Genomic DNA, 52,641 nt, shown 5'->3' with positions numbered 1-52,641 from the left:
CTTTCGACTGTCCGCCCCGGCATCCATCGGCAGTCAGAGTGCCAGGACAGACGTGACACTTTCCTTTTCGATGTTGCACACTATCGCAGAATTGGTACACTTAACACGTATGAGCGAAAACAGAAAATTTCCCTATGAGGTTCCGGAAGGAGCTGTCATGGACTATGCGGATGGCCGTTTCATTGTGGCAATCAAGGATGACTGCTGGAATGAAGAGGAGCTGGCTCTGCTGAAACAGGAGCCTTTTGCGGTGACACTGTGCTGGTATCACGGGATCATGCCGTTCATTCTGGAGGGCGGACCGGTGGATTCCAGTGATGTGTACTTCAATGTGCAGGAGTCTGATTTCCGGGATGAGATCCTGGGACTGACGCAGGCGCCGGAGATGGAAATCGTGCTGCTGAATGCAGACAACACGATTGCCTGGCAGAAGCGGAAGCAGCTGCCGGATCCCTTCTGGCACCAGCTGAAGACGCTGCTGGAACAGCAGGCTGCCCTGCAGTTCATGCCGGGTGAATACGATGTGAACGTGGAAGGACTGATGTCTGCCTGCGAACCTTTTGAGCTGCACAGATATGAAAAAGCAGCGGTAAAATTTTAGGAGGACTCATGAAAGCTGTCATTACTGTCGTCGGTGCGGACCGCACCGGTATCCTTGCCCTGGTGGCCAGCGAATGCGCCGCACGCAACTGCAACATTCTGGATGTATCCCAGACCATCGTGGACGGTGTGTTCACCATGACCATGATTGCCGACATGGACGGACTGACGGAGTCCTTTGAAGCCTTTGCGGAGCACATGGAGGCTGTGGGGGACAGCAACGATCTGGCTGTCCGGGTCATGAACCGGGCCATTTTCAAGGCCATGCACTCGATTTAAGGAGCCGCCATGCAGATATCTGAAATTCAGGAAACAATCAAGATGATCGACGAGGAGTGCCTCGATATCCGGACCATCACCATGGGGATTTCCCTGCTGGACTGCATTGATCCGGATATTGACACGTCCTGCCGCAAATGCGAGGAAAAAATCTGCCGTCTGGCAAAAGATCTGGTGCGTACCGGCGATGAAATCGCCAGAACCTACGGCATTCCGGTGGTAAACAAGCGGATTTCCGTGACACCCATCGCCTTTCTGGTGGCTGCCAGCGGGGGGGATCCGGTGAAATATGCCCATATGCTGGAACGCTGTGCCAGACGCCTGGGCGTGGATTTCATCGGCGGGTATTCCGCTTTGGTGCAGAAGGGGTACGCCCACGGAGACCGGGAGCTGATCGACAGCATTCCCCGGGCGCTGAAGGAAACCCAGCATGTGTGTGCGTCGGTGAACATCGGCAGCACGAAGGCGGGCATCAACATGGATGCGGTGAAGCGCATGGGAGAAGTGATCCGGGAAGCGGCGGAGCTGACGGTAGACGACAACTGCATCGGTGCGGCGAAACTGGTGGTCTTCTGCAACGCGCCGGAGGACAATCCCTTCATGGCCGGTGCCTTCCACGGTGTGGGAGAAGGAGACTGCGTGATCAACGTGGGTGTTTCCGGACCCGGTGTGGTCAGAGCCGCACTGGCCAAGGCTCCCAAGGATGCGCCCATTGACAGGATTGCCGACCTGATCAAGCGCACGGCGTTCAAGATCACGCGGATGGGTCAGCTGGTAGGAACGGTGGCCAGTGAAAAGCTGGGAGTTCCTTTCGGCATTGTGGACTTGTCTCTGGCGCCGACGCCGGCGGTGGGAGACTCCGTGGCGCACATTCTGGAGGAAATGGGGCTCGAGACCTGCGGTGCCTATGGCACCACGGCAGCCCTGGCCATGCTCAATGATGCAGTAAAAAAAGGCGGTGTCATGGCTACCAGCCACGTGGGCGGTCTGTCCGGTGCCTTCATTCCGGTGTCCGAGGACGCCGGCATGATCGATGCAGCCCGCCAGGGTGTGCTGAAGCTGGAGAAGCTGGAGGCCATGACGGCTGTCTGCTCGGTGGGTCTGGACATGATCGTGATTCCCGGCGAGACCCGGGCGGATATCATTTCCGGCATCATCGCGGATGAGGCGGCCATTGGCATGGTCAACACCAAGACCACAGCCGTGCGCCTGATTCCCGCCATTGGCAAATCCATCGGCGAGACGCTGGATTTCGGCGGTCTGCTGGGAGAAGGGCCGGTAATGCCGGTGAATCAGACTTCGGATGCGGTGTTCATCAACCGGGGCGGGCGGATTCCGGCACCGCTGCAGGCTCTGAAAAACTGATCGTGCATCTGCAAAGCCCGGTGAAATCTCCGGGCTTTTTTCACGGATGCCTGCCAGGGATGGGACATCTGCTTTCGGAAAGGCTCTGTCCTGCCGGTATGAGATCGGGAGGTGATCATGGTGGTCAGACATGGCACTGGCTCCTGATTGTGGATATGAGTCTTGCCATGCTTTGCTGCTTCAACTGGATCATTTGTTTTGAGAAGCACAGTCTTTGTCCGGTTTGTCTGATGGAAACCCTGTGGTTGTGACAGACAGTGCAGGCATCACTTTCAGAAAACCGGTTGCAATGAAAAACCGGATATGTATAATTGTAGTCAATACTACGAAGGGAAGAAGTACAGCATGACGGGACCTTTCAGAGAGACAGCGGGTGGTGCAAGCTGTCAGGACCAGTGCCGGAACGTGTCCCGGAGTCGCCCTGTCGAATATGCAGGAGGCAGCGGCCGTTGTTCGCGTTAAGAACGAGGTGTCATCCGCACGGCGGATGGAAGACCGGTGGTACCGCGCTTTCAGCGTCCGTTCATGAATTTTCTGAACGGACGCTTTTTTTGTTCCACAGAAAGAAAGAGGAGAAAGACATATGAACAAGTTTCTGAAACTGACCCTGACTGCAGGCATGGCCGCATCTGTGCTGGCCGGCTGCTCTTCTGCCGGCAGCACAGATGCAGACAAGGCAGATGCCGAATCGAAAGAGACAAAGGAAATCATCGTGGGGATTTCCCCGGATTATCCTCCCTATGAATCCATCGAAGGCGATGCGATCGTGGGCTTCGATGCGGATATGACTGACTGGCTGTTTGACTACATGAAGGAAGAAGAAGGCCTGGACTACACCTACACCTTCAAGCAGATGAGCTTTGACACCATCGTTTCCGCGATCCAGACCGGACAGATCGACCTGGGCATTTCCGGTTTCACCTATGACGAAGACCGGGAACAGGCGGTGGCCTTCTCCGATCCCTACAACACCTCCGCACAGGTGGTGGTTGTAGCCGGTGACAGCGACATCGCGTCCGCTGCGGATCTCAACGGCAAGAAAGTCGGTGCACAGCTGGGTGCCACAGGCCAGAGCGCCGCAGAGGGAATCGAAGGCGCCGAAGTCACACCGGTGCAGGATGTGAAAGTGCTCATGGAGACACTGAAGTCCCATGGTCTGGATGCCGTGGTGCTGGATACTGCAGTGGCCAACAACTATGCCGCCGGCGGTGAATACAAAGTCGTGGGCGATCACCTGATGGAAGAAGAAAACTTCATCATTGCCGCCAAGGACAACGAAGAACTGCTCAAGCAGGTCAACAAGGCCATCAACGCCTTCAAGGAAAGCGACGAGTACACGAAGCTGAAAGAAAAGTGGGGCGTGTGATCCATGTGGGAGACATTTCTGTCGCCCGATAATCTCACCTATATGCTCAAAGGTGCCGGCGCTTCCCTTGCGCTGGCACTTGGTGCGTTGTTCTTCGGTGTGATCATCGGCATCATCATGGCGGCCATGAAGCTGTCAAAGTCAAAAATCCTGAACGTGATCGGCACGGTGTATGTGGAGATCCTGCGGGGAACCCCCATGCTGCTTCAGGTGCTGTTCTTCTACCTGGGTGTTCCGGTGCTCTATCAGATGATCACCGGCACCCGGCTGCGGGTGGATCCCTATGTGGTGGGACTCATTGCCATGTCCCTGAACTCCGGTGCCTATCAGACCGAGCTGATCCGTTCCGGCATCCAGGGCGTGGACAAAGGGCAGTGGGAAGCCTGCGAGACCCTGGGCATCTCCTATGTCACGATGATGAAGGAAGTCATTCTGCCCCAGGCTTTCAAGCGGATCATCCCGCCCATGGTCAGCGAGTTCATCACCCTGATCAAGGACAGTTCCCTGATTTCCTGCATCGGTGTGGCGGAACTGCTGTATACCGCCCAGGTGCTGGGAGCCAAATACTACAACTATCTCGATCCGCTGATCATTGCCGGCTGCATGTATCTGGTGATGACGGTGACGATTTCCTTCATTGCGCGGAAAATAGAAAAGAGGATGGCAGTCAGTGATTAAAGTCGATCATCTATCCAAGCACTTCGGCGGCGTGCATGCGGTCAATGACGTCAGCCTGGAAGTGAACAAGGGAGACATCGTATGCCTGATTGGTCCTTCGGGATCTGGCAAGTCCACGCTGCTGCGCTGCATCCACGGGCTGGAAACCGTGGATGAGGGCGCCGTATTCATGGATGGGGAGAAAATGGATCCGGCTGACAAGGCGAAATATCGTCAGCAGCGCAACCGCATGGGGTTTGTGTTCCAGCACTTCAATCTGTTTCCGAACAAGACTGTGCTGGACAACTGCACCCTGGCGCAGATCACGGTGCTGAAACGCTCCCGGGAGGAAGCGGAGAAAACCGCTCTGGAGTACCTGGAAAAAGTGGGACTGCTGGACAAGAAGGACAGCTATCCCAACCAGCTTTCCGGCGGGCAGAAACAGCGGGTGGCCATTGCCCGGGCTCTGTGCATGAATCCGGACATGATGCTCTTTGACGAACCCACCAGTGCTCTGGATCCGGAGATGATCAAGGAAGTGCTGGAGGTCATGAAGGAACTGGGCCGGCAGGGGATGACCATGATCGTGGTGACCCACGAAATGGGATTTGCCCGTCATGTGGCCAACCGGGTTCTGTTCCTGGACCAGGGACATCTGGTGGAGGAAGGGGACAGCGAGTCGTTCTTCACGAATCCGAAGTCGGAACGGGCGCAGGACTTCCTGTCCAAGGTGTTCTACGATGCTGAGTGAATTCGCTGCAGAACAGTGGATGACCCGGTATGAGAATCTGGCCAGTGTCAACATGACCGAAACCAGCTGTGACGCGCTGCGTCTGGAAGAAATCGAGGCCCTGGAACCGGGCCTTTTTTCCGAACTGGTTCTGGACTATGGTCCGATCACCGGTAGTCCGCAGCTGAAGGAAGAGATCCTGGCCATGTATGAAACCGGCACTCCGGCAAACATCACCACCACCGCCGGCTGCGTGAACGCCAGCCAGCACGTCATGGACGAGCTGCTGGCACCGGGGCGGCAGGTGATCGTGTTCACCCCGGGATATCAGCAGTTTGCCGGCTACGCCAGAAGCCTGAATGCCCGGGTCACGGAGCTTGCCCTGGATCCGCTTACCTGGAAGCCGGATCTGGATCAGCTGGAAGACTGCGCCGCCCGCCAGGGACTGGATTTGCTGATTCTGAATCTGCCAAACAACCCCACCGGCACGATTCTGGATGAGGAAGCCCTGCAGCGGGTGACAGACATCGCCCGGCGTCACGACGCCTGGATCCTCTGCGATGAGGTCTACAGAGGCATCGGCAGGGTGATGCCTTCCGTGAGCGATCTCTATGAAAAGGGTGTGTCCTGCGGATCGCTGTCCAAATCCCTGGCCTGTCCGGGGATCCGCATCGGCTGGGTGAAAGGCCCGGAAGCGCTGATTGATGCCCTGAACATCCGGCGGGATTACACCTTCATCGGCGCCGGTCCGCTCAACGACCGGCTGGCCTGGGCTGTTCTGAAACACCGTGCGCAGATCCTCCGGCGCAACAACGCCATTGTCAGCCGCAACCTGGCTGTGCTGAAGGACTGGCTGGACGGGAACCCGTTTTTCTCCTGCGTGCTGCCGGAAGCCGGCTCCGTGGCGCTGCTGCGGCTGCCTGACGGGGTGGATGATGAAGCCTTCGCCCTGCGGATGATGGAAGAAAAGGGACTGTTCTTTGTCCCCGGGCGGTTTTTTGGAGCTCCGGGAACGCTGCGGCTGGGACTGGGCCGCCCGCCGGAACAGTTTTTGAAAGGGCTTACTCTTCTCGCCGGATTTGCCTCCGGTTCATAGAATTGTGCTATTTTTCATGGTAGAATAACCCGGCAAGGGGTGTTGGAAATGAAGAAAGCATGGCTGGCGCTGCTGTGTCTGGCACTGACAGGCTGTGTCCGGGTGGGCGGATCGAATCCGGAAACCCGGCAGGAAGAACCGGATGAAACCGAGACGGTGAAACAGACCATGACCTGTTCGTCAGATGCCGGCAGCTATGAATTTGAAGCCCTGGGGGACCAGGTGAAAAAATCCGTTCAGACAGAAAACGTGTCCTTTGAGGAACTGGGCCTGGATGCCGGTGCCGATCAGGCAAAAATCGGGGAAGCCATCAGCCGGGTGCTGAATGATTCCTATGGATCCCTGAAGGGCGTGAGCACACAGGGGGAAGTCCGGGACAATCACGTGGAGCTGACCATCTCCATCGACTACGCCCAGGCAGACAGTCAGGCGCTGATTGATGCAGGGCTGCTGGAACCCGGGGAACTGGATTCCCAGTATGTCAGCCTGGAGCGCACTGAAACGGAACTGACATCACAGGGCTTTGCCTGCAGGGCCGGGTGAATGCGGTATTACATTGCCGACTGCCACTTCTGGCACGCTGCCCTGAACAGTCAGATGGACTGCCGCGGGTTTGCCAGTGTGGAAGAGCTCAACGAACACATGATCCGGTGCTGGAATGCCCGGGTCAGACCCTGTGACGAAGTGGTGATCCTGGGAGATCTGAGCTGGGGGGATGCGAAAAAAACCGCCAGAATCCTGGACCGGCTCCAGGGCCGTCTGTTTCTGATCCGGGGCAATCATGATCGGTATCTGAAGGATCCGGCCTTTGACGCCTCCCGCTTTGAATGGATCCGCGATTATGCGGAGCTGAGCGACAACCGCCGCAAAGTCGTCCTCTCTCACTATCCCATGGCCTGCTACAACGGCCAGTACCGGGTGGACGACCAGGGACAGCCCCGTTCCTACATGCTTCACGGTCACATTCACGACACAGCCGATCAGGCACTGCTGGACCGCTATCAGGAGATGGTCTCCGGCACCCTGGTCACAGATCCCGGCGGCCGCCAGCGGCACGTCCCCTGTCACCTGATCAACTGCTTCTGCCAGTTTTCAGGTTACACGCCGCTGACCCTGGATGAATGGATCGAAACAGACAGAAAGAGAAGAGAAACGCAGAAAGAGAGAGAATTTGATGGAGAAACTGGAGTCGCAAAAGGGGGCCAAGGCACTGTATGTCCAGATCCGGGACATATACCGCCGCAGGATCCTGGACGGGGATCTGCAGCCCGGCGACAAGATTGAAAGTGAAACACAGATTCAGAAAATGTACGGGGTATCCAGAATAACCGCCCGCCAGGCGATTCTGGATCTGGAAAAAGACGGCATGGTCAACCGTGGACGGGGCCGGGGAACCTTCGTCATCTGGAAACCGGCGGTGACCGAGGAACTGACCGGTATCCGGGGATTCTCCGAAGAGATGCAGCTGCATGGACGGCAGCCAGGCACATCCAGCTGGCACGCTTCAATGCGGCATTGCCCAAAGCGGCTGGTTTCCGCCTTCGGGCTGGACCCGGAACAGGAAGCCTATATCGTGGAACGGGTCTGCACCTCGGATGACATCCGGCTGGCTTACATCGTGTCCTGCTTTCCCCGGCAGAGCTTCAGCTATCTGGGCGGCTCTGTCTATGAAGAAACCGGTACGCCTGTCCGCATTGAGGAAGAGCTTCTGGCCCAGCTGCCGGATGACGAAGTGGTGACAAATCTGAACATCCCCCGCACCCTGCCGGTGCTGGTTCGCCGGCGAGTGGGATTTGACAGACAGGGAAAGATCATGGAATACTCCCTGGCTTACTACCGCAGCGACCTGTATTCCTGGAGCCGGTCACAGTGACATTCTCCGCTGCAGACCGCATTCTCCGGTCCTGTCCCCCGATACACCAGGGACGGGACCTTTTTTCACCGCTCACCGGTCCGCTCCGCCTGACGGACCGGTACATCCCGCAGATGCCGTGACATCTGCCTGAAAGGAACGGATTACCGAACATGGAAAGGGAAAAACTCGGATCCAGACTTGGATTCATCCTGATCTCCGCCGGCTGCGCCATCGGGATCGGCAACGTCTGGAAGTTCCCCTATGTCGCCGGACAGTACGGCGGCGGGGTCTTCCTCTTCTTCTATCTGATTTTCCTGGTGCTCCTGGGCATTCCGGTCATGACCATGGAATTTGCCTCCGGACGCGCCGCCGGCACCAGCCCCGCCAGACTGCTGAAACGTCTGGAACCGGCGCACACCCGCTGGCACTGGTACACCCCCTGCATTCTCGCCGGCAACTGGCTGCTGATGATGTTCTACACCGTCGTCACCGGCTGGATGCTGCGGTATTTCTGCGACATGGTCACCGGACAGTTCGTCAACGCCACCCAGGCGCAGATCAGTGAACACTACACCGGCATGCTCTCAGACGCCGGAAGCCTGATTCTGTTTACCGTCCTGGTGGTCATCACCGGCTTCGGCATCTGCGCCAGAGGCCTCCAGGCGGGTCTGGAAAAAGTCACAAAGTGGATGATGGGTGCTCTGCTGGTCATCATGGTGATTCTCGCCGCCAACTCCCTGCTCTCCGCCGGCGCCGCAGAAGGCGTACGCTATCTCTTCGTCCCGGACATCGCCCGCGCCCGTGAAATCGGACTTGGCAGCGTGATAGCCGCCGCCATGAACCAGGCATTTTTCACCCTGTCCCTGGGCATCGGCGCCATGGCCATCTTCGGTTCCTACATCGGCAAGGACCGCCGGCTTTTCGGTGAATCCCTGAACGTAGCGGTGCTGGATACCTTCGTGGCGCTGACCGCCGCGCTGATCGTGATCCCTTCCTGCTTTGCCTACGGCGTGGAAACCGCCGCCGGACCGGGACTGATCTTCGTGACCCTGCCCAATATCTTTGCTGCCATGCCCCTGGGACGTCTCTGGGGGGCGCTGTTCTTCCTGTTTCTGAGCTTCGCGGCGTTTTCCACGATTCTGGCTGTCTTCGAGAACATCATCTCCAGCACCATGGACCTCACCGGCTGGACCCGGAAAAAGACCTGTCTGATCTGCGCTGCAGCGATGATTGTGCTCTCGCTGCCCTGTGCCCTGGGCTTCAACCTGCTGGCCGGGGTGCAGCCTCTGGGAGAAGGGTCCACGATCATGGACCTGGAGGATTTCCTTGTGTCCAATATCCTGCTGCCCCTGGGATCCCTGGTGTTTGTGCTCTTCTGCACCTGGAAACAGGGCTGGGGATGGGACAGCTTCCGGAAGGAAGCCAACACCGGTCAGGGACTGCGGTTTCCCGCCTGGAGCCATGTCTACTGCAAATATCTGCTCCCGGTGATCATTGCCGTGATTCTGATCACCGGCATTCTCCCCGGCTGAGTCTGCCGATGGGGCTGCGCCCTGTGGCAGGGCATCATGAATAAAAACACCCGGATTCTGTGCCTGTCCCTTTGGACAAAGGCCGGAACCGGGTGTTTCTGTTATCTGGAAGCTGCTTCAGGCATATGAGTCTCAAACCACTGCCGCAGCGTGGCAGCGGTTTCCTGCAGACAGCCGTCGTCAAAGGGGACCTGCAGTCCGGCTTCCTTCAGAAGCTGCCGGTAGCACAGGCTGCCGCCCAGCCGGCAGATCCTCAGGTAATCCGCAAAGGCGGATTCATCTCCATCGAGCATCCGGGCCAGGAACTGCAGGGCAGCCACCTGCGCCAGGGTATAGTCGATGTAGTAGAAAGGATCCATGAAAATGTGCAGCTGGCGCATCCACCAGCCACCCCGTTCCAGCACATCGATTCCGCTGTAGTCCTTGTGAGGCAGGTACTGGTTTTCCAGCCGGCGCCAGCAGGCATTGCGCTGATCAGCATCCCAGTCCGGGTGGGCATAGACCTCATGCTGGAAATGATCCACCAGAACGCCGTAGGGCAGAAACTTCACCGCACCGGAAAGATGGACAAACCGGTACCGGTCCGCCTGGTCTTTGAAAAAGAGCTCCATCCAGGGCCAGGTGAAGAATTCCATGGACATGGAATGGATTTCGGCGGATTCATTGGTCGGCCAGGCCAGACTGGCGGGAAAACACGGGGTGGAACTCCAGACCTGGAAGGCGTGGCCGGCTTCGTGGGTCAGAGTCTCCACATCGCTCTGGGTGCCGTTGGAGTTGGCAAAGATGAACGGTGCCTGAAAATCCGGCAGCCAGGTGCAGTAGCCGCCGGCAGCCTTGCCTTTGCGGGCATCCAGATCCATGAGCCGTCGCTGACACATCTCCCGGAAGAATTTGCCGGTTTCCTCCGACAGGGCATCGTACATCTCCTGCGCCCGGGCGGTCATCTGTTCTGTGGTGCCGCAGGGCGCCGGATTGCCGTCGGCAAACTCCGCTTTTTCCTGCCAGACCGGCAGTGTATCCACGCCCAGCCGATTTTTCTGGGCTTCATAGAGATCCTGACACAGCGGGACGATTTCTTCCAGCACCTGCTGACGCCAGACGGCCACATCCTGGCGGTCGTAGTCGAAACGGTGCATTCTCAGATACCCCAGATCAATGTAGTTTTCAAAACCCAGCGCCCGGGCCATCTCCGTGCGCACCTGCACCAGCTGCTGGAGCAGATCCTGCAGCTGCGGTTCATTCTCCTGAAACCAGCCCCAGTAAGCCAGAGCGGCTTCCTTCCGGACTGCCGGATCCTGGTGGTTCATGGGCTGTTCCAGCTCTGCCAGGGTCCAGACCCGGTCCTGAAAGGGAATCTGGGCAGAGGCAATCAGGTTCTGATAGGCGGTGGACAGCGCTGCTTCCTTCTGCAGATGACCGATGATGGCCGGGCTGAAGCTCCGTCTGTCCATCTCCGCTGCCAGAAACCAGGTTTCAGGCAGCTGTTCCTTCAGCTGCGGGGCAAAGGGACTCTTCAGGATCGTATCGGTGATGGACTGGAATGTTTCTTCCAGCAGCGGCATCGTTTCGTCAAACCAGGCGTTCTCCTGCCGGTAAAACGCATCTTCCGTGTTCAGGGTATGCCGGATGGCGGCCAGTTCTGTCATGGTCAGCACGTGGGATTTCAGGTCGTCATACTGATGCATGGTCTGCAGGAAGGCATCATACGCCGGCGCTGTCTCCAGAGAAGACCGGAGACTGGCAAGCTCCGTCTGCAGGGGCTCCAGATCAGGGCGTGAATAGGGAAAACTGTTGAATGTCATAGTGTCTCCTTCCTTGAATGGTCCTTTTCTGAGACAGGCGTTTCAGAAAAGGTGGATTTGCAACGGGGGATTCTGGTAAAGTGTCTCTTGCCGGCAGGGTTCTTTCATTTCATCTTTTGTCTGCCGGCAAGCGGCCTCATTTGCGATCTGAGGTCTTTTTTTGTTTTGTCTTGCCAGAATGTGGCAAGACATGGCTTCGGACTGGCACAAAGACAAACCGGAATTTGCAAAGTACAGTGATATCCACCATTCAGGCGCCAGTTCTCCAGGCGTTGCGGTCCGTTCGTTTTCACAGTCCATCATGATTTCAGTTGCATGGCAGTCTTCCGGCATTGACGGGGCTATGAATTCCCGGCACGCGCCGCAGGGAGGAACCGCTTTTCCGTCTCTGTCAATGGCAATAACCCGCTTAACAGCATCTTCGCCGTTCGTGATCATGCTGAAAACAGCATTACGCTCTGCACATACACCCAATGAACAGGCTGTATCCACACAGACGCCCGCATATATTCTGCCGGATGCGGATTCCACTGCTGCAACACCGCCTGCCTCCATGATTCTGGAAATATCACGAGGTTTCAATACCTGCCTTGCAGCGTTATATAACTCTTTCCATTCGGCGTTCATTGATTTGATCGCCTTTGCAAACTCCGGTTTTTACAGCATGGCTCATCATGCTCTGGCGGGATACAGCCTTTCCTGATACACCGCTGATACTGCCTTTTCATCATACCGGACCAGACTGCTGTCTGCGGGTCAGCAGGCCGCAGAATATGAAAAAAACACCGCCGATGCGGTGTGTTCTGTCGATGGTGACGCGTACGGGATTCGAACCCGTGAATGCATGCGTGAAAGGCATGTGAGTTAACCGTTTCTCCAACGCGCCATGTCGTCTGCTCAGTGATAATACCATGAAGCAAAAGATGCAGTCAAGCAGAAACTCACGTAATATTGTCTGGCAAGTTGAAGGCAGGCTGAGAACCTGCATTCCCATCCGGAGACAGCCCGGAATCCGCCAGGCAGAGGCAGAAAAGCAGAGGCGGCCTCTCCCGAATCAGGATAATGCCCTGCCGGGTACCGTGATCGGCAGACGACAAAAAACCCGTACAGTCATAACCTGCCGGGTACTCTTGTCGATGGTGACGCGTACGGGATTCGAACCCGTGAATGCATGCGTGAAAGGCATGTGAGTTAACCGTTTCTCCAACGCGCCAATCTATATTTGAACTCTGGCCTGAGTGCCTGTCTAATATATCACATCAATTCCGGATGTCCATCAGTTTGTTCAGGATTTTTGCAAAATGCTTCTGTTTGTCTCTTCGGATGTCCGCAAAGACCGGATCCTGGCGCTGTTCGTGCAGCATCTGCGCCCAGTTGGCCCAGATCATGTCTGCCACCAGCTCGAATATCATGACCTGCCAGGAAGGAACTCCCGGATCGCAGGCTTCCAGAAACTGCTGGCGGCTGTCAGGGTCCAGTATGGCGTTCTCCGAGAGAAAGCTTGCCATATCAAACCGCGGATCGCCGGTGGCGGCGTATTCATAGTCAATGAGCCAGCTGCGTTTGTCTCCCAGGAGAATGTTGCCGGGGACCAGATCGTTGTGGCAGAGACAGGCGGGTGTCCAGAGTCTGCGGGTGCAGGCAAGTATTTCTTCTTCGTGGTCAAACCGGAGCGGGCTACGGGTCCTGGCACGGTAGGTTTCGAGTTTCTGAAAGGGATCGAAGACGGCGTCGATGGGTTCAAGGGCGTGAAGCTGTTTCAGCAGCAGCCCGGCCTGGCGGAATCTGTCGGGGCGGCTGGACTCGCCGAAGGTTTCGGCCTGCACCCGCCGGGTGATTTTCTCGCCGGTTTCCGGATCATAATACAGAGTCGGCACGTCCAGAGATGCAGCAAGTTCCATGGCCTGCTGCTCGGCTCTGTGGCTGGTGTCCAGGCTGTCCGAGCCGGGCAGGGGACGCCGCCAGATGTAGTCGGTTCCGTCTGCGGTGATCAGCAGGTTTTCGTTGGACAGACCCAGATCTGTGGGGACAATGAGAAGATCCCGGGTGTTCAGCAGCCGGGCGATGTCAGTGCGGTTCATGGTTTTTATGATACCACGGATGGCAGGACATGCTCCGGGAGCGGAGGAAGGACTCAGGTTTCACTGCAGGGCCGCCGGCGGGTATAATAGCTGTATTCATACCGTGTCCGGTTTTGCATGTCAAAGCCGGCGCAAGGAGACAGATGATGGAAAACAGTGAATGGAATGAACGCAGGGACCCGAAGGGTTCTGCAGAGAACGAGGAACAGATGCAGACCGGTCAGGATCTGTCCGGGGATGCGGCAGAGGCTCCTGGACAGGAACGTACCGAGGTGACAGAAGATACGGAGATGGTGGTGGAAGAAACCGCAGAGAATCTGTCTGCCGGCCAGGAGCTTCAGCCGGAGACAGAATCCGGTGCGGGGTCCCAACCGGCTCAGGATCAGGCTGGCGTCATGCCGGAGATTCCCCGGCAGGCGCAGGAAGGCAGATCCGGCCGGCAGCCGGGTGCGGATACCAGAGAGCAGGGGCAGTCCGGACCGGGTCCTGTTCCCCCGCATCCGCATGCAGCCGGCGAAAAGAAAGGTCCGGGCCACCGCGAAACCCCGGCGCAGGAAATCCGGCGGGCATCTGCCAATCCTGCCGCGTCGCTGATTCTGGCGGCGCTGGCGCTGATCTTCACGGTGCTGGGGACGATGGGATCCTGGTGGCTGGTGGCGGCAATCATCGGTCTGCTGCTGGCAGCCGCGGCACTGTTCTTTGCCTGGCATGCCTTCCGGCCTGCCAGAACAGAGATGCTGGCGATGAGCCTGGCGGCAGCGGTGTGTGCGCTGGCTGTATTCGGTGTCGGTCAGTCGGTCCTGGAGACGGTCACGGGTGCTGCTTCCCATGCTGTGACAGAGCGCTATTATGATGATTACAGCGATGTGTTCCGGGATCCCTATGATGAGGCAGAGGATTTCTACCGGGACTTCTTTGACGATCATGATGCAGACTGGTATGAGGGAGATGAGTTCAACGGCTACTGGGACTGATGCCGGCAGCAGCGTGACAGAGATCCGATTTTATCTCAATCAGAGGAAAGCCGCTTGAAACAGCGGCTTTTTTTGAGTAGAGTAAATAAGCATGCGTGGGAGGACTCTGTCCATAAACCACTGCATAAGACAAAACAGGAGGTGTCTTATGGCCAAGAAAAAAGTAACCAAAGTCTGCAAGCTCCAGTTCATGGCGGGCGGCGCAAAACCCGGACCGGCACTGGCTTCCGCAGGCATCAACATGCCCCAGTTCTGCAACGCGTTCAATGACGCGACCAAGGACCGCAAAGGCGACGTGGTTCCTGTCATCATCACAGCGTATGAAGACAAGAGCTTCGACTTCCAGCTGAAAACCACTCCGGCTGCCAATCTGCTGAAGAAAGCTGCCGGCATCAGCAAGGCCAGCGGCGACCAGAAGGAAACCGCCGGTACCATCACGAAGGACCAGCTGAAGGAAATCGCAGAGTACAAGATGCCGGACCTCAACGCCAACGACGTTGAAGCCGCCATGAAAATCATCGCAGGCACTGCGAAGAACATGGGCATCAAAGTGGAAGGTCTGGAATAGGAGAACGACATGGCAAAGACTAGCAAGAGATACAGAGCAGCCGCCGAAAAGGTGGATTTCGAAAAAGCTTATCCCGTTGCAGAGGCTGTCGCCCTGGCCAAGGAACTGGCAAGCGCGAAGTTCGATGAAACTGTGGAACTGTGCTTCAACCTGAATGTTGACCCCCGTCACGCGGACCAGCAGATCCGTGGTGCCATGGTGCTGCCCAACGGTACAGGCAAGACGCAGAAAGTGGCTGTTGTTGCCGAAGGCGACAAGGCCCGTGAAGCAGAGGAAGCCGGAGCTGACTTCGTCGGTTCCGATGAAATGATTCAGAAGATTCAGGGCGGCTGGATGGACTTTGATGTCCTGATCGCCACTCCCAACATGATGGGCAAGCTGGGCCGTCTGGGACGGATCCTGGGACCCAAGGGCCTGATGCCCAACCCCAAGACAGGCACTGTGACCATGGATGTGGCCAATGCTGTCAACGAAGTCAAGAAGGGTAAAGTGACTTACCGTGTGGACAAGGATGGCAACATCAACGTTCTGATCGGCAAGGTTTCCTTCGACGACGACAAGCTGGTGGAGAACTTCAATGCGATTTTCAACACCATCCTGAAAGCCCGTCCTTCCAAGGTCAAGGGTACCTACATGAAGAACCTGGTGCTGTCCACAACCATGGGCCCCGGCATCAAGGTTGAAATTGTAAAATAACGATTGACATCCTTGCAGGATGCAGTAAGATTAATCCGTTATCGATATTCCAAAGACAGTAACGGCGAAAGCTTAATCATGTTACCGAGGGACGCAGATACTTGTTTTTAAGTATGCAAGCCCGCGGTCCGCGGGCTTTTGTATTTTGGATATCATGACGATAGAAGCAGAGGTGGAAGAATGAACAAAGACATCCTCGCGCAGAAGGAAGCTGCCGTCAGCGCACTGACTGACCGCATGAAGGAAGCCTCCAGCATTGTGCTGGTGGAATACCGCGGTCTGTCTGTTGCGGAAGTGACGGAACTGCGTAAGCTCCTGCGTGCTGAAGACGTCGACCTCCAGGTCTACAAGAACACCATCGCACAGCGTGCTGCCCGTTCCCTGGGCTACGATGCTTTTGCAGACGTCCTGAAAGGACCCAACGCGCTGGCATTCGGAGCCGATCAGGTTGCTCCGGCACGTGTTCTGGCGAAGTTCGCCAAGGATCACGACAAGCTGATCCTGAAGAACGGTGTTGTGGACGGCGCGGTCGTCAACGAAGAAACCATCAAGACACTGGCTGCTCTTCCCAACAAGGAAGGCATGCTGGCGCGCTTTGCATCGACTCTGAATGCCCCGGTCATCAAGTTCGCGATGACTGTCAAGGCACTGGCCGAAGCAAAGGAAAACGGCGGAGCAGCCCCGGCCGAAGAAGCGGCTGCCGAATAACAGGAGGAACTCAAAATGGCTAAACTGACACAGGAAGACATTCTGGCATATCTCGAGGAGGCTACAATCCTTGAGCTGAACGACCTGGTAAAGGCGATCGAAGACAAGTTCGGTGTTGTTGCTGCTGCTGCAGTAGCTGCTGCTCCGGCTGAAGAAGCGAAGGATGAAGGACCGTCCGAAGTAACGGTTACTCTGACATCCGTAGGCGGCACAAAGGTTGCTGTCATCAAGGCTGTCCGCGAAATCACCGGCCTGGGCCTGGTAGATGCGAAGAAGCTGGTAGATGGCGCTCCCGCAGCAATCAAGGAAAACATTTCTCCGGAAGAAGCCGATCAGATCAAGGAAAAGCTGATGGCTGCCGGTGCAACTGTAGAAATCAAGTAAGATCATTCCTGCATGATTTCAGGTCCGGATTCTGTCCGGACCTTTTTTGTGCTGCGGGAACGGTCCCGGTATAATGAAGGACATGAGTCAGAAAAAGCAGAAAGAACAAAGCAGGATGGCGCAGGATAACAGCCGGGAGGCGGCAGACAGCTGTGATCTGACTGTCTCGCATGTGAGCAGGCGGTATGGGGCGGTACAGGCTCTGGATAACATCAGCTGTGTCATTGGGCAGGGACAGATCACCATGATCTGCGGATCCACAGGTTCGGGAAAAACGACACTGCTGCGCATCCTGGCAGGGCTGGAAACGCAGGACACCGGCGAAGTCAGCCATCTTCCTGCCAGAAGATCGGTGACGTTTCAGGATGGACGTCTGCTGGAGAAACAGACTGTGCTGCAGAATGTGATGTATGGTCTGGATGCCCGTCTGTATCCTGCCCCGCTCAGAAGGAAAATGGCGCTGGAAGCCATGGATCTATGCGGCTGCCCGCCCGCCGGACAGCTGGCAGGCACCCTTTCCGGGGGACAGCAGCAGCGCACAGCTCTGGCCAGAGCGGTGGTCAGCGCCCCGCAGCTGCTTCTGCTGGATGAATCGTTTTCATCTCTGGACAGCCGGTCCCGGAGTCAGCTGCAGGATATTCTGCTGTCGCTGCAGTCCCGCCTGCATATGACGGTGGTGTTTGTCACCCATGACCTGCAGGAAGCCAGAAAACTGGGAGACCGGATGATCCTGCTGCACAACGGGCGCTGTCTGTGCCAGGGAGACATGGATGACCTGCTGAACCGGGAAGATGTGAAGCGGCACTTTGACGGTGGATGAGCGATGAGTGCAAAAAGAGACTGTATGCCCGGAGCCGGGATGACAAAAAGCGGAGGAATCCGGGGGACTGCCCGCAGGATTTCTCCGCTTTGTTTCTGCTTTGGATCAGGAGAAAGAGTCTATTCTCCGTTTTCCATGGCCAGGATCTTCTTGACGGCGTTGTAGATGCCATCGTGATATACATCGCTGGTTTCCATGTCCGCAAAACTCTTTACATAGTCACTGGCTGTGCCCATGGCCACACCGATTCCGGCTTTTTCCAGCATCCGCGTGTCGTTGGTGGAATCACCGAAGGCAATGGCATCCTCCCAGCCAAGACCTTCGTAGTCCAGCACCGCCTGAATGCCTTCCGCCTTGTCTGTGGCGCTGTTGAAAATGTCATAGGCGAATCCCTGTGTCTTGATGTTGATCAGATCCGAACGAAGATTCGGGTGATCTTCCATGAAGGCATCCAGGGCACTGGAATCCTTGGTGAGCAGCACCGCGTTGAATACCCGGTGCCGTTTGTGGAATGAATGTGTCGGGTCATAGAAGAGACTGTCCAGCACGTTGGCATACTTCGAGAAGTAGTACATGGGATAGAAGTCATTGTAGATGTAGGTGGCATCTCCGAAATGGAACATCAGGCCGTATTCGTTGTCTCTGGCCAGCTGCACCAGATCATTCACGGTGCCCTGCACAATGGGGAAGGCGTTGATTTCATTGAGGTCCTTGTCCAGAATGTATCCGCCGTTGATCAGAATGTAGTAGTCGAACTGAACCCGGTCCATGATCAGTTTCATCTGGTTCAGGGGCCTGCCTGTGGCGGCTGCAATTTTGTATCCGGCCTGCCGCAGCTGTTCAATGGCGGCCAGGGTGGAGTCCTGAATGACATCGTTTTCTGTCTGATACAGCGTGCCATCCATGTCTATGAATGCGATTTTATGTTTCATGCCCGTTTCTCCTTTGCTGATGATGAAATCAAGCGGCGAAGTGCCACTGTCACAGTCTGATTATACCCCAGTGGGCGGATGACTGCAGTTGGGTTGATACCGCGGCTGTGCATCGGGATGGCGTCTGTCTGTCAGAAAGGCAGCATGCTGCAGGTGGCCAGGAACTGCGTATTCCGGTACTGGCAGAAAACACGGGAGGCTGAAGGAAAAAACGGCAGTCCCGGCTAGAATGTGAAGATTTCTCCTTGCACTGGACCGGACATCCTGCTATACTCTCATCTGTACGCAAAGGCTCATACGCTGAGCCTTTTCTATCGGGCCAGCAATGAACCGCCCGGGTTCGTGTACCTCATATGATCAGAAAGGAGATCACCTGATGCCTACAATCAACCAGTTGATCCGCAAAGGCCGCAAGGCAGGGGAAAATGTTTCCAAGTCCCCGGCTCTGAACCGCGGATACAACTCTCTGAAATCCCGTCCGACCAACCTGTCTTCTCCTCAGAAGCGCGGCGTCTGCACCCGTGTCGGAACGATGACCCCGAAGAAACCTAACTCCGCTCTCCGCAAATACGCCCGTGTGCGTCTGTCCAACGGAATGGAAGTTACCGCATATATCCCCGGAATCGGCCACAACCTGCAGGAGCACTCCGTTGTGCTGATCCGCGGCGGCCGTGTCAAGGACCTGCCTGGTGTCCGCTACCACATTGTCCGCGGCACTCTGGACTGCGCCGGCGTCAACGACCGCAAACAGTCCCGCTCCCTGTACGGCACCAAGAAGCCGAAGAAGTAGGAAGGAGAACTGACATGCCGAGAAAAGGACACATCGCAAAACGTGACGTTCTGGTGGATCCCATTTACAACTCCAAGCTCGTTACCCGTCTGATCAACAAGATCATGCTGGATGGCAAGCGCGGAACCGCACAGAACATTCTGTACAATGCATTTGACATCGTGGAAGTGAAGACCGGCAAGCAGCCGATGGAAGTCTTCGAACAGGCTCTGGAAAACGTAATGCCTCAGCTGGAGCTGAAGCTGCGCCGCGTGGGCGGTGCCAACTACCAGGTACCTGTTGAAGTATCCGATGAGCGCCGCCTGACTCTGGGTCTGCGCTGGCTGGTAAACTATGCCCGTCTGCGCAACGAAAAGACCATGGAACAGCGTCTGGCTGCCGAAATCATCGATGCTGCCAACAACACCGGTGCAAGCGTCAAGAAACGTGAATCCGTTCACAAGATGGCAGAAGCCAACAAGGCATTCGCTCACTACCGCTGGTAATCACTAGGAAGGAACAGACATATGCCTAGAGAAGTCTCTCTGAAGGATACCCGCAACATCGGAATCATGGCGCACATCGACGCCGGAAAAACGACGACCACCGAGCGTATCCTGTACTACACTGGCGTCAACCACAAAATGGGTGAGACCCATGATGGCGCCTCGACGATGGACTGGATGGCCCAGGAACAGGAACGGGGCATCACCATCACATCCGCGGCCACCACAGCATTCTGGAAAGGCCACCGGATCAACATCATCGATACTCCGGGTCACGTTGACTTCACCGTTGAAGTAGAGCGCTCCCTGCGCGTGCTGGATGGTGCGGTCACGGTTCTGGATGCCAAAGCCGGCGTTGAGCCTCAGACCGAGACTGTATGGCGTCAGGCTACTGAATACAACGTTCCCCGTATCGTATTCGTCAACAAGATGGACGCCATCGGTGCGGACTTCCTCATGTCCTGCAACACGATCATTGACCGTCTGGGCGCAAAATCCTGCCCCATTCAGCTGCCGATCGGTGCAGAAAGCACATTCAAGGGCATTGTGGACATCATCGAACGCAAGGCTGAAATCTACACCAACGATCTGGGCACCAACATCGAAGTCACGGACGTTCCCGAAGATCTGCAGGATCTGACGGAAGAATACCGCATGAAGCTGCTGGAGTACCTGGCAGACTACGATGAGGACCTGATGATGCAGGTTCTGGAAGGGGAAGAGCCTTCCATTGAAGAAATCAAGCGTGTACTGCGCATTGCGGTCTGCAACGGCGATTTCTTCCCGGTTCTGTGCGGATCCGCCTACAAGAACAAAGGCGTGCAGATGGTTCTGGATGCGGTAGTGGACTACCTGCCCAGCCCCCTGGACATTCCTTCCATCAACGGTACCACACTGGATGGCGAAGCCGAACAGCGTCATGCCTCTGACGACGAACCTTTCTCCGCTCTGGCGTTCAAAATCGCCGCCGACCCCTTCGTGGGCAAACTGTCCTTCTTCCGTGTATATTCCGGAAAGGCGACAGCCGGCAGCTATGTTCTGAACTCCTCCAAGGGCAAGAAGGAACGTTTCGGCCGTATCGTGCAGATGCATGCCAACGCCCGTAAGGAAATCTCCGAGGTTTATGCCGGTGACATCGCTGCGGCTGTTGGTCTGAAGAACACCACAACCGGCGATACGCTGTGCGACGAAAAGAACCCGATCATCCTGGAATCCATGGAATTCCCGGAACCGGTTATTGAACTGTCCCTGGAACCCAAGACAAAGGCCGACCAGGACAAAATGGGTCTGGCGCTTGCCAAGCTGGCAGAGGAAGACCCCACGTTCAAGACATACACCAATGAAGAAACCGGACAGACCATCATCGCCGGTGTCGGTGAACTTCACCTGGACATCATCGTTGACCGTCTGCGCCGTGAGTTCAAAGTGGAAGCCAATGTGGGCAAGCCGCAGGTAGCCTACCGTGAAACAATCCGCGAATCCGCCGAGTGCGAAGGCAAGTACATCCGTCAGTCCGGTGGCAAGGGTCAGTACGGTCACGTATGGATCCGGTTCGAGCCCAACGAAGGCAAGGGATTCGAATTCGTGGATGCTGTAGTGGGCGGCACCGTTCCCCGGGAATTCATCAAGCCGACAAACGAAGGGCTGGTGGATGCCCTGGACAACGGCATGATTGCCGGCTATCCCGTCATTGATGTGAAAGCCACTCTGTTTGACGGTTCCTACCACGATGTTGACTCCAGTGAAATGGCGTTCAAGATCGCTGCATCCATGGCGCTGAAAGAAGCCGCCAAGAAGTGCAAGCCTGTTCTGCTGGAACCCATCATGTTCGTGGAAGTGACTGCTCCCGCTGAATATCTGGGTTCTGTCATGGGTGACGTTTCCAGCCGCCGCGGTCAGATCACCGAGCAGGAGGAACGCGGCAATGCAGTCATCGTCCGCGCCATGATCCCGCTGTCGGAAATGTTCGGCTACGTAACGGATCTGCGTTCCTTCACACAGGGCCGTGGAAACTATTCCATGAAGTTCGACCACTATTCCGAGGTTCCCAAGAGCATTTCCGAGAAGATCATCAAGGAAAGCGCGTCCAACTAGCACCGGTTTCAGTTGCCTTTATCCAAAGGCTGCAATAAAATGAGAAAGACCGGATATTTTCAAAACAGGAGGAAATCAAATGGCTAAGGAAAAATTTGACAGAAGTAAAACTCACGTAAATATCGGCACCATCGGCCACGTTGACCACGGCAAGACAACGCTGACCGCTGCCATCACCAAAGTGCTGGGTGAAAAGGGCATGGCCAAGGCTACTGCCTACGATGAAATCGACGGCGCTCCCGAAGAAAAGGAACGCGGTATCACCATCAACACTGCACACGTTGAATACCAGACAGAAAACCGTCACTATGCACACGTTGACTGCCCGGGCCACGCTGACTATGTAAAGAACATGATCACCGGTGCTGCTCAGATGGACGGCGCCATCCTGGTTGTAGCCGCTTCCGACGGCCCGATGCCTCAGACTCGCGAGCACATCCTGCTGGCCCGTCAGGTAGGCGTTCCCTACATCGTTGTTTACCTGAACAAGTGCGACATGGTTGATGACGAAGAGCTGATCGACCTGGTTGAAATGGAAGTTCGTGAACTGCTGAACGAATATGGCTTCGATGGCGACGAAACTCCGATCATCCGCGGTTCCGCTCTGAAGGCTCTGGAAGGCGATCCGAAGTACACAGGCTCCATTGACGAACTGATGGAAGCTGTTGACTCCTGGATTCCCGATCCCGTACGTGAAACAGACAAGCCGTTCCTGATGGCTGTCGAAGACGTAATGACCATTTCCGGCCGTGGTACAGTTGCTACCGGACGTGTTGAACGTGGTACAGCTCACCTGGGTGACGAAGTTGAAATCGTTGGTATCAAGCCGACCCGCAAATCCGTACTGACAGGTCTGGAAATGTTCCACAAGCAGCTGGACGAAGCACAGGCTGGTGACAACATCGGTGCTCTGCTGCGTGGTGTTGCACGTGACGAAATCCAGCGTGGCCAGTGTCTGGCAAAGCCGGCTTCTGTACACCCCCACACAACCTTCAAGGCACAGGTATATGTACTGAGCAAGGATGAAGGCGGACGTCACACACCGTTCGTTTCCAACTACCGTCCTCAGTTCTACTTCCGTACAACTGACGTAACCGGTGTCATCACACTGCCGGAAGGCACAGACATGGTTATGCCTGGCGACAACGTTGAAATGAACGTTGAGCTGATCGCTCCGATCGCTCTGGAAAACGGTACAAAGTTCTCCATCCGTGAAGGCGGCCACACTGTTGGTGCCGGTAACGTAACCGAGATCGTAGCTTAAATAAACAGACAAAGCCCTTCGGGGCTTTTTTCTTCACTTATGATGAAAACGATTTACAATTCTTTGAAAAATGTACGAAACCGCCACGATGCACCCACAATTCTTTGACAATACGTTTCAATCGTGTTTCCATTAAATGGAACAATGAGAAAGGAGTTCAGTATGTCCAACAATACGGGAGCCAAAAGCGCCAGTACCAGGAAAATGACCTGGTCCACTCTGGCGTTTATGGCGTTCTCAACGGTATGGGGATTCGGAAATGTCGTCAACGGATTCGGCTATTTCAACGGAACACAGGTTATCTTTTCCTGGATCCTGATGTTTGTTCTGTACTTCGTACCGTACGCTCTGATGGTCGGCGAACTGGGTTCGGCCTTCAAAAATCTTGGTGGAGGCGTTACCTCCTGGGTTCTGGAAACCACCAATCCGAAGCTTGCCTATTATGCAGGTTACACTTACTGGGTAGTTCACATTCCTTACATTGCATCCAAAGGTTCCGGCGGTCTGAAAGCCCTGGCCTGGATGTTCCTGAAAAACTCCTGGTATGATGCGCTGCCCACATGGCAGGTTCAGCTCGCCACTGCAGTGGTCTTCCTGCTGTTCTGCTGGATCGCCACGCGCGGTCTGAGCGTTCTGAAGCCTCTGGCTTCTCTGGCCGGCACCACCATGTTTGCCATGTCGCTGCTGTACATTCTGATGATGTTTGCAGCACCGGCAATCAACCCGGCTGCCAGCTTCTCCAACATTGACTGGAGCTGGGAAAACATCATTCCGCAGTTCAACGTGCAGTACTTCACATCGCTGTCGATTCTGGTCTTTGCTGTCGGTGGATGCGAAAAGATCTCTCCTTACGTAAACAAAGTCGACAACCCTGCGAAGAACTTCCCGAAGGGTATGATTGCACTGGCGATCATGGTCATGGTCTGCGCCATTCTGGGAACCATCGCCATGGCTCTGGTATTCTCCCCTGTCACAATGACAGTGGCAGCCGACGGAACCATCGCCGGTGCTGAAGTTGCAGCAGGCAGCTCTTTCCAGGTATTCGCTCTGGGACAGAATGCAGCCACCATCAAGGAAGCTGTAGCTGCAGCCGGAACTGCGGGTGTGGATCCTGCCGTGATCAACGGCTGGGTAACACCTGCAGCCGGTCAGGACTTCGCAATGGCCATGACAAGCACCGGCTTCATCGCCAACGGCCAGTATGAAGCCATGCGCGAGCTTGGCGGTCTGTACAGCGTGGGCAACCTGTTTGTCATTCTGTATGGTGCCTGCAACGCCATCGGCCAGTTCTCCACACTGACTCTGTCCATCGATGCTCCCCTGCGGATGCTGCTGGACGACGAGAACGCACGTCAGTATGTTCCGAAGGCTCTGCTCAAGCAGAACGCCTACGGTGCCTACACAAACGGTATCCTGCTGATCGTGGTTCTGTCCGGATCCATCATTGCCATTCAGCTGATGGGAACCGGTGCCGCTGACGTCATCACATGGCTGACCCGTCTGAACTCCGTCTGCATGCCGATGCGTTATCTGTGGGTATTCTTCGCCTACATCATGCTGCGCCGTCAGAGCTCCAGATTCCCCCGGGAATACGAGTTCGTCAAAAACAACGGTGTGGCACTGTTCTTCGGTGTATGGTGCTTCTTCGTCACTGCAGCCTGCTGCCTGATGGGCACCATCGACCTGTCTGACATGGGACGTACTGTACTGAACATCGCTGCTCCGATCGTATACCTGCTGCTGGGTATGATCATGCCCATGATCCGCAAGCGGGAAGACGAAAAAGGCGCGTAATCCGCTGCAGTCTCAATAAGGATGGAAGGAAGCTTCGTGCTTCCTTTTGTTTTATACGGCATCCTGTGGTTTCATTGGCAGCCGGGGTGCCTCCGAACGCTGCAGACAGCGTGCATCTGAGGGACAAACCATGCCGGAAATGCTAAACTTTCAAAAGGAGGAACTTACACTATGAATTATTTGGAAACAGCCCGCGAGCTGACTGAATTCATCCGCAGGTCACCCAGCATGTTCCACACCATTCACACGGTGCGGGAATATTTGGATCAGGAAGGATTCACATATCTGCCGGAAGGAAAAAGCTGGAGCGTTCAGCCCGGCGGCCGGTATTACACTACCCGGAATGGAAGCAGCCTGATTGCATTCAAGACAGGCAGTGACATTCAGGATTTCCATTTCCAGATGACAGCGGCTCATTCGGATTCTCCCACCTACAAGGTAAAATCCGTTTCGGAACTGGAAGGCCCGAATGAATATCTGCGTCTGGACGTGGAAGCCTATGGCGGCATGATCGATTCCACCTGGCTGGACCGGCCGCTGACAGTGGCAGGCCGTGTGTATGTCCGGGAAAACGACGGCATGAAAAGCCATCTGCTGTACATTGACCGGGATATTCTGCTGATCCCGAACGTGGCGATCCACTTCAACCGGCAGGTCAACGACGGTTACAAATTCAACCGGCAGGTGGATCTGCTTCCGCTGTTCTCCGCCGGATCCCTGAAAAAAGGCGCATTTGATGCGATGGTGGCCAGAGAGCTGGGTGTGAAGCCTGAAGACATTCTGGCCAAGGATCTGTTCCTGGTGAACCGGGAAAACGGCAGAATCTGGGGCTATGAAGACGAATTCGTATCCAGCCCGAAACTGGATGATCTGGAATGCTCCTTTGCAAGTCTGAAGGCGTTCATTGCCAGCGACAATCCCGCCAGCGTGAATGTGTACTGCTGTCTGGACAACGAGGAAGTGGGCTCCAACACCAAGCAGGGTGCCATGAGCACGTTCCTGAAGGACACGCTGAAGAGAATCGCATCAGGTCTGCACTACACAGAGGAAGAGTATCTGCAGGCTGTGGCAAAATCCTTCATGGTCTCCTGTGACAACGCACACGCCGTGCATCCCAACCACCCGGAAAAAACCGATGCGGTCAACTGCAGCTGGCTGAACGGAGGCATTGTCATCAAGGAAAGCGCCAACCAGAAATACACCACAGATGCCTACTCCCGGGCACTGTTTACAGCCATTCTGAACACTGCCGGCGTTCCTGTGCAGACATTTGCCAACCGTTCTGATGTACTGGGCGGCAGTACACTGGGCAACCTGTCCAACATCCAGGTTTCCGTCAATGCAGTGGACATCGGTCTGGCACAGCTGGCCATGCACTCCAGCTACGAAACCGGCGGTTCCAAGGACCCGGCCTATATGATCCAGGGTCTGACAGCCTACTTTGATACGGATATCCGGATTCAGGAAAGCGAAGGAGCACTGTTCGACTGATGGCAGCCATGCCCTATCCCTGGCTGTCTGCAACGGACAAAAGCCTCCTGGACTGTGACGATATGCTGGAGGCCATTGACCGGAAGGAATGGAGCAAAGGGAAAAAGGATTTGTATGCCCAGTATTATCTGGAGCAGCGGGCGAAATACACAGAGGAGGAACGGATGAAGGAGTTCCGCCTGGATCAGGGCAATCTGAAGTCCTGGCGCCGGCAGTCGGCTTTCAAGCGGTTTGCCACCGAGTATGAACACCGGGAACTGGACAAGTACCGCATCAGTTCCATGATCACAACAATCTGTATGACCCTGGTTCTGTTCTTTGCCAAGGCTGTGTGGGAAGGCGAATATTTCATCAATTTCTCCGTGGATGCCATTGTGGGCGTTGTGGCTCTGGTGGTGGCGGTCAGTCAGTACCGCATCAAATACAGCGTCATCAGCCGCTTTGCCGGCATCCGGGACTACCTGCTGATGGATGTTCTGAGCATTGCGGTATGTCTGCTGCTGAAAACCTGGCTTCCGGCCAATCTGGACTTCTCTCTGTTTGTGCTTCTGCTGAACTACTTTCTGCAGAAGAAACGCTTTGAAGAAGCAGAAAAGCGGTTTTCCACGGAAGTGTGAACTTAGCCTGATACAGAACCGTCTGGATTGCCAGGCGGTTTTTCTGCGATTGGTGCCCAGGTGCGGCGCACGGCATAGCGACAGCGGCATGCTGCGGTTGCACTGGTCTTTGCACCGGGGTATCATGATGGTGCACTCAAATCTTCAGGGCAGGGTGAAAGTCCCTACTGGCGGTATACTCCGCGAACCTTCGGGCCGAGCCGGTGAAACTCCGGCAGCAACAGTGACAGTCTGGATGAAAGAAGAGCTTTTTTTACGCGCTTTCGCGTGATGGGCACCTCGAAGATTGACGGGGTGCGTGTCGAACGGGGAGGTACGTATGAAACATCTTTCGACCAGAAAAATCGCTCTTGCGGGCATGATCATCGCCTTGTGCTTGGCAGTCACACTGCTGATCCGCCTGCCGCTTGTACCAGCTGTTCCTTTTCTCAAGTTTGATGGAAAGGACACCATTCTCGCCATCGCCGGTTTCATATTCGGCGCCGGGTACAGCCTGCTGCTCACAGTGATTTCCAGCTGTCTGGAACCTTTCTTCACCGGCAATGCCACCTGGGTGGATGTGGTGATGAACATTGTGAGCACGGCTTCCTTTGTCTGCACCGCAGCTTTGCTTTACAGGCGCTGGCATACAAAAGCCGGTGCCATGAAGGCGCTTCTGGCAGGATCGCTGTGCCAGGTGGCGGTGATGACCTTGTGGAACTATGTGGTGGACCCCTTTTACTTCCACATGCCCCGGGAAGCCGTGGTGCAGATGCTGCCCTGGATTGCCCTGTTCAATGTGCTGAAGTGCGGGCTGAACAGCGGCATAACACTGTTCATCTACAAACCGGTGGTCACGGTGCTGCGCAGCAGAGGGCTGGCTCCGGAAAGTCATCCCGGGGTATCCTCCGGGAAGAGCTATGCCTATGCCGGCGGATTTGTCCTGGTGACGGCAGTCCTCGTGTGCCTGTGTGTGGCGGGACTCATCTGAGCCGTCCGACAACAGACGGCGGACAGCTGGCGGCGGCATGCACAGACGGCAGTCTGCTGCAGCCGGATACCATCTGTATCAATACGACCGGTTTGTATCTTATATAAGGAGCAGAATCAGCAGAACTGACAGGGAGCTGTCGAATGACAGTGCAGGAAAGGAATTATGGAATTTACAGCAGCGGAAAAAATACTGTGGGAAAAACTGGGAGACTGGAAAATCATGGCTCTGGCCTCCTGCGAAGATGACTATCCAATGGTCCGGAACATCAGCGCCATTATTTATGACGGCCGGATCTGGTTCAAAACGGACCGGAACTTCCGGAAGACGCAGCAGCTGATTGCCAACCCCCGGGTGGCAATGTGCTGGAACGGTGTGCAGGTGGAAGGCCTGGCGGAGATCCGGGGGCTGGTCACGGAGGAACCCGGGCGGGTATTCGAGAAGAAATACAGAGAATACCTGTGGCAGAGCTACAACCGGTATTCCCATGAGGATACGGAAATCCTGGTCTGTGTGGAGCCGCGGTTTGTGGAAATCTGGGATGAAGACGACAACCGGAATGCCTTCCAGATCTTCCTGGACTTCAGCCGGAAAACCGCAGAGAAAAAAATGTACGATATGGAGAAAGAGGGTTGAATCACCCTCTTTCTTTATGCTATTATCTTTGAGCATTGCGTAGAAGTGCGAGGTTGCTGACCCACTGAAAAGCGTTGTCATGGTTGGGCCAGGGAATTCGCATGGAGCTATGTTTATCTGAGAATAAACGAAAGGAGCAAACCATGGCAAACAACACAATGAGAATCCGCTTAAAGGCGTACGAGCACCGTATCCTCGACGAATCGGCCAAGAAGATCGTCGACGCTGCTGAAAAGCACGGTGCCAAGAAAGTGATCGGACCCGTTCCTCTGCCCACAGAGAAGCAGGTTGTCACAATCCTGCGGGCTGTTCACAAGTACAAGGACAGCCGCGAGCAGTTTGAAATGCGTACGCACAAGCGTTTGATTGAGATCGTTGCGCCGAACAAGGAAACAATCGATTCTTTACAGCGATTAGAACTTCCCAGCGGTGTTGACATCGAGATTAAACTTTAATGGAGGTGTCAGAAATGAAAGGACTCTTAGGAAGAAAACTGGGCATGACGCAGGTTTTCGCGGAAGACGGAACGCTCATTCCCGTAACCGTGATCGAAGCTTCACCCAATGTGGTTCTGCAGCTGAAGACTGCTGAGACAGACGGATACGAAGCCGTTCAGCTGGGCTTTGAAGATGTGAAGGAACAGCGTGCGACCAAGGCTGAAAAAGGCCACTGCGCAAAAGCGGGCACTGCTCCCAAGCGCTTTGTCCGCGAAGTCCGCGATGCGGATATGGATGTAAAAGTCGGCGATACAGTCGGCGTTGACATCTTTGCTCCCGGTGAAACGGTAGACGTTATCGGCACGAGCAAGGGCAAGGGCTACCAGGGTACGATTTACCGGAACAACGCCCACCAGGGGCCGAAAACGCACGGTGGATCCAAGAACATCCGCCACATCGGTTCTCTTGCCACCAACGGTATTACCTCCCGTCAGGGACGCATCATGAAGGGTACTGCAATGCCCGGTCATGAAGGCCACCTGCGTGTGACTGCTCAGAACCTGACAGTCATCAAGGTGGATCCGGAAAACAATTACGTGCTGATCAAGGGCAACGTGCCCGGACCCAAGAAGGGCATGGTCATGATCCGCACTGCAAAAACCAGCAAGGGCGACAAGGCACCTGTTGTGCTGGTTGACTACAGCAAGGAGGTCCAGGAATAATGGCTCAGATCGATGTGATCAACCGCAGCGGTGAAGTTGTCGGCTCCATTGAGCTCAACGATGCCGTGTTTGCGATCGAACCGAATCAGCAGGCTCTGTTTGATGCCATCATCATGCAGCAGGCCGGCAAGCGTCAGGGCACTGCAGCCACCAAAGGCCGCAGCGAGGTATCCGGCGGCGGCCGCAAGCCCTACCGTCAGAAAGGCACCGGCCGTGCCCGTCAGGGTTCCATCCGTGCTCCGCAGTATCGCGGCGGCGGAACGGTGTTTGGCCCCACACCCCGGGATTACTCCTACAAAATCAACAAGAAGGTACGCCGTCTGGCACTGAAGTCCGCTCTCTCCGAGAAGCTGGCTGAAGAGGCTTTCGGTGTAATGGACAGCCTGGCAATGGAAGCTCCGAAAACCAAGGATTTCAAGGCAATCGTTGAAGCCATCCAGGCACCCAAGAAAACACTGTTCATTGTCGGAATGGGCGAAGATACCGACAACGCCTACATGTCCAGCCGCAACCTGCCTGGCATTTCGATGATGAAATCCAGCGGCATCAACGTCTATGACCTGGTCAACGCCAACAAGATCATGCTGACGGAAGCCGCTGTCAAGGAAATCGAGGAGGCTCTGGCATAATGAAGGACTACAGAGACATCATCCTGCGCCCGGTCATCACTGAAAAGTCGATGAAGCTGATGGCGGATGACAACAAAGTGACATTCAAAGTGGCAAAGGATGCCAACAAGATTGAAGTAAGGAATGCGGTGGAGAAACTCTTCAATGTGAAGGTGACCAACGTGAACATCCTGAACACAGCAGACAAGAAGAAGCGTGTAGGACGCCACACCGGTGTTGTGCACGGGTTCAAGAAAGCTGTGGTCACTCTTGCCGAAGGCAGCAGCATCGATCTGTTCGGCGAAGAGTAAAACAGGGAGAAGACGCTATTTCCTGTATAAATATTGCGTAACAGGAGGAACCAAAGGCCATGCCTATCAAGAAATATAAACCTACCACACCCGGCCGCCGTGGAATGACCACCCTGACAAAGGAAGAAATCACAACATCCACGCCCGAGAAAAGCCTGCTTGCTCCGCTGAGCAAAAAGGGCGGCCGCAACAACAATGGACGCATCACGACCCGTCACAAAGGCGGCGGACACAAGCGTCACTACCGGATCATCGACTTCAAGCGCAACAAGGATGGTGTTCCTGCCAAGGTTGCCACGATCGAATACGATCCCAACCGTTCCGCCAACATCGCCCTGCTGCACTATGCAGATGGTGAGAAACGCTACATCCTGGCTCCCAAGGGTCTGGAAGTCGGCACGAAGATCGTGTCCGGCCCCGAAACAGATGTACGTGTCGGAAACGCCATGGAACTGCGCAACATGCCTGAAGGTACTGTTGTTCACAACGTTGAGCTGAAACCCGGCAAGGGCGGCCAGATGGCCCGTTCTGCAGGCAGCTCCGCTCAGATCCTCGGTGTCGAGGATAAATACGTAACCCTTCGTCTGACTTCCGGTGAAGTCCGCAAGGTACTGGGCACATGCCGTGCCACCATCGGCACTGTCGGCAATGAGGACCACAACCTGGTCAACCTTGGTAAAGCCGGCCGTTCCCGCTGGATGGGCATCCGCCCGACTGTCCGCGGTTCTGTCATGAACCCGAACGACCACCCGCACGGTGGTGGTGAAGGCCGCACCCCGATCGGCCGCAAGGCACCTATGACGCCCTGGGGCAAGAAAGCTCTTGGCGTGAAGACCCGCAACAAGAAGAAGGCGAGCACGAAGCTGATCGTACGCCGCCGCAACGGGAAGTAAGAGGAGGAAATCATGAGCCGCAGTCTGAAAAAAGGCCCGTTCGTCGATGAGCACCTGATGAAAAAGGTGGAGGCGCTGAACGCAGCCAACAAAAAAGAAGTCATCAAGACCTGGAGCCGTCGCTCTACGATCTTCCCTCAGTTCGTGGAACACACCTTTGCTGTTCACAACGGCAGGGAACACGTTCCCGTCTATGTAACGGAAGATATGGTTGGACACAAGCTCGGTGAGTTTGTGCCCACCCGCAAATATACCGGCCACGCTTCTGACGACAAGAAGGGCCGCAAGTAGGAGGCAAGGACAATGGAAGTGAAAGCAACAGCCAAAACTCTGAGAATCCAGCCCCGCAAAGCGCGCCTGGTCCTGAACCTGATCCGGGGCAAGGATGTGGAAGAAGCCGCAGCCATCTGCAAGTTCCTGCCCAACAAGGGTGGTGCAATGGTCGGAAAGGTACTGAAATCCGCCGTTGCCAATGCAGTCAACAACCACGACCTCGACGAAGACAAACTCTATGTCAAGGCCTGCTGGGCAGATGAGGGCATTACCATGAAGCGTTACATGCCCCGCGCCAAGGGTTCTGCAAGCCCCATCAACAAGAGAACCAGCCACATCACTGTGGTTGTGGCCGAGAAAGAGTAGGAGGTCCGAATGGGTCAGAAAGTAAGTCCGATCGGCATGCGTGTCGGCGTCATCCGCGACTGGCAGTCACGGTGGTACGCAGACGATAAGGAATTCGGCAAGCTGCTGATCGAAGATGTGAATATCCGCAACTTCATCGAAAAATATTATGCTGGTCTGTCCGCCAAGGCGGCTGACCGTCGCAAGGCTGATCCCCAGATCTCCCGGATCGAAATCGAGCGCTGCAAGAACCGGATGACAATCATCATCCGTACTGCACACCCCGGTGTTGTGATCGGCCAGGAAGGCAAGTCCATCGACGGTCTGCGCAAGCAGCTGGAAAAACTGACAAAAGTCAAGAACATCCAGATCAACGTAGTGGAAGTGGCCAACCCAAACCTGGACGCACACCTGGTTGCACGCTGGATTGCCAATGAACTGGAAGGCCGGAAGTCTTTCCGTGCCACACAGAAAAAGGCCATTCAGAACACAATGCGTGCCGGTGCAAAGGGCATCAAGACACAGGTATCCGGCCGTCTGGGCGGTGCCGACATTGCCCGTTCCGAAGGCTATTCCGAAGGTGTTGTTCCTCTGCACACACTGCGCAGCGATATCGACTACGCCTGGGAAGAAGCTTCCACAACCTATGGCCGTCTGGGCGTAAAAGTCTGGATCTGCCGCGGTGAAGTTCTCCCCGGTGAAATGGTGAAAGAACCCGAAGCACCGAAACAGCGCCCGATGCGCAACCGCCGCAAGGGCCGCAACGACCGTGGCGGACGTCCTGGCGGCCGCGGCCCGAGACGCGATCAGAATGCAGCAGGCCGTCAGCCGGCTGAAGCTGCAAACAAGGGAGGTAACGACGATGTTAATGCCTAAGAGGACCAAATACCGCCGTCCTCACCGTCTGTCCTACGAAGGCCGTGCAAAAGCAGGCCGGAATGTGGACTTCGGCGAATACGGTCTGGTGGCTGAATCCGGAAACTATGTTTCCAACCGGCAGATCGAAGCAGCCCGTATTGCCATGACCCGTTACATGAAGCGTGGCGGCAAGGTCTGGATCCGGATCTTCCCGCACATGGCAAGAACCAAGAAGCCTCTGGAAGTCCGCATGGGTTCCGGTAAAGGTGCTCCCGAAGGATGGGTTGCTGTAGTCAAGCCCGGACGTGTTATGTTCGAGGTTGGCGGTGTCAGCGAAGAAGTGGCCCGCGAGGCGCTGCGTCTGGCAGCTCACAAGCTGCCTGTGAAGACACGGTTTGTAAAAAAAGGAGAAGCTCTCTAATGAAGGCGAATGAAATACGTGAAATGAGCAACGAAGAGCTCGTAAAGCAGATCAATGTCCTGAAGGATGAGCTCTTCAATCTGCGTTTTCAGCAGGCAACCGGCCAGCTGGAAAACACTGCCCGTCTGAAGCAGGTCAGAAAAGACATCGCACGCATCAAGACAATTCAGACAGAGCGTGCAAACGCGAAGTAAGGAGACCAGAATGGAACAGAGAAACGCCCGTAAGACATATCGCGGCACTGTCGTATCTGACAAGATGGACAAGACCATTACGGTCGCCGTTGAAACGAAGAAGACGCACCCGCTGTATGGCAAGCGCGTCAAATACACAAAGAAATTCAAAGCGCATGACGAACAGAACGCTGCCCGTGAAGGCGATACAGTCGTAATCATGGAAACCCGTCCTCTGTCTGCCACCAAGCGGTTCCGTCTGGTGGAGATCGTCGAAAAGGCGCGCGGATAGAACGGAGGATACCATGATCCAGAATGAAAGCCGACTGCGAGTGGCCGACAACACGGGTGCCAAGGAAGTCCTGGTTATCCGCAACCTCGGCGGCAGCGTAAGAAAGTTCTCGAACATCGGTGATGTCGTTGTATGCACTGTCAAGCAGGCTGCGCCCGGCGGAACTGTCAAGAAAGGTGATGTTGTCAAAGGTGTCATCGTTCGGACAAAACGCGGTGTTCGCAGAGACAACGGCACGTACATCAAGTTTGATGACAATGCCGTTGTTCTGATCAAAGACGACAAGACACCCCGCGGCACCCGTATTTTCGGGCCTGTCGCCCGTGAGCTCCGTGACCGGGATTACATGAAGATTGTTTCCCTGGCTCCGGAAGTACTGTAGGAGGTCCAGCATGAGAATCAAAAAAGGCGATAAAGTCAAAGTGATTGCCGGTGCCTACAAGGGTACTGTTGCAGAAGTGAAGCAGGCATTCCCCCGTGAGGGAAAGCTGATTGTTGAAGGCGTCAACATGGTCAAGAAGCACATGAAGCCGACCCAGGCAAATCCTGATGGCGGCATCATTGAAAAGGAAGCCAAAATCGACGTCTCCAATGTCATGGCCTACGATGAAAAAGCCAAGGTAGCCAGCCGTGTGGGATACAAGTTTGTGGAAAACAAGGACGGCAGCCAGAGCAAAGTCCGCTATTACAAGAAGAGCGGCAACATTATCAAGGACTAGGAGGGTTTATGAACCGTTTACAGGAAAAATATACAAACGACGTAGTCCCTCAGTTGATGAAAGACTTCGGCTACACCTCCATCATGGAAGTGCCGAAGATCGAAAAGGTTGTCATCAATGTGGGTGTCGGCGATGCCATTCAGAACTCCAAGCTGCTGGATGAGGCAGTGGAGGAAGTGGCTGCCATTACCGGTCAGAAGCCGGTGATTACCCGTGCAAAGAAATCCATTGCGAACTTCAAGCTGCGTGAAGGCATGCCAATCGGTGCGAAGACCACTCTGCGTTCCGAAAAGATGTATGAATTCCTCGACAAGCTGTTCAACATCTCTCTGCCCCGTGTACGTGACTTCCGTGGTGTAAGTGATACAAGCTTCGATGGCCGCGGCAACTACACACTGGGTGTGAAGGAACAGATCATCTTCCCGGAAATTGATTTTGACAAAGTCAACCGTACCCGGGGCATGGATGTCGTTATCGTCACGACAGCCAAAACCAACGAGGAAGCCAGGGCTCTGCTTGCAGGCCTGGGCATGCCCTTCAAGAAGTAGGCAAGGAGCGAACAATGGCTAAAAAAGCAATGATCAACAAGCAGCAGCGTCCTGCGAAATTCAAAGTTCGCGAGTACACCCGCTGCGAACGGTGCGGCCGTCCGCATTCCGTTCTGAGAAAATACAAACTGTGCCGTATCTGCTTTCGTGAACTGGCTTACAAAGGCCAGATCCCGGGCGTTAAAAAGGCCAGCTGGTAAGAAGGAGGCGTGTTTTTATGATTATGACAGATCCCATCGCGGATATGCTGACACGCATCCGCAACGGTCTCGCTGCCAAGCACGAAACCGTAACAATGCCTTCCAGCAAGGAAAAGGCAGCCATTGCCAAAATCCTGCTGGATGAAGGCTATATCAACGGATACAAGATTGAGGGCGATGTGAAGAAAACTCTGACCATCGATCTGAAATACGGCAAGAACGGTGAAAAAGTCATCAGTGGTCTGCGCCGCATTTCCAAACCCGGCCTCCGTGTCTACGCCAAAGTGGAAAACCTGCCCCGGGTTCTGAACGGACTGGGCACAGCCCTGATTTCCACATCCGGTGGCATCATGACAGACCGGGATGCCCGCAAAAAGAACATGGGCGGCGAAGTCATCGCCTATATCTGGTAATAGAAGGAGAACAAAATGTCACGTATCGGCAATAAACTGATTACCGTTCCCGAAGGTGTCACCATTGACATCGCCGACGGGAATGAGGTGACTGTAAAGGGGCCCAAGGGCACCCTGGTACGCAAATTCAGCGATCTCATGGACATTGAGGTCAATGGTAACGAAGTCAAGGTAAAACGTCCCAACGATGCCAAGCACACCAAACAGCTGCATGGCACAACACGGGCTCTGCTCCACAACATGATCGAAGGCGTTGCACACGGATTCACAAAGGAACTGGAACTGGTCGGTATCGGTTACAGAACCGCAGTGAAAAACGGCAAGCTTTCCATGAACGTAGGCTACTCCCACCCGGTGGACATGGAAATCGAAGAAGGCCTGGAAGTTACCTGTCCTTCTGCCACTTCCATCAAGGTGGAAGGCATTGACAAGCAGCAGGTTGGACAGTTTGCCGCCCTGGTGCGTGCGGTCCGCAAGCCTGAACCTTACAAAGGCAAGGGTATTCGCTACAAGGGCGAAAATGTGCGCCGCAAAGAAGGCAAGACTGCCGGTAAGAAGTAGTCGTGGGAAAGGAGAAAGAATATGCTTAAGAAAACATCCCGCAATTCTTCGCGGATCCGCCGTCATGTGCGTGTCCGCAGAAAAGTCAGCGGTACTCCTGAATGCCCGCGTCTGAATGTCTTCAGAGGCAACGCCAACATCCATGCGCAGATCATTGATGACATCAACGGAAACACGCTTGTTTCCGCATCCAGCGTACAGATGAAGCTGGCTAACGGAGGAAACGTCGAAGCTGCCAAGGCAGTGGGAACGGAACTGGCAAAACGTGCTGCAGAAAAAGGCATCAAACATGTTGTCTTCGACCGTGGCGGTTATGTCTACACCGGCCGTGTGAAAGCACTGGCTGATGCAGCCCGGGAAGCCGGACTGGAATTTTAGGAGGCCCTGACCAATGGCGAATGAAAGAAAACCCAGACGGGAACAGAAAGAATTCGACGAGCAGGTCATTGCGATCAACCGCGTGACCAAAGTCGTCAAGGGCGGCCGGAATTTCCGCTTCGCTGCCCTGGTTGTAGTCGGTGACCACAAAGGCCGTGTCGGCATCGGTACCGGCAAGGCAAAGGAAGTACCTGATGCGATCCGCAAGGCTGCGGAAAACGCACGGAAGAATGTATTCCGGGTACCTCTGGAAGGAACCACAATTCCTCACGACATCACCGGCCGTTACGGCGCAGGCGCTGTATTCATGCGCCCCGCTGCTGAAGGTACCGGAATTTCCGCCGGCGGTGCTGCCCGTGCAGTGCTGGAACTGGCCGGAATCAACGATATTCTGACAAAATGCCTTGGTTCCCGGACCAAGATCAACGTGGTTCGTGCCACTGTTGACGGTCTGAAAAACCTGCGCACCATCGATCAGGTAGCTGAACTCCGCGGCAAGAAGCCGTACGAGATCCGCTAGGATAAGGAGGGCACGATGAAACTTCATGAAATGAAATCCCTGGCTCCCCGCACAGCCCGCAAACGGGTTGGCCGCGGTCCTGGCAGCGGTCTTGGCAAAACAAGCGGCCGCGGTCAGAAAGGTCAGAACGCCCGGAGCGGCGGCGGTGTACGCCCCGGTTTCGAAGGCGGTCAGACACCTCTGGCCAGACGTCTGCCGAAACGCGGATTCACCAACATCAACCGCAAGGAATATGCCGTTGTCAATGTTGAGGATCTGAACCGGTTCGAAGACGGTACAACAGTTACACCCGCCCTGCTGAAGGAAACCGGGCTGGTCCGCAAGGAACTGAACGGTGTCAAGATTCTCGGCAATGGTGAACTGACAAAGAAACTGAATGTAACAGCAGCGAAGTTCTCTAAATCTGCGGTCGAAGCCATCGAAAAAGCTGGCGGAAAGGCCGAGGTTCTCTAGGGAATGAGCTCTTCCATCAAGGCAATGTGGACGAACAAGGATATCCGCAACAGAATCCTGTTCACCCTCTTTGCCTTTCTTGTGTATCGTCTGGGCTGTGCCATCACTGTTCCCGACGTAAACACAACGGACCTGGTCGCAGGACTTGGGGACAATTCCCTGTTTGCGATGCTGAACCTGCTGGGAGGCGGCGGACTGGAACAGTTCTCTGTTTTCGCCCTGGGCGTTACTCCCTATATCACGGCCAGCATCATCATTCAGCTGCTGAGCATGGATGTCATCCCGAGCCTGACCGAGCTTTCAAAATCCGGCGCCAACGGACGCAAGAAGCTCGACAAATACACGAGATACCTTGCGGTGGTATTCGGCTTTGTTCAGTCGATGTCACTGGTCTACGGTTTCTCTCAGAGCTACCCCGGCCTGATTATCGGTGGTGTAAGCGCAGCAAAACTGCTTTATATCTCCACCATTTTCACTGCCGGAACGATGTTCCTGGTCTGGATCGGCGACCAGATTTCAGTCAAGGGCATCGGCAACGGTATTTCCATGGTCATCATGGCCGGTATTGTCGGGCGCATGCCACAGCAGTTCACCGCTGCCTGGACAAGTCTGACCGGTACAGAGAGCGCTACCGGCTTCTGGCTCTTTGCGGCCTACATTCTGTTCTATCTGCTGATTATTGTCTTTGTGACTCTGATCAACACGGCTGAACTGAAGATCCCCATCCAGTACACATCCAGTTCTCTGGCCATCCAGAAAAGCACGAAAATGAACTATCTGCCGCTGAAGGTGAACTCCGCCAGTGTGATTCCGGTCATTTTCGCCCAGTCTCTGATGATGGCCCCGCTGCAGATTGCTTCATTCTTCCCTGCGAAGGACTGGATGACGACGATGAATAACTGGCTTGGCATGAAAACCTGGTATTCTCTGTCGATTTACGTGGTTCTGATCATTCTCTTCACGTTCTTCTACACGAAGATGCAGATCAACCCCGAAAAAGTCGCCGAGAATCTGGGAAAATCCGGTGCCTACATTCCCAGTGTCCGTCCGGGCAAGCAGACAGAGGACTACATCAACAAGGTTCTCTCCCGGATTACGGTGCTTGGTGCATTGTGCCTGGCTGTGATTGCGGTACTGCCGCATCTGATGCCGCTTGTCTGGCCGGAACTGCCCAGTTCCATGGCCATTGGCGGAACCGGCATGATCATTGTTGTGGGTGTGGCACTGGAAACTGTCCGTCAGGTACAGGGACTGATCACCCAGAAATCCTATAAAAATTACTTCGAAGAGTAGAAGGGAACGTCATGAACATCTTCATCATGGGAGCACCGGGTTCCGGAAAAGGAACCTTCTCCAGCCGCATCAAGGATACGTACAATCTCAACCACATCTCCACCGGTGATATCTTCCGGGACAACATCTCCCGGCAGACTGATCTGGGAAAGAAGGCACAGCAGTATTCCGAAAAGGGACTGCTGGTGCCGGATGAGATCACCAATGCGATGGTGGCGGATTATCTTCGCAGTCTGCCGGACAGAAAGAACGGCTATCTGCTGGATGGATATCCCAGAACTCTCGCGCAGGCGAAAGCATTTGAAGAACTCACGGCAGGCACATCGGATTCTCCGGATCTCATTCTCTCCATGGATGTACCCTTTGATGTTCTGACAAAGCGCATCACAGGGCGCAGAACGTGCAAGAACTGCGGAGCCATCTATAATATATATACGAAGGCTCCTGCAGCAGATGGCATCTGCGATGTCTGCGGCACTGAGCTGTCGCAGCGCAAGGACGACAATGAAGAAAGCCTGAAGGTGAGGCTGAATGAGTATGCAGCCAACACCGAACCGGTTATTGACTATTACGCTTCCCGGGACATGGTCAGCCGTGTGAATGCCGACCGGCCCATCGAAGAAATCTGGGCGGATGTTCAGGAAATCCTGAACGCAAAATAAATCCGCATCTAGGTAGCAAAAACTTGTAATCCAGATAAATTGCGCTTATACTATATAAGCGCATTTATTTGCGTTTATAATCATTCACGTTTCTGCTGCAATCCGCATTTGCAACTCAAATACGCATTTCAGCAGGGGACAATACGTGATCACAGGAGGAACAGATATGAAAGTAAGACCGTCTGTAAAACCGATCTGCGATAAATGCCGGGTTATCCGCCGCAAAGGACGGGTCATGGTAATCTGTGAAAACCCGAAACACAAGCAGAGACAGGGAAACTAGGAGGAAACAATGGCACGAATTGCAGGAGTAGACATCCCCAACGACAAGAGAGCTGTCATTTCGCTCACTTACATCTACGGAATCGGCCGGACAACCGCTGCTGATATTCTGAAAGCTGCCGGGATCAGTGAAGACAAGAGAATCAAGGATCTGACAGAGGCAGAACTGAACGCCATCCGTAAGGAAGTTGACAAGATCAAGGTTGAAGGCGATCTGCGCCGTGAAGTTCAGCTGAACATCAAACGCCTGATGGAAATCGGCTGCTACCGCGGTATCCGTCACCGGAAGGGTCTGCCTGTTCGCGGACAGCGCACAAAGACAAACGCCCGTACCCGCAAAGGCAAGGCGAAGACAGTCGCAAACAAGAAGAAGTAGGTGAGGAGCAGAAATGGCTAAAGTACAGAGAAGGACAGGAAAACGCCGGGCACGCAAGAATATCGCCCGCGGCGTCGCTCACATCCACTCCACGTTCAACAACACGATCGTTACGATTACAGATGAGAACGGAAACGCTGTGAGCTGGAGCTCTGCCGGAGCTCTGGGCTTCAAGGGAAGCCGCAAAAGCACTCCGTATGCCGCACAGCTGGCAGCGGAAGCAGCCGGCAAGGCTGCGATGGACCACGGCATGAAAACTGTGGCGGTTGAAGTAAAGGGACCTGGCCCCGGACGTGAAGCGGCTGTCCGTGCGCTGCAGGTTGCAGGCCTGGACATCACCATGATCAATGACGTGACACCGATTCCCCACAACGGCTGCCGTCCCCCGAAACGTCCCCGCGGATAAAACAGTAAACATGACACAAGAGGAGGTGTCCGCATGAATTCGTTTAAGATCGACACCCTGGAGACCAGTCAGATTTCCGGATCCTTCAGAATGAGCCCGCTGCCGGATCATTTCGGCATCACGCTGGGCAATGCCCTGCGCCGGGTTCTGCTTTCGGCAGTGCCTGGAGGCGCTGTATTCTCCATCCGGATCGACGGTATATTCCATGAATTCACCGGCATCAAAGGCGTGACAGAAGATGTGGCCCAGATCATTCTGCAGATCAAGCAGCTGATTCTGAAAATAGACATCAACGACAATGATATCTACAAGCTGCGCATCAATGCAGTCGGGCCCTGTACAGTCACTGCCGGCGACATTGAATGTCCCGCAGGCGTGGAAGTGCTCAACAAGGACCTGCCCATCTGCACGCTGGCGCAGGGCGGTGCCATCAACATTGAAATGCAGGCCCGTCTGGGCCGCGGTTATGTCGGCGCTGAAACCAACAAGCACATTTATCAGAATGACGGACAGCCTCTTGGAATCATCTATACAGACGCCCTGTATTCACCGGTAAAGAGAGTTGCTTACAAGAGCGAACCTGAACTGAATGAAGAAGGCGTGGCTTATGACAAACTGACAATGGAAATCGACACTGACGGTACACTCAAGCCTGAAGAAGCGCTTTCCATCGCGTCCAAAATCCTCAGAGATCACCTTGCGATTCTTCAGAACCTGGATGAAGCCGTTGTGGAAATTCCCACTGCGGAAGAAGCAGTGACAGAAGAAGCCACAGGCGGCCTGCAGCACAAGCTCATCGAAGACCTTGAACTCTCGGTTCGTTCCTACAACTGCCTGAAACGGGCGGGAATCACCACGGTGGAGGAACTCATCGACAAGACAGAAGATGAACTGATGCATGTACGGAATCTTGGCAAGAAATCCCTGAAGGAAGTCAAAGAAAAAATCTACTCCCTTGGACTCAGTTTCAAGGCGGGTAACGAATAAACAGGAGGAACCCCATGAGAAACCGCAAGCTCGGGCGGACCAGCGACCACCGCAAGGCTCTGCTGAGAAATATGGCTACCTCGCTGATCGAACACGGTCAGCTGGAAACTACGGAGATGAAGGCGAAGGAACTCAGCGCTGTAATGGACAGCCTGGTTACACTGGCGAAGAAGGGCGATCTTGCTGCCCGTCGTCAGGCCGCTGCTTTCGTCCGCGAAGTAGAGGTAGATGAAGAAGGCACAACAGCTCTGCAGAAGCTCTTCAACGAAATCGGTCCTGCCTATGCAGAACGCAACGGCGGCTATACCCGCGTCATCAAGACACGTATCCGCCGCGGTGATGCTGCGCCGATGGCCATCGTTGAATTTGTGAAGTAACAACGTTACTTCACTTTTTTCTTATGTAACTGAGGGAGGACCCGGAGTATGAAAGACAGTCTGGAAATCACAAAGGAAGCAGTGGTTCATATGGTTCCTGTCATGGAAGCAGAGGGGCTGGAGGAACTGGCATCACTGGCCAGAGAAAATGGCTGCCAGTCCATGCTGGAAATCGGAACTGCGGTCGCCCGGACAGCGGTGTATATGGCAGAACAGGGACTGACTGTGACTACCATCGAACGGGATCCGGATATGATCCGGCAGGCGAGAAAAAACATTGCAGAAAGCGGAAAGCCGGTGACTCTGATTGAAGGGGACGCCCTCGAGACTGCTGTGACAGGGCCCTTTGATCTTATTTTCATTGACGCTGCCAAAAGCCAGTACCGCCGTTTCTTCGAACGCTATTCTCCTCTGCTGTCAGAAAATGGTATCATTGTGACAGACAACATGAAATTTCATGGAATGGTGGATCATCCGGAAATGACAGAAAACCGCCATACCAGAGGGCTGATCCGCAGGCTGCGGGAATACCGCAGGTTTCTGGAGGGGCTTGAGGACTGGACAACAGAGTTTCTGGATGACAAAGGCGATGGAATCGCTGTTTCAAGGAGGAAACGATGAACTGGTTGAAATTTGCGCTGGCAGCCGCCGGCATTGCAGCCGGCGCCGCTGCCGTGGCTGCATCCATTGTGAAAAAAGAAGATGACCGCGAGATGGATGATTATCTGATGTCTGACCCCGAGCCGGATTTCGATCCGGTTGCGGCAGCCACCCAGCGGGCGGAGCTGGATGCACAGACCTGGGAAAGCCTGGATGATGAATCGCTCCCGGTACGGATTTCCTATGTTGTGGACGGACCCGAAACAGCATCCATGGCGCAGGAACTCCTGGCCTCCGGCGGCTATTCCAGCAGCATGGATACAGAATCCGGTGTGCTGGATGTACTCTATACTCAGGAAAAGCCGGTCAAGGTGCTCCTTGACTGTGCCGGTCTGGAAGGCGTGCAGTACACAGGTTACTGCATAACAGCCTGATCATCAGCTGGAAAAGGACGAGTCAGCGTCCTTTTTTCTTCGGCTGCAGGACTGAAGAAACAGTTTTTCCAGCCGGCTTTGAATGGGCATACATTCTGGATCTCTCCGGGCAACTGACGCTGGTGCAGAGAATGAATCACGGTTTCAGCCGGAAAATGGTATCATCGAAATCATGGGAGGAACTGCATGACCAAACAATACAATGGCAGGGACGCTGTTTCTGTACGCGACCTGACCTTTTCATATGACGGCCAGCGGGATGTACTGAAAGGGATATCCTTTGATATCCCCAAAGGCAGTTACACCGCAGTGATCGGACACAACGGCTCCGGGAAATCCACACTGGCCAAACTGCTGATCGGCCTGCTGCCGGCAGCGTCCGGTTCGATCAGTATCCTGGGAACGGAACTTACGGAGGATTCCGTCTATGATATCCGTACATCCACGGGAATCGTGTTTCAGAATCCGGACAATCAGTTCATCGGCAGCACTGTGGCGGATGACATTGCCTTCGGTCTGGAAAACCGCTGCATTCCCCAGGAACAGATGCAGGAACTGATTGAAACCGCGGCCAGACAGGTGGGGATGACAAGATTTCTGGATTCCGAACCCACCAAGCTTTCCGGTGGTCAGAAGCAGCGGGTGGCGATAGCCGGGATTCTGGCTGTGGCACCAGACATCATCATTTTTGACGAATCCACAAGCATGCTGGATCCCAAGGGAAAAAAGGCCATCAATGAAGAAATCCGGCGACTGCACGAAGAGAAGGACATCACCATTCTCTCCATCACCCATGATATGGAAGAAGTGGCACAGAGTGATTATGTGCTGGCGCTGAAAGACGGATCCATTGCCATGACAGGGACTCCGCGGGAGATTTTTTCCCGGCAGCAGGAACTGCGCCAGATGGAACTGGATGTTCCCTTTGCCTGGAAAATCACGGATGAACTGTGCAAGCTCGGTCTGACCGAACATCAGGCACTGGACCTGGAGGAGGCTGCAGAGGAAATATGTCGATAGAAGCCAGACACCTGGGACATGTCTACAGTCCCGGTACACCTTTTTCCTTCCAGGCGCTGGATGATGCCAGTGTGAAAATCCCGGAAGGAAAGATGACTGCGATCATCGGGCAGACAGGAAGCGGGAAATCCACTTTTGTTCAGCATCTCAACGGACTGCTGGTACCCACTGCCGGTGAACTGGAAATCCTGGGCAGAAAAATTCTGCCGGGCATGAAAATCAGGGATTTGAAGGAACTGCGCAGGCAGGTGGGACTTGTGTTCCAGTTTCCGGAGTATCAGCTGTTTGAAGAAACCATTGCGAAGGACATTGCCTTTGGCCCGAAAAACTTCGGGGTGCCGGAGGAGGATGCGCTGGAGCAGGTGAAACGGATTCTGCCGGTTGTGGGACTGGATGAAACGTACCTCGACCGCAGTCCCTTTGACCTCTCCGGCGGCCAGAAACGCCGCGTGGCCATTGCCGGTATTCTCGTTCTGGATCCGGAGGTCCTGGTTCTGGATGAGCCGGCGGCAGGCCTGGATCCCCAGGGATCCCGGGAGATGATGGAACTGTTCTCCGATCTTAACCGCAAGGAAGGCAAGACCGTCCTGCTGGTCACTCATGACATGGAGCACGTTCTGAAGTACTGCGACCATGTCATTGTCATGGATCAGGGAAAGGTCGCCAGAGAAGCCGATGTGCAGGAGTTTTTCTCGCATCCCGAATGGCTGGAAGCCATCGGGATCGATCCCCCGGGAATCGTCCGCCTGCAGCTGAAGCTGAAGGAAAAGGGAATGGATCTGGGGGACATCCGGCTGCGGGATGCGGATCTGATTCAGGCCATCCGGGACTGGAAAGAGAATCACAGTGCCGTGCAGCCCGAAAAAACGGCAAACGGAGAGGTACAGGCATGAACAACATCGCTCTTGGACGGTATCTGCCTCTGAATTCAGTCGTGGACAAAATGGATCCCCGGGCCAAAATCCTCATCATGCTGCTGCTCATGATAGCCATCTTTGTTCCCGCCGGATTCTGGGGCTATGTTCTGATCTTCGCCTTTATCTGGATCGCTCTGAAGCTCTCGAAACTCACCATCGGCTTTGCCCTGCGGAGCATGAAACCCATGATGTTCATGATGGTGTTCCTGCTGGTGATCAACATCTTCGCCATCCGGACCGGCGTGCCACTTGTACAGTGGGGCTGGTTTTCCATCTATTCCGATGCGATTTCACAAACCCTTTATATAATAGTAAGACTGATGCTGATGGTGATCATCACCACGATTCTGACAGCCACCACCAAGCCGCTGGATCTGACACTGGGCATTGAAAAACTCCTCAAGCCCTTTGAAGCGGTTGGTCTGCCTGCACACATCATTGCGATGATGATTTCCATTGCCCTGCGATTCATTCCCACACTGATCGAAGAAACTCAGCGGATCATGAACGCTCAGGCAAGCCGGGGTGTGGATCTGGAAAACGGATCTCTGAAAGAAAAAATCATGGCAGTCCTGGCGCTGATCGTTCCGCTGTTCGTATCGGCGTTTGACCGGGCGGATCAGCTGGCCAATGCCATGGAAGCCAGGGGATACGATCCGCAGCGTCCCCGGACCCGGTACAAAGTGCTGAAGATGACCGCACCGGATATCTGGGGACTGGTGGCAGCTGCCGGCGTGCTGACCGGCTGCATTCTGCTGGCGGTTTTCTGATGCCGGAAACAGCCGGACAGCAGAGCATGTCTGATGGCAGGAAAACAGCAGCGGTCAGTACCCTGCAGCATCCGCTCCACCGGTTCATGGCTGTGGTCCAGTATGATGGAACAGACTACGCCGGCTGGCAGCGGCAGATCAATGCGCTGGGCATTCAGCAGGTGCTGGAGGAAGCCCTGGAGAAGCTCACCGGTCATCCGGTTCCGGTGACAGGCAGCGGACGAACGGATACGGGCGTGCATGCCACAGGACAGGTCTTTCATTTTGATGCCCGGCAAGGCATCCGCTGGGTTCCGGCACTGAACTCGCTGCTGCCCCGGGATATCCGGATCCTGGAAGTCACGGAGGTGTCGGCGGATTTTCACGCCCGGTTTTCCGCCAGAAGAAAACGGTATGAATACTGGATGACGCTGCAGCAGCCGGATCCCTTTACCTGGCGGTACAAATGGTTCCGTCCGGTGAAACCGGATCCGGAAAAAATGCGTCAGGCTGCTGCCTGTTTCATCGGCACGCATGACTTTACGAGTTTCACCAACTGCCATCACCATCCGGACAAGAGCATGGTCCGGACTGTCACCAGGCTGGATGTTCTGGAGGAAGGCCAGGATATCCATCTGGTGTTTGAAGGGACCGGTTTTCTCCGGTATCAGGTTAGAATGATGACAGCGGTTCTGGAAGCAGCCGGACGCGGAAAACTGACGCCGGAGGATATAAACCGGATGCTGGCGCAGCGGGACAAACACGCCAGCCGGTACAATGCGCCGGCGCACGGGCTGTTTCTGAGCAGGGTATGGTATTGAATATGGAAGAAACACACACAGGAAAAGCGGCTTTGATCCAGGCCAACTATCACACGCACACCAGACGCTGTCTGCATGCCGGCGGCACGGACGAGGAATACGTGCAGGAGGCTCTGCGGCAGGGATATGATGTTCTGGGGTTTTCGGATCACTGTCCATGGCCGTATGAATCCGGCTACATTCCCCGGATGCGGATGCGGCTGGAGCAGTTTGCGGGCTACCGGGAGAGTGTCCTGGCGCTCCGGGACGCATACCGGGGCCGTATAGAAATTCTGCTCGGTCTGGAAGCGGAATACTTTCCCCGGTATATGGACTGGCTGCTGGATTTTGCAATCCGCGAGGGGATCGATTATCTGATTTTCGGAAATCACTATCACGAATCGGACGAAACCGGGCAGTACTTCGGAAAAATCGCCAGGGATCAGTTCGATGTCTATGTCCGGACTGTGCTGGATGGCCTGGAAACAGGGATGTTCAGCTATCTGGCTCATCCGGAACTGCCGCTGCGTTCCCTGGACTGGGATGAGGGCATGCGGCCGGGATTTGAAGCCATCTGCCGGTACTGCGCCGCTCATGATATTCCGCTGGAGTACAATGTGCTGGGCCTGCAGCTTGCCCGCCGGACGGGACGGGAAGGATATCCCCATCATCATTTCTGGGAAATCGCCGGTTCCTGCGGGTGCCGGGCCATCATTGGCATGGATGCTCATCATCCCCGGGATCTGCGGGTGTCGCTGTACCGCCAGGCGAAAAAGAATCTGGAGACCTTTGGCGTGAAACTGACCGACCGGATACCCCGGGTGGATTTCGTCCGGCTCCGGGAGCGGAAGCAGAAAGAAAAATCCGAATGAGAAACAAAAGGCGTTGATTTTATCGGCGCCTTTTTATAGACTATAGGTTGGCTGAACTCCAGCCTTTTGAGCCCCGGTAACGCTCAAATCATAGGAGGAAATATCATGCGCCAGACAACAATGGCAAAACCCGCTGAAGTAGTCCGCACATGGTACGTGATCGACGGTGAAGGTCAGACGCTCGGACGTCTTGCGACCACGGCGGCTCATGTACTGCGCGGCAAGCACAAACCTACATATACACCCAACGTTGACTGCGGTGACTGTGTCATCATTGTCAATGCCGACAAGGTGGAAATGACAGGCAACAAGCTGAACACTGAAAAGTACTACAACCATTCCGGCTATTTCGGAGGCATGCGCGTTCGCACTGCAAAAGAAATGAAGGAAAAGTATCCGGTTGAATGGGTGTCTCATGCTGTAAAAGGCATGCTGCCCCACACAAAACTGGGTGACAAGATGCGCAAGCACCTGTTTGTTTACGAAGGACCCGAACACCCCCATGCAGCTCAGCAGCCCGTTGAGCTGAAGGTGAAAGGATAGGAGGAATAGAGAATGGCAGTCAAGAAAACGGACCTGGTCCAGTACCATGGCGTCGGACGACGCAAAAAATCTGTTGCTCGTGTCTTTCTTCGTCCGGGAACAGGAAACATCACAGTAAACGGCAAGCCTCTGGAGCAGTATCTGCCCAGTGAGATCCTGCAGCAGGTTGTCAAGTCCCCTCTGGACCTGACCAACACCCTGGATCAGTTTGATGTGATCGTCAACGTAAACGGCGGCGGTTTCACCGGTCAGTCCGGTGCGATCCGTCACGGCATCACCCGTGCGCTGATGGAAGCCAACGAAGGCTACCGTCCCGTCCTGAAGGCAGCCGGTTTCGTTACACGTGACCCCCGTGCCAAGGAACGGAAGAAGTATGGTCTGAAGGCCGCACGCCGCAGTCCCCAGTACTCCAAGCGTTAGTCTCAGCGAGGATATTTCAAAAACAGAGCATCGATGGTGTTCTGTTTTTTTTGGTTCTGTCCCACCAAAATGTGACGGAGTATACTGGGAACAGACAAATCGGGAATTTGCAGGAGGAATGGGAATGAACGGTATTATACAATTGCTTCCGTTGGAAGATAGCGATAGAGAGCAGTTTATCACAGACAATCAGGAGGCATTCAACTACGGAGCAATGGAAGAGTTCGGTCTTCGGGACAACCATTTTGAAGCAGACGGTCAAATCATTTCACGGGAAACGATTAAACAGTCTATTGATGGCGGAGAAGCCTATCGGATCGTTTCCGACGGCAAAAAAGTCGGCGGCGTCGTTATCAGGATTGAGGGCGAAAAAGGAGATTTAGATTTATTATTCGTATCTCCGTTCGCCCACAGCAAGGGGATTGGATATGCTGCGTGGTGCGCAGTTGAAAAGCTGCATCCAGAGGTGAAGATCTGGGAGACGGTGACACCGTATTTTGAGCAGCGCAATATCCATTTCTATGTAAACCGATGCGGGTTTCATATTGTAGGTTTTTTCAACAAATTCCACCCTGATCCCAACGATCCTGATTCGAGTGGCGAAGAATTTGATGAGCAATTCCCAGACGGAATATTCCGGTTTGAAAAAGTTATTCACTGACTTTCAGTTTGTCTGTGATGTGAGAAAACCTGTGGCTCTGTATCCAATCACATTTTGGCGGGACAGAGCCTTTTTTACGCGCCCAGTCCCCCTTGGACACTGCTGCGGCTGGTCTGCACCGGACAGAAAAAAGCGAAGACACCGCAGCCGGGACTGCAGAGTGTCTTCGCTTTTTGCAGCAGGTCTCAGGAATGAAGTTCCGGAAGTGCCACAGCAGGCCGCAGGGTAATCAGAAAACCATGCCTGCACTGCTGCAGTACATTTTCCTCACCGCCGCCGAATGCCCACTGACATCCTGTGCCGAGAAACAGATTCGTCAGAGACAGCCAGATCTTTCTGGGATCCGAATGATTCAGGATCTGTCCGGATTTCTGCGCCTTCCGGATGGCTTCTTCAATGTGCTCCTGCAGCTCATAGCCTGTTGTATTGGGATGGGTATGGCTGCGCAGACACCGGATGACGTAATGCGAGTACAGGTCATGGCCCAGCTCGCTGCTGCGTTTCATGATGCAGCTGGTTCCGGCCCAGATCTCCTCGATGTAGGACCCGGCCAGATCAAGAGAAGCCATCTCCTGCAGGACAGTTTCATCCGCTCCCTGATAGTACTGAGACAGCAGGGCATCCTTGGAGGCAGCGAATTTATAGAAAGTCGGTTTTGTGATGCCGACTTCATGGCAGATGTCCATGACCGACACATTGTCGAATCCATGCTCCCTGAACAGCTGGAAAGCGGCATCGGCGATTTCCGCCAGTGATGTTTTCCTCTTCATGCAGGTACCTCGCAAAGCCCCTGAAGGGCTTCCAGAAATTCGGTTACCACATCCACCTGACCTTCATTCAGAATCCACCAGGCGCAGAATCCGATCAGTGTGGAAATAATGACATCATAGAGTTCTTCCGGGTCGGTGTCGTCCAGAATCTCTCCCGAACGCTGCGCCTGCCAGAGCACGGCGGTCATCCGGGTGCGGAACTCGGGGCTGACCCTGAAACGGTCCTGCTGGGACATGACATTCTGGATGAACAGCTGCATGCAGAAGTCTGTTCCAAAGGACAGAAAGGATTTCAGAAAATCGGTGAAGCCTTTTCTGATGCAGTTCCACCAGGAGCCCTGCATCTGCGGATCATCCCAGGTATCATCGGCTTTTCCGGCAATCCGGTAGAAAAACAGTTCAAGAAGATCCCCCTTGGTCACTGCATATTTGTAAAAAGTGGGCTTGGTGATGTCGCAGGCTTCGCATATCTCCCGGACGCTCACATTGTCGTAGCCCTTTTCCTGAAAAAGACGCAGCGATGTTTCGAGGATCAGCGGTTCAAGATCCCGCCGCTTCATGGTGTGACCAGACGGTAATACATAGATGATCACCCTTTCCCCTGCGGCAGAGGCAGTATGCTTTACCGCAGTCAACTTTCGCCTACATTGTATGCCGGGTTTCCCGGAAAAGCAATTAGCCTTGCGCTCTGCAGTACAAAAAGGAATAAAAATTGTAACAATCGGTCACTTTCGGGCACTGGATGACGGTATGGTTACATGTGACCTGCTCCCGGGCGGGAGGCATCCGTCACCTTCTGCTTTCTTTCTTTTGTTTCTGAAAGGTTTTCAGTATAGTAGGGTGGTATGGAGGATTTGATCATGAGAGATACAGCCATGTTTGACATCATTGGCCGGGAAGAAGACCGGCAGAAATACAACGTTGAACTCATTGCATCCGAGAACTTTGTCAGCGACGAAGTCCGGGAAGCGCAGGGTTCGGTTCTCACCAACAAGTACGCCGAAGGCTACCCCGGCAGGCGGTATTACGGCGGCTGCGTGCATGTGGATGAAGCGGAACGTCTGACCATTCAGCGGGCAAAGGAACTCTTCGGAGCCGAGTATGCCAACGTGCAGCCGCATTCCGGATCCCAGGCCAACATGGGCGTGTACCTGGCCTGTCTGGAGCCGGGGGATACAGTCCTGGGCATGGACCTCACCAGCGGTGGTCACCTCACCCATGGTCACCCCCTGAACTTCTCGGGCCGCAGCTACAATTTCGTTCCTTATAATGTGAACCGGGAAACAGAACTGATCGACTACGATGAACTGGAGAAGCTGGCTCTGGAGCATCACCCGAAACTCATCGTGGCAGGCGCCAGTGCCTACCCCCGGGTGATTGATTTTGCGCGTCTGCGTGAGATCGCAGACAAGTCCGGTTCCCTGCTGATGGTGGACATGGCCCACATCGCCGGGCTGGTGGCCGCCGGACTGCATCCCAGCCCGGTTCCCTATGCAGATTTTGTGACCACGACCACGCACAAGACACTGCGCGGCCCCCGGGGCGGGCTGATTCTGGCAAAGGAAGAGTATGGAAAGAAAATCGATTCCCGGGTGTTCCCCGGTATGCAGGGCGGGCCGCTGGAGCATGTGATAGCCGCCAAGGGGATTGCGCTGCATGAAGCAATGCAGCCGGCGTTCAGGGACTACGCACAGGGGATTCTGGACAATGTGCAGGCGATGGCAGATGAATTTGAAAAAGCCGGTTTCCGGATGGTATCCGGGGGATCTGACAACCACCTGATTCTGCTGGATACGATGTCCAGCCTGGGGATGACCGGCAAGGAAGCAGAGCGGCTGCTGGATCTGGCAGGGATCACCTGCAACAAAAACACCATTCCCTTTGATCAGCAGAAGCCCTTTGTCACCAGCGGCATCCGTCTGGGCAGCGCGGCAATGACAAGCCGGGGATTCGGGGAAGCCCAGTTCCGTCAGACAGCTCGCTGGATCGTGGATGTGCTGAAAAACGGGACGGATGAACACGCGGCCCGAATCCGCCAGGAAGTACGGGCTCTGACTGAGACGTTCCCCACGGGAGCACAGATTTGATCCGTCTGATCTGTGTCGGAAAGAACCGGGACAAAGCGCTGAAAAGCCTGGAAGACGAATACGTCAAGCGGATCAGCGCCTTTGACAGGGTCCAGGTGGAAGAAGTGAAGGATGAACCCAATCTTCACACAGACCGGGAAGCGGAGGAACGCCGGGTGCGTGATGCGGAAGCAGCCAGAGTGCTGGACAGGCTGAAGGCGGATGATTTCGTGGTGCTGCTGGATCTGCACGGCACCATGCCGGATTCACCGGGATTTGCCTGGAAACTGATACAGTGGCGTCAGGCCGGTCATCTGGTCTTTGTGATTGCCGGCAGCCTGGGTCCGGGAGAGGCGCTGGTCAGACGTGCCGGGTACAGGCTGAAGCTTTCTGACCTGACATTCACACACATGATGACCCGGGTGCTTCTTCTGGAGCAGATATACCGGGGATTCATGATCGATGCAGGGCGCTCTTACCACAAGTAGGACGGTTACGAGCACAAAGGACAAACCATGGCAGTCCCAGGCCGGGTTTGTCCTTTTCGGTTTTCTTCTGTTCTCAAACCGGAGATTTGCGCCGGGCTTACAAATCCTCAGGACATGGACATATTCCTGCCTGCAGGTGATATACTGTTTACGATCCCGTCTTTTACAGTTTGAAGCGTGAAATCGGCGAGAAGCCCTTTACCTAAA

71 protein-coding genes, 2 tRNA genes, 1 riboswitch and 2 other annotated features are annotated in these 52,641 nt (G+C 54.9%); of the genes, 65 read left to right on the top strand and 8 right to left on the bottom strand.

The window, feature by feature from the left end; all coding sequences use genetic code 11:
• Positions 1-109 precede the first annotated feature (109 nt).
• From QZ305_RS02820 to QZ305_RS02770, 11 genes are all read left to right on the top strand, one after another.
• The gene (locus QZ305_RS02820; RefSeq protein WP_294729971.1) at positions 110-601 is read left to right on the top strand and encodes a hypothetical protein; all 492 of its coding nucleotides are present in this window, start codon (positions 110-112) and stop codon (positions 599-601) included.
• 8 nt (positions 602-609) lie between these two features.
• Entirely contained in the window at positions 610-879 is a 270-nt protein-coding gene (locus QZ305_RS02815; protein ID WP_294729970.1) for an ACT domain-containing protein, read from the top strand.
• Positions 880-888: 9 nt separating this feature from the next.
• Positions 889-2,244 carry a PFL family protein gene (locus QZ305_RS02810; protein ID WP_294729969.1) on the top strand — a complete coding sequence of 452 codons (1,356 nt, stop codon included), beginning with the start codon at positions 889-891 and terminating at the stop codon, positions 2,242-2,244.
• Between the two features lie 316 nt (positions 2,245-2,560).
• Positions 2,561-2,770 (top strand) — a binding site (T-box leader).
• Between the two features lie 57 nt (positions 2,771-2,827).
• Positions 2,828-3,610, top strand: a complete 783-nt coding sequence (locus QZ305_RS02805; RefSeq protein ID WP_294729968.1) for a transporter substrate-binding domain-containing protein — start codon at positions 2,828-2,830, stop codon at positions 3,608-3,610.
• A gap of 3 nt (positions 3,611-3,613) precedes the next feature.
• Positions 3,614-4,288: an amino acid ABC transporter permease gene (locus QZ305_RS02800; protein WP_294729967.1), complete on the top strand. Its 675-nt coding sequence runs from the start codon at positions 3,614-3,616 to the stop codon at positions 4,286-4,288.
• Positions 4,281-5,018 (top strand): amino acid ABC transporter ATP-binding protein, encoded by a 738-nt coding sequence (locus tag QZ305_RS02795; protein ID WP_294729966.1) that lies wholly within the window; start codon positions 4,281-4,283, stop codon positions 5,016-5,018. Before QZ305_RS02800 ends, QZ305_RS02795 begins: the two co-directional genes overlap by 8 nt.
• Positions 5,008-6,093 (top strand): aminotransferase class I/II-fold pyridoxal phosphate-dependent enzyme, encoded by a 1,086-nt coding sequence (locus QZ305_RS02790; protein WP_294729965.1) that lies wholly within the window; start codon positions 5,008-5,010, stop codon positions 6,091-6,093. The genes QZ305_RS02795 and QZ305_RS02790 overlap by 11 nt, the downstream gene beginning before the upstream one ends.
• 48 nt (positions 6,094-6,141) lie before the next feature.
• Positions 6,142-6,636, top strand: coding sequence for a DUF1307 domain-containing protein (locus QZ305_RS02785; RefSeq protein WP_294729964.1), 495 nt, complete (start codon positions 6,142-6,144; stop codon positions 6,634-6,636).
• A complete protein-coding gene (locus QZ305_RS02780) occupies positions 6,637-7,377 on the top strand; it encodes a metallophosphoesterase (RefSeq protein WP_294729963.1) in 741 nt (246 codons plus the stop codon).
• Complete coding sequence (locus QZ305_RS02775) at positions 7,268-7,966, top strand: GntR family transcriptional regulator (RefSeq protein ID WP_294729962.1); 699 nt, start codon at positions 7,268-7,270, stop codon at positions 7,964-7,966. The genes QZ305_RS02780 and QZ305_RS02775 overlap by 110 nt, the downstream gene beginning before the upstream one ends.
• Positions 7,967-8,118: 152 nt before the next feature.
• Positions 8,119-9,480, top strand: a complete 1,362-nt coding sequence (locus QZ305_RS02770) for a sodium-dependent transporter (RefSeq protein WP_294729961.1) — start codon at positions 8,119-8,121, stop codon at positions 9,478-9,480.
• 101 nt (positions 9,481-9,581) lie between these two features.
• On the opposite strand, the gene QZ305_RS02765 is transcribed toward QZ305_RS02770, so the two are convergent.
• From QZ305_RS02765 to QZ305_RS02745, 5 genes are all read right to left on the bottom strand, one after another.
• Positions 9,582-11,282: a M3 family oligoendopeptidase gene (locus QZ305_RS02765; protein ID WP_294729960.1), complete on the bottom strand. Its 1,701-nt coding sequence runs from the start codon at positions 11,280-11,282 to the stop codon at positions 9,582-9,584.
• 42 nt (positions 11,283-11,324) lie between these two features.
• A complete protein-coding gene (locus QZ305_RS02760) occupies positions 11,325-11,909 on the bottom strand; it encodes a cytidine deaminase (protein WP_294729959.1) in 585 nt (194 codons plus the stop codon).
• A gap of 183 nt (positions 11,910-12,092) precedes the next feature.
• A tRNA-Glu gene (locus QZ305_RS02755) sits at positions 12,093-12,168 on the bottom strand.
• Between the two features lie 251 nt (positions 12,169-12,419).
• Positions 12,420-12,495: transfer RNA gene (locus QZ305_RS02750), tRNA-Glu, on the bottom strand.
• A 46-nt stretch (positions 12,496-12,541) separates the two neighbouring features.
• Positions 12,542-13,363, bottom strand: coding sequence for a choline kinase family protein (locus QZ305_RS02745; protein ID WP_294729958.1), 822 nt, complete (start codon positions 13,361-13,363; stop codon positions 12,542-12,544).
• 146 nt (positions 13,364-13,509) lie between these two features.
• Between QZ305_RS02745 and QZ305_RS02740 the strand changes: the two genes are divergently transcribed.
• The 6 genes from QZ305_RS02740 to QZ305_RS02715 all read left to right on the top strand — a co-directional run bounded on the left by QZ305_RS02740 (position 13,510) and on the right by QZ305_RS02715 (position 17,513).
• Positions 13,510-14,337 carry a hypothetical protein gene (locus QZ305_RS02740; protein WP_294729957.1) on the top strand — a complete coding sequence of 276 codons (828 nt, stop codon included), beginning with the start codon at positions 13,510-13,512 and terminating at the stop codon, positions 14,335-14,337.
• A gap of 148 nt (positions 14,338-14,485) precedes the next feature.
• Positions 14,486-14,905, top strand: coding sequence for a 50S ribosomal protein L11 (gene rplK / locus QZ305_RS02735; RefSeq protein ID WP_294729956.1), 420 nt, complete (start codon positions 14,486-14,488; stop codon positions 14,903-14,905).
• A 9-nt stretch (positions 14,906-14,914) separates the two neighbouring features.
• On the top strand, positions 14,915-15,601 hold the full coding sequence (gene rplA, locus QZ305_RS02730) for a 50S ribosomal protein L1 (RefSeq protein ID WP_294729955.1): 687 nt from the start codon (positions 14,915-14,917) through the stop codon (positions 15,599-15,601).
• Between the two features lie 31 nt (positions 15,602-15,632).
• Positions 15,633-15,753, top strand: a sequence feature (ribosomal protein L10 leader region).
• Between the two features lie 28 nt (positions 15,754-15,781).
• Positions 15,782-16,309 (top strand): 50S ribosomal protein L10, encoded by a 528-nt coding sequence (gene rplJ, locus QZ305_RS02725; RefSeq protein WP_294729954.1) that lies wholly within the window; start codon positions 15,782-15,784, stop codon positions 16,307-16,309.
• Positions 16,310-16,324: 15 nt separating this feature from the next.
• Positions 16,325-16,693, top strand: a complete 369-nt coding sequence (gene rplL / locus QZ305_RS02720) for a 50S ribosomal protein L7/L12 (protein ID WP_294729953.1) — start codon at positions 16,325-16,327, stop codon at positions 16,691-16,693.
• An 82-nt stretch (positions 16,694-16,775) separates the two neighbouring features.
• Positions 16,776-17,513, top strand: coding sequence for an ABC transporter ATP-binding protein (locus tag QZ305_RS02715; protein WP_294729952.1), 738 nt, complete (start codon positions 16,776-16,778; stop codon positions 17,511-17,513).
• Between the two features lie 119 nt (positions 17,514-17,632).
• Here the strand turns inward: QZ305_RS02715 and QZ305_RS02710 are convergent, their stop codons facing one another.
• Positions 17,633-18,445, bottom strand: coding sequence for an HAD family hydrolase (locus QZ305_RS02710; protein ID WP_294729951.1), 813 nt, complete (start codon positions 18,443-18,445; stop codon positions 17,633-17,635).
• Between the two features lie 376 nt (positions 18,446-18,821).
• On the opposite strand from QZ305_RS02710, the gene rpsL reads away from it, so the two are divergent.
• The 46 genes from rpsL (at position 18,822) to QZ305_RS02480 (ending at position 49,110) form a co-directional block, all read left to right on the top strand.
• Positions 18,822-19,235, top strand: a complete 414-nt coding sequence (gene rpsL, locus QZ305_RS02705) for a 30S ribosomal protein S12 (RefSeq protein WP_075885366.1) — start codon at positions 18,822-18,824, stop codon at positions 19,233-19,235.
• Positions 19,236-19,249: 14 nt separating this feature from the next.
• Positions 19,250-19,720, top strand: coding sequence for a 30S ribosomal protein S7 (gene rpsG, locus QZ305_RS02700; RefSeq protein ID WP_067554861.1), 471 nt, complete (start codon positions 19,250-19,252; stop codon positions 19,718-19,720).
• Positions 19,721-19,741: 21 nt separating this feature from the next.
• Complete coding sequence (gene fusA / locus QZ305_RS02695; protein ID WP_294729950.1) at positions 19,742-21,814, top strand: elongation factor G; 2,073 nt, start codon at positions 19,742-19,744, stop codon at positions 21,812-21,814.
• A 79-nt stretch (positions 21,815-21,893) separates the two neighbouring features.
• On the top strand, positions 21,894-23,078 hold the full coding sequence (gene tuf, locus QZ305_RS02690) for an elongation factor Tu (RefSeq protein WP_294729949.1): 1,185 nt from the start codon (positions 21,894-21,896) through the stop codon (positions 23,076-23,078).
• Between the two features lie 162 nt (positions 23,079-23,240).
• Positions 23,241-24,872 carry an APC family permease gene (locus QZ305_RS02685; RefSeq protein ID WP_294729948.1) on the top strand — a complete coding sequence of 544 codons (1,632 nt, stop codon included), beginning with the start codon at positions 23,241-23,243 and terminating at the stop codon, positions 24,870-24,872.
• Between the two features lie 171 nt (positions 24,873-25,043).
• Positions 25,044-26,363, top strand: coding sequence for a M18 family aminopeptidase (locus QZ305_RS02680; RefSeq protein WP_294729947.1), 1,320 nt, complete (start codon positions 25,044-25,046; stop codon positions 26,361-26,363).
• Positions 26,363-26,980, top strand: coding sequence for a hypothetical protein (locus tag QZ305_RS02675; RefSeq protein ID WP_294729946.1), 618 nt, complete (start codon positions 26,363-26,365; stop codon positions 26,978-26,980). Before QZ305_RS02680 ends, QZ305_RS02675 begins: the two co-directional genes overlap by 1 nt.
• Positions 26,981-27,116: 136 nt before the next feature.
• Positions 27,117-27,231: riboswitch (FMN riboswitch) on the top strand.
• A 68-nt stretch (positions 27,232-27,299) separates the two neighbouring features.
• Entirely contained in the window at positions 27,300-27,950 is a 651-nt protein-coding gene (locus tag QZ305_RS02670; protein ID WP_294729945.1) for an ECF transporter S component, read from the top strand.
• A 165-nt stretch (positions 27,951-28,115) separates the two neighbouring features.
• Positions 28,116-28,586, top strand: a complete 471-nt coding sequence (locus tag QZ305_RS02665) for a pyridoxamine 5'-phosphate oxidase family protein (RefSeq protein WP_294729944.1) — start codon at positions 28,116-28,118, stop codon at positions 28,584-28,586.
• A gap of 143 nt (positions 28,587-28,729) precedes the next feature.
• On the top strand, positions 28,730-29,041 hold the full coding sequence (gene rpsJ / locus QZ305_RS02660; RefSeq protein WP_067554884.1) for a 30S ribosomal protein S10: 312 nt from the start codon (positions 28,730-28,732) through the stop codon (positions 29,039-29,041).
• A 14-nt stretch (positions 29,042-29,055) separates the two neighbouring features.
• Positions 29,056-29,745 carry a 50S ribosomal protein L3 gene (gene rplC / locus QZ305_RS02655; RefSeq protein WP_294729943.1) on the top strand — a complete coding sequence of 230 codons (690 nt, stop codon included), beginning with the start codon at positions 29,056-29,058 and terminating at the stop codon, positions 29,743-29,745.
• On the top strand, positions 29,745-30,374 hold the full coding sequence (gene rplD / locus QZ305_RS02650; protein WP_294729942.1) for a 50S ribosomal protein L4: 630 nt from the start codon (positions 29,745-29,747) through the stop codon (positions 30,372-30,374). The genes rplC and rplD overlap by 1 nt, the downstream gene beginning before the upstream one ends.
• Positions 30,374-30,664 carry a 50S ribosomal protein L23 gene (gene rplW / locus QZ305_RS02645; RefSeq protein ID WP_294729941.1) on the top strand — a complete coding sequence of 97 codons (291 nt, stop codon included), beginning with the start codon at positions 30,374-30,376 and terminating at the stop codon, positions 30,662-30,664. The genes rplD and rplW overlap by 1 nt, the downstream gene beginning before the upstream one ends.
• A gap of 59 nt (positions 30,665-30,723) precedes the next feature.
• A complete protein-coding gene (gene rplB, locus QZ305_RS02640; RefSeq protein WP_294729940.1) occupies positions 30,724-31,557 on the top strand; it encodes a 50S ribosomal protein L2 in 834 nt (277 codons plus the stop codon).
• Positions 31,558-31,569: 12 nt separating this feature from the next.
• Positions 31,570-31,848, top strand: a complete 279-nt coding sequence (rpsS, locus tag QZ305_RS02635) for a 30S ribosomal protein S19 (RefSeq protein WP_294729939.1) — start codon at positions 31,570-31,572, stop codon at positions 31,846-31,848.
• Positions 31,849-31,860: 12 nt separating this feature from the next.
• The gene (rplV, locus tag QZ305_RS02630; RefSeq protein ID WP_067554902.1) at positions 31,861-32,196 is read left to right on the top strand and encodes a 50S ribosomal protein L22; all 336 of its coding nucleotides are present in this window, start codon (positions 31,861-31,863) and stop codon (positions 32,194-32,196) included.
• Between the two features lie 9 nt (positions 32,197-32,205).
• Positions 32,206-33,051, top strand: a complete 846-nt coding sequence (gene rpsC, locus QZ305_RS02625) for a 30S ribosomal protein S3 (protein WP_294729938.1) — start codon at positions 32,206-32,208, stop codon at positions 33,049-33,051.
• Positions 33,038-33,454: a 50S ribosomal protein L16 gene (gene rplP, locus QZ305_RS02620; RefSeq protein WP_067554908.1), complete on the top strand. Its 417-nt coding sequence runs from the start codon at positions 33,038-33,040 to the stop codon at positions 33,452-33,454. Before rpsC ends, rplP begins: the two co-directional genes overlap by 14 nt.
• The gene (rpmC, locus tag QZ305_RS02615) at positions 33,454-33,648 is read left to right on the top strand and encodes a 50S ribosomal protein L29 (RefSeq protein ID WP_294729937.1); all 195 of its coding nucleotides are present in this window, start codon (positions 33,454-33,456) and stop codon (positions 33,646-33,648) included. The genes rplP and rpmC overlap by 1 nt, the downstream gene beginning before the upstream one ends.
• Before the next feature lie 10 nt (positions 33,649-33,658).
• Positions 33,659-33,919 carry a 30S ribosomal protein S17 gene (gene rpsQ / locus QZ305_RS02610; RefSeq protein ID WP_294729936.1) on the top strand — a complete coding sequence of 87 codons (261 nt, stop codon included), beginning with the start codon at positions 33,659-33,661 and terminating at the stop codon, positions 33,917-33,919.
• A 13-nt stretch (positions 33,920-33,932) separates the two neighbouring features.
• Positions 33,933-34,301: a 50S ribosomal protein L14 gene (rplN, locus tag QZ305_RS02605; RefSeq protein ID WP_294729935.1), complete on the top strand. Its 369-nt coding sequence runs from the start codon at positions 33,933-33,935 to the stop codon at positions 34,299-34,301.
• Positions 34,302-34,311: 10 nt separating this feature from the next.
• Positions 34,312-34,638 (top strand): 50S ribosomal protein L24, encoded by a 327-nt coding sequence (gene rplX, locus QZ305_RS02600; RefSeq protein ID WP_294729934.1) that lies wholly within the window; start codon positions 34,312-34,314, stop codon positions 34,636-34,638.
• A gap of 8 nt (positions 34,639-34,646) precedes the next feature.
• Positions 34,647-35,186, top strand: a complete 540-nt coding sequence (gene rplE / locus QZ305_RS02595; RefSeq protein ID WP_294729933.1) for a 50S ribosomal protein L5 — start codon at positions 34,647-34,649, stop codon at positions 35,184-35,186.
• Between the two features lie 14 nt (positions 35,187-35,200).
• Positions 35,201-35,386 (top strand): type Z 30S ribosomal protein S14, encoded by a 186-nt coding sequence (locus tag QZ305_RS02590; protein WP_294729932.1) that lies wholly within the window; start codon positions 35,201-35,203, stop codon positions 35,384-35,386.
• A gap of 17 nt (positions 35,387-35,403) precedes the next feature.
• Positions 35,404-35,799, top strand: coding sequence for a 30S ribosomal protein S8 (rpsH, locus tag QZ305_RS02585; RefSeq protein ID WP_294729931.1), 396 nt, complete (start codon positions 35,404-35,406; stop codon positions 35,797-35,799).
• A 15-nt stretch (positions 35,800-35,814) separates the two neighbouring features.
• Positions 35,815-36,360, top strand: coding sequence for a 50S ribosomal protein L6 (gene rplF, locus QZ305_RS02580; protein ID WP_294729930.1), 546 nt, complete (start codon positions 35,815-35,817; stop codon positions 36,358-36,360).
• 21 nt (positions 36,361-36,381) lie between these two features.
• Positions 36,382-36,738 (top strand): 50S ribosomal protein L18, encoded by a 357-nt coding sequence (rplR, locus tag QZ305_RS02575; protein ID WP_294729929.1) that lies wholly within the window; start codon positions 36,382-36,384, stop codon positions 36,736-36,738.
• Between the two features lie 13 nt (positions 36,739-36,751).
• Entirely contained in the window at positions 36,752-37,258 is a 507-nt protein-coding gene (rpsE, locus tag QZ305_RS02570; protein WP_294729928.1) for a 30S ribosomal protein S5, read from the top strand.
• Positions 37,259-37,273: 15 nt separating this feature from the next.
• Positions 37,274-37,711, top strand: a complete 438-nt coding sequence (gene rplO, locus QZ305_RS02565; RefSeq protein WP_294729927.1) for a 50S ribosomal protein L15 — start codon at positions 37,274-37,276, stop codon at positions 37,709-37,711.
• Between the two features lie 3 nt (positions 37,712-37,714).
• The gene (gene secY, locus QZ305_RS02560) at positions 37,715-39,004 is read left to right on the top strand and encodes a preprotein translocase subunit SecY (protein WP_294729926.1); all 1,290 of its coding nucleotides are present in this window, start codon (positions 37,715-37,717) and stop codon (positions 39,002-39,004) included.
• Positions 39,005-39,015: 11 nt separating this feature from the next.
• Positions 39,016-39,666 carry an adenylate kinase gene (locus QZ305_RS02555; protein WP_294729925.1) on the top strand — a complete coding sequence of 217 codons (651 nt, stop codon included), beginning with the start codon at positions 39,016-39,018 and terminating at the stop codon, positions 39,664-39,666.
• A 166-nt stretch (positions 39,667-39,832) separates the two neighbouring features.
• The gene (gene rpmJ / locus QZ305_RS02550) at positions 39,833-39,949 is read left to right on the top strand and encodes a 50S ribosomal protein L36 (protein WP_003866328.1); all 117 of its coding nucleotides are present in this window, start codon (positions 39,833-39,835) and stop codon (positions 39,947-39,949) included.
• Between the two features lie 9 nt (positions 39,950-39,958).
• A complete protein-coding gene (gene rpsM / locus QZ305_RS02545; protein ID WP_294729924.1) occupies positions 39,959-40,324 on the top strand; it encodes a 30S ribosomal protein S13 in 366 nt (121 codons plus the stop codon).
• A gap of 13 nt (positions 40,325-40,337) precedes the next feature.
• Positions 40,338-40,730, top strand: coding sequence for a 30S ribosomal protein S11 (rpsK, locus tag QZ305_RS02540; protein WP_067554949.1), 393 nt, complete (start codon positions 40,338-40,340; stop codon positions 40,728-40,730).
• A gap of 33 nt (positions 40,731-40,763) precedes the next feature.
• Positions 40,764-41,717, top strand: coding sequence for a DNA-directed RNA polymerase subunit alpha (locus tag QZ305_RS02535; protein ID WP_294729923.1), 954 nt, complete (start codon positions 40,764-40,766; stop codon positions 41,715-41,717).
• Positions 41,718-41,731: 14 nt separating this feature from the next.
• Positions 41,732-42,094 (top strand): 50S ribosomal protein L17, encoded by a 363-nt coding sequence (gene rplQ, locus QZ305_RS02530; protein ID WP_294729922.1) that lies wholly within the window; start codon positions 41,732-41,734, stop codon positions 42,092-42,094.
• 48 nt (positions 42,095-42,142) lie between these two features.
• On the top strand, positions 42,143-42,715 hold the full coding sequence (locus QZ305_RS02525) for an O-methyltransferase (protein WP_294729921.1): 573 nt from the start codon (positions 42,143-42,145) through the stop codon (positions 42,713-42,715).
• On the top strand, positions 42,712-43,128 hold the full coding sequence (locus QZ305_RS02520; protein WP_294729920.1) for a hypothetical protein: 417 nt from the start codon (positions 42,712-42,714) through the stop codon (positions 43,126-43,128). The genes QZ305_RS02525 and QZ305_RS02520 overlap by 4 nt, the downstream gene beginning before the upstream one ends.
• Positions 43,129-43,314: 186 nt before the next feature.
• On the top strand, positions 43,315-44,148 hold the full coding sequence (locus tag QZ305_RS02515) for an energy-coupling factor transporter ATPase (RefSeq protein WP_294729919.1): 834 nt from the start codon (positions 43,315-43,317) through the stop codon (positions 44,146-44,148).
• Entirely contained in the window at positions 44,139-45,041 is a 903-nt protein-coding gene (locus QZ305_RS02510) for an energy-coupling factor transporter ATPase (protein WP_294729918.1), read from the top strand. The genes QZ305_RS02515 and QZ305_RS02510 overlap by 10 nt, the downstream gene beginning before the upstream one ends.
• Complete coding sequence (locus QZ305_RS02505) at positions 45,038-45,835, top strand: energy-coupling factor transporter transmembrane protein EcfT (protein WP_294729917.1); 798 nt, start codon at positions 45,038-45,040, stop codon at positions 45,833-45,835. Before QZ305_RS02510 ends, QZ305_RS02505 begins: the two co-directional genes overlap by 4 nt.
• Positions 45,835-46,635, top strand: coding sequence for a tRNA pseudouridine(38-40) synthase TruA (gene truA, locus QZ305_RS02500; protein WP_294729916.1), 801 nt, complete (start codon positions 45,835-45,837; stop codon positions 46,633-46,635). The genes QZ305_RS02505 and truA overlap by 1 nt, the downstream gene beginning before the upstream one ends.
• Positions 46,636-46,637: 2 nt before the next feature.
• Positions 46,638-47,486: a histidinol-phosphatase gene (locus QZ305_RS02495; RefSeq protein ID WP_294729915.1), complete on the top strand. Its 849-nt coding sequence runs from the start codon at positions 46,638-46,640 to the stop codon at positions 47,484-47,486.
• Positions 47,487-47,591: 105 nt separating this feature from the next.
• Complete coding sequence (gene rplM / locus QZ305_RS02490) at positions 47,592-48,029, top strand: 50S ribosomal protein L13 (protein WP_294729914.1); 438 nt, start codon at positions 47,592-47,594, stop codon at positions 48,027-48,029.
• 12 nt (positions 48,030-48,041) lie between these two features.
• The gene (rpsI, locus tag QZ305_RS02485; RefSeq protein ID WP_294729913.1) at positions 48,042-48,449 is read left to right on the top strand and encodes a 30S ribosomal protein S9; all 408 of its coding nucleotides are present in this window, start codon (positions 48,042-48,044) and stop codon (positions 48,447-48,449) included.
• Between the two features lie 124 nt (positions 48,450-48,573).
• Entirely contained in the window at positions 48,574-49,110 is a 537-nt protein-coding gene (locus QZ305_RS02480; protein ID WP_294729912.1) for a GNAT family N-acetyltransferase, read from the top strand.
• Between the two features lie 185 nt (positions 49,111-49,295).
• Here QZ305_RS02480 and QZ305_RS02475 read toward each other — a convergent pair whose 3' ends face one another.
• A complete protein-coding gene (locus tag QZ305_RS02475; RefSeq protein ID WP_294729911.1) occupies positions 49,296-49,880 on the bottom strand; it encodes a TetR/AcrR family transcriptional regulator in 585 nt (194 codons plus the stop codon).
• Positions 49,877-50,440, bottom strand: a complete 564-nt coding sequence (locus QZ305_RS02470) for a TetR/AcrR family transcriptional regulator (RefSeq protein WP_294729910.1) — start codon at positions 50,438-50,440, stop codon at positions 49,877-49,879. Before QZ305_RS02470 ends, QZ305_RS02475 begins: the two co-directional genes overlap by 4 nt.
• A 300-nt stretch (positions 50,441-50,740) precedes the next feature.
• Between QZ305_RS02470 and glyA the strand changes: the two genes are divergently transcribed.
• Entirely contained in the window at positions 50,741-51,967 is a 1,227-nt protein-coding gene (gene glyA / locus QZ305_RS02465) for a serine hydroxymethyltransferase (protein WP_294729909.1), read from the top strand.
• On the top strand, positions 51,964-52,434 hold the full coding sequence (locus QZ305_RS02460) for a 23S rRNA (pseudouridine(1915)-N(3))-methyltransferase RlmH (RefSeq protein ID WP_294729908.1): 471 nt from the start codon (positions 51,964-51,966) through the stop codon (positions 52,432-52,434). The genes glyA and QZ305_RS02460 overlap by 4 nt, the downstream gene beginning before the upstream one ends.
• Positions 52,435-52,641: the final 207 nt, after the last annotated feature.

The organism is uncultured Faecalibaculum sp., from assembly GCF_910588395.1.
GTDB lineage: Bacteria > Bacillota_I > Bacilli_A > Erysipelotrichales > Erysipelotrichaceae > Faecalibaculum.
This window is presented reverse-complemented; position numbering and strand designations above follow the sequence as displayed.

What these genes read in the sequence shown, in the direction of transcription:
- rplF (WP_294729930.1), top strand. Translation starts at nt 35,815, where the DNA reads ATGTCACGTATCGGCAATAAACTGATTACCGTTCCCGAAGGTGTCACC.
- QZ305_RS02765 (WP_294729960.1), bottom strand. Translation starts at nt 11,282, where the DNA reads ATGACATTCAACAGTTTTCCCTATTCACGCCCTGATCTGGAGCCCCTG.
- QZ305_RS02790 (WP_294729965.1), top strand. Translation starts at nt 5,008, where the DNA reads ATGCTGAGTGAATTCGCTGCAGAACAGTGGATGACCCGGTATGAGAAT.
- QZ305_RS02515 (WP_294729919.1), top strand. Translation starts at nt 43,315, where the DNA reads ATGACCAAACAATACAATGGCAGGGACGCTGTTTCTGTACGCGACCTG.
- rplX (WP_294729934.1), top strand. Translation starts at nt 34,312, where the DNA reads ATGAGAATCAAAAAAGGCGATAAAGTCAAAGTGATTGCCGGTGCCTAC.
- tuf (WP_294729949.1), top strand. Translation starts at nt 21,894, where the DNA reads ATGGCTAAGGAAAAATTTGACAGAAGTAAAACTCACGTAAATATCGGC.
- QZ305_RS02780 (WP_294729963.1), top strand. Translation starts at nt 6,637, where the DNA reads ATGCGGTATTACATTGCCGACTGCCACTTCTGGCACGCTGCCCTGAAC.
- QZ305_RS02785 (WP_294729964.1), top strand. Translation starts at nt 6,142, where the DNA reads ATGAAGAAAGCATGGCTGGCGCTGCTGTGTCTGGCACTGACAGGCTGT.
- rpsG (WP_067554861.1), top strand. Translation starts at nt 19,250, where the DNA reads ATGCCGAGAAAAGGACACATCGCAAAACGTGACGTTCTGGTGGATCCC.
- QZ305_RS02670 (WP_294729945.1), top strand. Translation starts at nt 27,300, where the DNA reads ATGAAACATCTTTCGACCAGAAAAATCGCTCTTGCGGGCATGATCATC.
- rpsJ (WP_067554884.1), top strand. Translation starts at nt 28,730, where the DNA reads ATGGCAAACAACACAATGAGAATCCGCTTAAAGGCGTACGAGCACCGT.
- rplL (WP_294729953.1), top strand. Translation starts at nt 16,325, where the DNA reads ATGGCTAAACTGACACAGGAAGACATTCTGGCATATCTCGAGGAGGCT.
- QZ305_RS02815 (WP_294729970.1), top strand. Translation starts at nt 610, where the DNA reads ATGAAAGCTGTCATTACTGTCGTCGGTGCGGACCGCACCGGTATCCTT.
- rplA (WP_294729955.1), top strand. Translation starts at nt 14,915, where the DNA reads ATGGCAAAGACTAGCAAGAGATACAGAGCAGCCGCCGAAAAGGTGGAT.
- QZ305_RS02470 (WP_294729910.1), bottom strand. Translation starts at nt 50,440, where the DNA reads ATGAAGCGGCGGGATCTTGAACCGCTGATCCTCGAAACATCGCTGCGT.
- rpsM (WP_294729924.1), top strand. Translation starts at nt 39,959, where the DNA reads ATGGCACGAATTGCAGGAGTAGACATCCCCAACGACAAGAGAGCTGTC.
- QZ305_RS02820 (WP_294729971.1), top strand. Translation starts at nt 110, where the DNA reads ATGAGCGAAAACAGAAAATTTCCCTATGAGGTTCCGGAAGGAGCTGTC.
- QZ305_RS02475 (WP_294729911.1), bottom strand. Translation starts at nt 49,880, where the DNA reads ATGAAGAGGAAAACATCACTGGCGGAAATCGCCGATGCCGCTTTCCAG.
- QZ305_RS02505 (WP_294729917.1), top strand. Translation starts at nt 45,038, where the DNA reads ATGAACAACATCGCTCTTGGACGGTATCTGCCTCTGAATTCAGTCGTG.
- QZ305_RS02760 (WP_294729959.1), bottom strand. Translation starts at nt 11,909, where the DNA reads ATGAACGCCGAATGGAAAGAGTTATATAACGCTGCAAGGCAGGTATTG.
- rpsL (WP_075885366.1), top strand. Translation starts at nt 18,822, where the DNA reads ATGCCTACAATCAACCAGTTGATCCGCAAAGGCCGCAAGGCAGGGGAA.
- rplE (WP_294729933.1), top strand. Translation starts at nt 34,647, where the DNA reads ATGAACCGTTTACAGGAAAAATATACAAACGACGTAGTCCCTCAGTTG.
- QZ305_RS02495 (WP_294729915.1), top strand. Translation starts at nt 46,638, where the DNA reads ATGGAAGAAACACACACAGGAAAAGCGGCTTTGATCCAGGCCAACTAT.
- rplB (WP_294729940.1), top strand. Translation starts at nt 30,724, where the DNA reads ATGCCTATCAAGAAATATAAACCTACCACACCCGGCCGCCGTGGAATG.
- QZ305_RS02715 (WP_294729952.1), top strand. Translation starts at nt 16,776, where the DNA reads ATGAGTCAGAAAAAGCAGAAAGAACAAAGCAGGATGGCGCAGGATAAC.
- QZ305_RS02665 (WP_294729944.1), top strand. Translation starts at nt 28,116, where the DNA reads ATGGAATTTACAGCAGCGGAAAAAATACTGTGGGAAAAACTGGGAGAC.
- truA (WP_294729916.1), top strand. Translation starts at nt 45,835, where the DNA reads ATGCCGGAAACAGCCGGACAGCAGAGCATGTCTGATGGCAGGAAAACA.
- rplW (WP_294729941.1), top strand. Translation starts at nt 30,374, where the DNA reads ATGAAGGACTACAGAGACATCATCCTGCGCCCGGTCATCACTGAAAAG.
- rpmJ (WP_003866328.1), top strand. Translation starts at nt 39,833, where the DNA reads ATGAAAGTAAGACCGTCTGTAAAACCGATCTGCGATAAATGCCGGGTT.
- QZ305_RS02555 (WP_294729925.1), top strand. Translation starts at nt 39,016, where the DNA reads ATGAACATCTTCATCATGGGAGCACCGGGTTCCGGAAAAGGAACCTTC.
- QZ305_RS02710 (WP_294729951.1), bottom strand. Translation starts at nt 18,445, where the DNA reads ATGAAACATAAAATCGCATTCATAGACATGGATGGCACGCTGTATCAG.
- QZ305_RS02810 (WP_294729969.1), top strand. Translation starts at nt 889, where the DNA reads ATGCAGATATCTGAAATTCAGGAAACAATCAAGATGATCGACGAGGAG.
- rpsS (WP_294729939.1), top strand. Translation starts at nt 31,570, where the DNA reads ATGAGCCGCAGTCTGAAAAAAGGCCCGTTCGTCGATGAGCACCTGATG.
- QZ305_RS02525 (WP_294729921.1), top strand. Translation starts at nt 42,143, where the DNA reads ATGAAAGACAGTCTGGAAATCACAAAGGAAGCAGTGGTTCATATGGTT.
- rplP (WP_067554908.1), top strand. Translation starts at nt 33,038, where the DNA reads ATGTTAATGCCTAAGAGGACCAAATACCGCCGTCCTCACCGTCTGTCC.
- QZ305_RS02745 (WP_294729958.1), bottom strand. Translation starts at nt 13,363, where the DNA reads ATGAACCGCACTGACATCGCCCGGCTGCTGAACACCCGGGATCTTCTC.
- rplM (WP_294729914.1), top strand. Translation starts at nt 47,592, where the DNA reads ATGCGCCAGACAACAATGGCAAAACCCGCTGAAGTAGTCCGCACATGG.
- rplC (WP_294729943.1), top strand. Translation starts at nt 29,056, where the DNA reads ATGAAAGGACTCTTAGGAAGAAAACTGGGCATGACGCAGGTTTTCGCG.
- rpsC (WP_294729938.1), top strand. Translation starts at nt 32,206, where the DNA reads ATGGGTCAGAAAGTAAGTCCGATCGGCATGCGTGTCGGCGTCATCCGC.
- rpsI (WP_294729913.1), top strand. Translation starts at nt 48,042, where the DNA reads ATGGCAGTCAAGAAAACGGACCTGGTCCAGTACCATGGCGTCGGACGA.
- QZ305_RS02520 (WP_294729920.1), top strand. Translation starts at nt 42,712, where the DNA reads ATGAACTGGTTGAAATTTGCGCTGGCAGCCGCCGGCATTGCAGCCGGC.
- rplK (WP_294729956.1), top strand. Translation starts at nt 14,486, where the DNA reads ATGGCCAAGAAAAAAGTAACCAAAGTCTGCAAGCTCCAGTTCATGGCG.
- rplO (WP_294729927.1), top strand. Translation starts at nt 37,274, where the DNA reads ATGAAACTTCATGAAATGAAATCCCTGGCTCCCCGCACAGCCCGCAAA.
- rpsQ (WP_294729936.1), top strand. Translation starts at nt 33,659, where the DNA reads ATGGAACAGAGAAACGCCCGTAAGACATATCGCGGCACTGTCGTATCT.
- QZ305_RS02510 (WP_294729918.1), top strand. Translation starts at nt 44,139, where the DNA reads ATGTCGATAGAAGCCAGACACCTGGGACATGTCTACAGTCCCGGTACA.
- rplV (WP_067554902.1), top strand. Translation starts at nt 31,861, where the DNA reads ATGGAAGTGAAAGCAACAGCCAAAACTCTGAGAATCCAGCCCCGCAAA.
- rplQ (WP_294729922.1), top strand. Translation starts at nt 41,732, where the DNA reads ATGAGAAACCGCAAGCTCGGGCGGACCAGCGACCACCGCAAGGCTCTG.
- rpmC (WP_294729937.1), top strand. Translation starts at nt 33,454, where the DNA reads ATGAAGGCGAATGAAATACGTGAAATGAGCAACGAAGAGCTCGTAAAG.
- rpsE (WP_294729928.1), top strand. Translation starts at nt 36,752, where the DNA reads ATGGCGAATGAAAGAAAACCCAGACGGGAACAGAAAGAATTCGACGAG.
- rpsH (WP_294729931.1), top strand. Translation starts at nt 35,404, where the DNA reads ATGATTATGACAGATCCCATCGCGGATATGCTGACACGCATCCGCAAC.
- QZ305_RS02480 (WP_294729912.1), top strand. Translation starts at nt 48,574, where the DNA reads ATGAACGGTATTATACAATTGCTTCCGTTGGAAGATAGCGATAGAGAG.
- QZ305_RS02535 (WP_294729923.1), top strand. Translation starts at nt 40,764, where the DNA reads ATGAATTCGTTTAAGATCGACACCCTGGAGACCAGTCAGATTTCCGGA.
- QZ305_RS02685 (WP_294729948.1), top strand. Translation starts at nt 23,241, where the DNA reads ATGTCCAACAATACGGGAGCCAAAAGCGCCAGTACCAGGAAAATGACC.
- rplN (WP_294729935.1), top strand. Translation starts at nt 33,933, where the DNA reads ATGATCCAGAATGAAAGCCGACTGCGAGTGGCCGACAACACGGGTGCC.
- QZ305_RS02740 (WP_294729957.1), top strand. Translation starts at nt 13,510, where the DNA reads ATGGAAAACAGTGAATGGAATGAACGCAGGGACCCGAAGGGTTCTGCA.
- QZ305_RS02770 (WP_294729961.1), top strand. Translation starts at nt 8,119, where the DNA reads ATGGAAAGGGAAAAACTCGGATCCAGACTTGGATTCATCCTGATCTCC.
- QZ305_RS02805 (WP_294729968.1), top strand. Translation starts at nt 2,828, where the DNA reads ATGAACAAGTTTCTGAAACTGACCCTGACTGCAGGCATGGCCGCATCT.
- rplD (WP_294729942.1), top strand. Translation starts at nt 29,745, where the DNA reads ATGGCTCAGATCGATGTGATCAACCGCAGCGGTGAAGTTGTCGGCTCC.
- glyA (WP_294729909.1), top strand. Translation starts at nt 50,741, where the DNA reads ATGAGAGATACAGCCATGTTTGACATCATTGGCCGGGAAGAAGACCGG.
- QZ305_RS02680 (WP_294729947.1), top strand. Translation starts at nt 25,044, where the DNA reads ATGAATTATTTGGAAACAGCCCGCGAGCTGACTGAATTCATCCGCAGG.
- QZ305_RS02590 (WP_294729932.1), top strand. Translation starts at nt 35,201, where the DNA reads ATGGCTAAAAAAGCAATGATCAACAAGCAGCAGCGTCCTGCGAAATTC.
- QZ305_RS02775 (WP_294729962.1), top strand. Translation starts at nt 7,268, where the DNA reads ATGGAGAAACTGGAGTCGCAAAAGGGGGCCAAGGCACTGTATGTCCAG.
- rplJ (WP_294729954.1), top strand. Translation starts at nt 15,782, where the DNA reads ATGAACAAAGACATCCTCGCGCAGAAGGAAGCTGCCGTCAGCGCACTG.
- rpsK (WP_067554949.1), top strand. Translation starts at nt 40,338, where the DNA reads ATGGCTAAAGTACAGAGAAGGACAGGAAAACGCCGGGCACGCAAGAAT.
- secY (WP_294729926.1), top strand. Translation starts at nt 37,715, where the DNA reads ATGAGCTCTTCCATCAAGGCAATGTGGACGAACAAGGATATCCGCAAC.
- fusA (WP_294729950.1), top strand. Translation starts at nt 19,742, where the DNA reads ATGCCTAGAGAAGTCTCTCTGAAGGATACCCGCAACATCGGAATCATG.
- QZ305_RS02675 (WP_294729946.1), top strand. Translation starts at nt 26,363, where the DNA reads ATGGCAGCCATGCCCTATCCCTGGCTGTCTGCAACGGACAAAAGCCTC.
- rplR (WP_294729929.1), top strand. Translation starts at nt 36,382, where the DNA reads ATGCTTAAGAAAACATCCCGCAATTCTTCGCGGATCCGCCGTCATGTG.
- QZ305_RS02800 (WP_294729967.1), top strand. Translation starts at nt 3,614, where the DNA reads ATGTGGGAGACATTTCTGTCGCCCGATAATCTCACCTATATGCTCAAA.